At 55.2% G+C, this 57,671-nt stretch carries 58 protein-coding genes (1 of these 58 running past the window's edge); 29 read left to right on the top strand and 29 right to left on the bottom strand.

The genetic code is table 11. From position 1 onward, the window contains the following. The 8 genes from E1958_RS06575 to E1958_RS06540 all read right to left on the bottom strand — a co-directional run. On the bottom strand, window positions 1–1,188 hold the 5' portion of the coding sequence (locus E1958_RS06575; RefSeq protein ID WP_133511180.1) for a tetratricopeptide repeat protein. The gene continues 879 nt to the left of window position 1, outside the view; only the first 1,188 of its 2,067 coding nucleotides appear in the window; the start codon lies at window positions 1,186–1,188; its stop codon lies off the left edge, out of view. Window positions 1,189–1,810: 622 nt separating this feature from the next. Further along, window positions 1,811–3,187: a DNA repair protein RadA gene (gene radA, locus E1958_RS06570; protein ID WP_133511179.1), complete on the bottom strand. Its 1,377-nt coding sequence runs from the start codon at window positions 3,185–3,187 to the stop codon at window positions 1,811–1,813. A 528-nt stretch (window positions 3,188–3,715) separates the two neighbouring features. Next, complete coding sequence (locus E1958_RS06565; protein WP_133511178.1) at window positions 3,716–4,108, bottom strand: type II toxin-antitoxin system VapC family toxin; 393 nt, start codon at window positions 4,106–4,108, stop codon at window positions 3,716–3,718. Continuing rightward, window positions 4,099–4,323, bottom strand: a complete 225-nt coding sequence (locus E1958_RS06560) for a hypothetical protein (RefSeq protein ID WP_133511177.1) — start codon at window positions 4,321–4,323, stop codon at window positions 4,099–4,101. The genes E1958_RS06565 and E1958_RS06560 overlap by 10 nt, the downstream gene beginning before the upstream one ends. 39 nt (window positions 4,324–4,362) lie before the next feature. After that, window positions 4,363–5,475 (bottom strand): alanine racemase, encoded by a 1,113-nt coding sequence (gene alr / locus E1958_RS06555; RefSeq protein ID WP_133511176.1) that lies wholly within the window; start codon window positions 5,473–5,475, stop codon window positions 4,363–4,365. A gap of 574 nt (window positions 5,476–6,049) precedes the next feature. Next, window positions 6,050–7,504 (bottom strand): ribonuclease G, encoded by a 1,455-nt coding sequence (gene rng / locus E1958_RS06550; protein ID WP_133511175.1) that lies wholly within the window; start codon window positions 7,502–7,504, stop codon window positions 6,050–6,052. 81 nt (window positions 7,505–7,585) lie between these two features. Then, on the bottom strand, window positions 7,586–8,170 hold the full coding sequence (locus tag E1958_RS06545; protein WP_133511174.1) for a Maf family protein: 585 nt from the start codon (window positions 8,168–8,170) through the stop codon (window positions 7,586–7,588). Between the two features lie 207 nt (window positions 8,171–8,377). Then, complete coding sequence (locus tag E1958_RS06540; RefSeq protein WP_089724916.1) at window positions 8,378–8,602, bottom strand: hypothetical protein; 225 nt, start codon at window positions 8,600–8,602, stop codon at window positions 8,378–8,380. 191 nt (window positions 8,603–8,793) lie between these two features. Between E1958_RS06540 and metH the strand changes: the two genes are divergently transcribed. The 3 genes from metH (at window position 8,794) to E1958_RS06525 (ending at window position 16,043) form a co-directional block, all read left to right on the top strand. Continuing rightward, window positions 8,794–12,480, top strand: a complete 3,687-nt coding sequence (gene metH / locus E1958_RS06535; protein WP_133511173.1) for a methionine synthase — start codon at window positions 8,794–8,796, stop codon at window positions 12,478–12,480. Window positions 12,481–12,625: 145 nt separating this feature from the next. Further along, entirely contained in the window at window positions 12,626–13,537 is a 912-nt protein-coding gene (locus E1958_RS06530; protein WP_133511172.1) for a S1 family peptidase, read from the top strand. Window positions 13,538–13,691: 154 nt separating this feature from the next. Continuing rightward, complete coding sequence (locus tag E1958_RS06525) at window positions 13,692–16,043, top strand: S8/S53 family peptidase (RefSeq protein WP_165741820.1); 2,352 nt, start codon at window positions 13,692–13,694, stop codon at window positions 16,041–16,043. Between the two features lie 164 nt (window positions 16,044–16,207). Here the strand turns inward: E1958_RS06525 and E1958_RS06520 are convergent, their stop codons facing one another. Continuing rightward, on the bottom strand, window positions 16,208–17,221 hold the full coding sequence (locus tag E1958_RS06520; protein ID WP_133511170.1) for an IS4 family transposase: 1,014 nt from the start codon (window positions 17,219–17,221) through the stop codon (window positions 16,208–16,210). Between the two features lie 191 nt (window positions 17,222–17,412). On the opposite strand from E1958_RS06520, the gene E1958_RS21920 reads away from it, so the two are divergent. The 3 genes from E1958_RS21920 (at window position 17,413) to E1958_RS06505 (ending at window position 18,445) form a co-directional block, all read left to right on the top strand. After that, a complete protein-coding gene (locus E1958_RS21920; RefSeq protein ID WP_207787720.1) occupies window positions 17,413–17,625 on the top strand; it encodes a type II toxin-antitoxin system RelE/ParE family toxin in 213 nt (70 codons plus the stop codon). 72 nt (window positions 17,626–17,697) lie between these two features. Further along, the gene (locus tag E1958_RS06510; RefSeq protein WP_133511169.1) at window positions 17,698–18,015 is read left to right on the top strand and encodes a HigA family addiction module antitoxin; all 318 of its coding nucleotides are present in this window, start codon (window positions 17,698–17,700) and stop codon (window positions 18,013–18,015) included. A gap of 118 nt (window positions 18,016–18,133) precedes the next feature. Further along, complete coding sequence (locus E1958_RS06505) at window positions 18,134–18,445, top strand: HigA family addiction module antitoxin (protein ID WP_133511168.1); 312 nt, start codon at window positions 18,134–18,136, stop codon at window positions 18,443–18,445. A 793-nt stretch (window positions 18,446–19,238) separates the two neighbouring features. Here the strand turns inward: E1958_RS06505 and E1958_RS06500 are convergent. Together E1958_RS06500 and E1958_RS06495 are read right to left on the bottom strand one after the other, a co-directional pair. Continuing rightward, complete coding sequence (locus E1958_RS06500; RefSeq protein WP_133511167.1) at window positions 19,239–20,078, bottom strand: LysM peptidoglycan-binding domain-containing protein; 840 nt, start codon at window positions 20,076–20,078, stop codon at window positions 19,239–19,241. Beyond that, window positions 20,075–20,332, bottom strand: a complete 258-nt coding sequence (locus E1958_RS06495; RefSeq protein WP_133511166.1) for a hypothetical protein — start codon at window positions 20,330–20,332, stop codon at window positions 20,075–20,077. Before E1958_RS06495 ends, E1958_RS06500 begins: the two co-directional genes overlap by 4 nt. Window positions 20,333–20,758: 426 nt before the next feature. Here E1958_RS06495 and E1958_RS06490 point away from each other — a divergent pair, with 426 nt between their 5' ends. The 18 genes from E1958_RS06490 (at window position 20,759) to E1958_RS21910 (ending at window position 36,101) form a co-directional block, all read left to right on the top strand. Next, window positions 20,759–21,076 (top strand): CopG family antitoxin, encoded by a 318-nt coding sequence (locus E1958_RS06490; protein ID WP_133511165.1) that lies wholly within the window; start codon window positions 20,759–20,761, stop codon window positions 21,074–21,076. Window positions 21,077–21,210: 134 nt separating this feature from the next. After that, the gene (locus tag E1958_RS21915; RefSeq protein WP_424945070.1) at window positions 21,211–21,696 is read left to right on the top strand and encodes a dual OB domain-containing protein; all 486 of its coding nucleotides are present in this window, start codon (window positions 21,211–21,213) and stop codon (window positions 21,694–21,696) included. Window positions 21,697–21,714: 18 nt separating this feature from the next. After that, complete coding sequence (locus E1958_RS06485) at window positions 21,715–22,152, top strand: DUF488 domain-containing protein (RefSeq protein ID WP_133511164.1); 438 nt, start codon at window positions 21,715–21,717, stop codon at window positions 22,150–22,152. 1,018 nt (window positions 22,153–23,170) lie between these two features. Further along, the gene (locus E1958_RS20800) at window positions 23,171–23,986 is read left to right on the top strand and encodes a hypothetical protein (protein ID WP_133511163.1); all 816 of its coding nucleotides are present in this window, start codon (window positions 23,171–23,173) and stop codon (window positions 23,984–23,986) included. Window positions 23,987–24,103: 117 nt separating this feature from the next. Further along, window positions 24,104–24,520: a JAB domain-containing protein gene (locus E1958_RS06475; RefSeq protein ID WP_133511162.1), complete on the top strand. Its 417-nt coding sequence runs from the start codon at window positions 24,104–24,106 to the stop codon at window positions 24,518–24,520. Further along, a complete protein-coding gene (locus tag E1958_RS06470) occupies window positions 24,517–24,741 on the top strand; it encodes a hypothetical protein (protein WP_133511161.1) in 225 nt (74 codons plus the stop codon). The genes E1958_RS06475 and E1958_RS06470 overlap by 4 nt, the downstream gene beginning before the upstream one ends. Before the next feature lie 268 nt (window positions 24,742–25,009). Then, window positions 25,010–26,224 carry an alpha/beta hydrolase family protein gene (locus tag E1958_RS06465; RefSeq protein WP_133511160.1) on the top strand — a complete coding sequence of 405 codons (1,215 nt, stop codon included), beginning with the start codon at window positions 25,010–25,012 and terminating at the stop codon, window positions 26,222–26,224. A 265-nt stretch (window positions 26,225–26,489) separates the two neighbouring features. Next, window positions 26,490–26,960 (top strand): phasin family protein, encoded by a 471-nt coding sequence (locus E1958_RS06460; RefSeq protein ID WP_133511159.1) that lies wholly within the window; start codon window positions 26,490–26,492, stop codon window positions 26,958–26,960. 861 nt (window positions 26,961–27,821) lie between these two features. Continuing rightward, window positions 27,822–30,122: an outer membrane protein assembly factor BamA gene (gene bamA / locus E1958_RS06455; RefSeq protein WP_089724900.1), complete on the top strand. Its 2,301-nt coding sequence runs from the start codon at window positions 27,822–27,824 to the stop codon at window positions 30,120–30,122. A 17-nt stretch (window positions 30,123–30,139) separates the two neighbouring features. Then, window positions 30,140–30,664: an OmpH/Skp family outer membrane protein gene (locus E1958_RS06450; protein ID WP_089724898.1), complete on the top strand. Its 525-nt coding sequence runs from the start codon at window positions 30,140–30,142 to the stop codon at window positions 30,662–30,664. A gap of 24 nt (window positions 30,665–30,688) precedes the next feature. Then, complete coding sequence (lpxD, locus tag E1958_RS06445; protein ID WP_133511158.1) at window positions 30,689–31,735, top strand: UDP-3-O-(3-hydroxymyristoyl)glucosamine N-acyltransferase; 1,047 nt, start codon at window positions 30,689–30,691, stop codon at window positions 31,733–31,735. 25 nt (window positions 31,736–31,760) lie between these two features. Beyond that, window positions 31,761–32,243 (top strand): 3-hydroxyacyl-ACP dehydratase FabZ, encoded by a 483-nt coding sequence (gene fabZ / locus E1958_RS06440; RefSeq protein WP_089729045.1) that lies wholly within the window; start codon window positions 31,761–31,763, stop codon window positions 32,241–32,243. Next, window positions 32,240–33,010: an acyl-ACP--UDP-N-acetylglucosamine O-acyltransferase gene (gene lpxA / locus E1958_RS06435; protein ID WP_207787719.1), complete on the top strand. Its 771-nt coding sequence runs from the start codon at window positions 32,240–32,242 to the stop codon at window positions 33,008–33,010. Before fabZ ends, lpxA begins: the two co-directional genes overlap by 4 nt. Before the next feature lie 479 nt (window positions 33,011–33,489). Beyond that, window positions 33,490–34,638 (top strand): lipid-A-disaccharide synthase, encoded by a 1,149-nt coding sequence (gene lpxB, locus E1958_RS06430; RefSeq protein ID WP_133511156.1) that lies wholly within the window; start codon window positions 33,490–33,492, stop codon window positions 34,636–34,638. Then, a complete protein-coding gene (gene rnhB, locus E1958_RS06425) occupies window positions 34,635–35,210 on the top strand; it encodes a ribonuclease HII (protein WP_133511155.1) in 576 nt (191 codons plus the stop codon). Before lpxB ends, rnhB begins: the two co-directional genes overlap by 4 nt. Before the next feature lie 12 nt (window positions 35,211–35,222). Beyond that, window positions 35,223–35,384, top strand: coding sequence for a type II toxin-antitoxin system HicB family antitoxin (locus tag E1958_RS06420; RefSeq protein WP_133511154.1), 162 nt, complete (start codon window positions 35,223–35,225; stop codon window positions 35,382–35,384). A 23-nt stretch (window positions 35,385–35,407) separates the two neighbouring features. After that, the gene (locus E1958_RS06415; protein ID WP_133511153.1) at window positions 35,408–35,788 is read left to right on the top strand and encodes a pepsin/retropepsin-like aspartic protease family protein; all 381 of its coding nucleotides are present in this window, start codon (window positions 35,408–35,410) and stop codon (window positions 35,786–35,788) included. A 49-nt stretch (window positions 35,789–35,837) separates the two neighbouring features. After that, window positions 35,838–36,101 (top strand): type II toxin-antitoxin system prevent-host-death family antitoxin, encoded by a 264-nt coding sequence (locus E1958_RS21910; RefSeq protein ID WP_133511254.1) that lies wholly within the window; start codon window positions 35,838–35,840, stop codon window positions 36,099–36,101. Between the two features lie 709 nt (window positions 36,102–36,810). On the opposite strand, the gene E1958_RS06405 is transcribed toward E1958_RS21910, so the two are convergent. Next, window positions 36,811–37,527, bottom strand: a complete 717-nt coding sequence (locus E1958_RS06405; RefSeq protein WP_133511152.1) for a hypothetical protein — start codon at window positions 37,525–37,527, stop codon at window positions 36,811–36,813. 771 nt (window positions 37,528–38,298) lie between these two features. Here E1958_RS06405 and E1958_RS06400 point away from each other — a divergent pair. The 3 genes from E1958_RS06400 to E1958_RS06390 all read left to right on the top strand — a co-directional run bounded on the left by E1958_RS06400 (window position 38,299) and on the right by E1958_RS06390 (window position 39,978). Further along, window positions 38,299–39,081, top strand: a complete 783-nt coding sequence (locus tag E1958_RS06400; RefSeq protein ID WP_133511150.1) for a DUF4351 domain-containing protein — start codon at window positions 38,299–38,301, stop codon at window positions 39,079–39,081. A 115-nt stretch (window positions 39,082–39,196) separates the two neighbouring features. After that, a complete protein-coding gene (locus E1958_RS06395; protein ID WP_207787919.1) occupies window positions 39,197–39,391 on the top strand; it encodes a hypothetical protein in 195 nt (64 codons plus the stop codon). Between the two features lie 2 nt (window positions 39,392–39,393). Further along, window positions 39,394–39,978: a hypothetical protein gene (locus E1958_RS06390; RefSeq protein ID WP_133511149.1), complete on the top strand. Its 585-nt coding sequence runs from the start codon at window positions 39,394–39,396 to the stop codon at window positions 39,976–39,978. Here E1958_RS06390 and E1958_RS06385 read toward each other — a convergent pair. From E1958_RS06385 to E1958_RS06305, 17 genes are all read right to left on the bottom strand, one after another. Further along, window positions 39,956–41,260: an efflux RND transporter periplasmic adaptor subunit gene (locus tag E1958_RS06385; RefSeq protein ID WP_133511147.1), complete on the bottom strand. Its 1,305-nt coding sequence runs from the start codon at window positions 41,258–41,260 to the stop codon at window positions 39,956–39,958. The genes E1958_RS06390 and E1958_RS06385 overlap by 23 nt on opposite strands. A gap of 919 nt (window positions 41,261–42,179) precedes the next feature. Then, window positions 42,180–42,953 (bottom strand): TorD/DmsD family molecular chaperone, encoded by a 774-nt coding sequence (locus E1958_RS06380; RefSeq protein ID WP_133511145.1) that lies wholly within the window; start codon window positions 42,951–42,953, stop codon window positions 42,180–42,182. 313 nt (window positions 42,954–43,266) lie between these two features. Beyond that, window positions 43,267–44,190, bottom strand: a complete 924-nt coding sequence (locus tag E1958_RS06375) for an ethylbenzene dehydrogenase-related protein (protein ID WP_165742228.1) — start codon at window positions 44,188–44,190, stop codon at window positions 43,267–43,269. Between the two features lie 13 nt (window positions 44,191–44,203). Further along, entirely contained in the window at window positions 44,204–45,331 is a 1,128-nt protein-coding gene (locus tag E1958_RS06370; RefSeq protein WP_133511142.1) for a 4Fe-4S dicluster domain-containing protein, read from the bottom strand. 117 nt (window positions 45,332–45,448) lie between these two features. Beyond that, the gene (locus tag E1958_RS06365; RefSeq protein ID WP_133511141.1) at window positions 45,449–45,709 is read right to left on the bottom strand and encodes a hypothetical protein; all 261 of its coding nucleotides are present in this window, start codon (window positions 45,707–45,709) and stop codon (window positions 45,449–45,451) included. Window positions 45,710–45,808: 99 nt separating this feature from the next. After that, a complete protein-coding gene (locus E1958_RS06360; protein WP_089729020.1) occupies window positions 45,809–46,036 on the bottom strand; it encodes a hypothetical protein in 228 nt (75 codons plus the stop codon). Beyond that, the gene (locus E1958_RS06355) at window positions 46,020–46,295 is read right to left on the bottom strand and encodes a BrnT family toxin (protein ID WP_133511139.1); all 276 of its coding nucleotides are present in this window, start codon (window positions 46,293–46,295) and stop codon (window positions 46,020–46,022) included. Before E1958_RS06355 ends, E1958_RS06360 begins: the two co-directional genes overlap by 17 nt. 145 nt (window positions 46,296–46,440) lie before the next feature. After that, window positions 46,441–46,920, bottom strand: a complete 480-nt coding sequence (locus tag E1958_RS06350; RefSeq protein ID WP_133511138.1) for a Uma2 family endonuclease — start codon at window positions 46,918–46,920, stop codon at window positions 46,441–46,443. 409 nt (window positions 46,921–47,329) lie between these two features. Further along, a complete protein-coding gene (locus tag E1958_RS06345; RefSeq protein ID WP_243448561.1) occupies window positions 47,330–47,983 on the bottom strand; it encodes a hypothetical protein in 654 nt (217 codons plus the stop codon). A 146-nt stretch (window positions 47,984–48,129) separates the two neighbouring features. Next, window positions 48,130–48,552: a type II toxin-antitoxin system VapC family toxin gene (locus tag E1958_RS06340; RefSeq protein ID WP_133511137.1), complete on the bottom strand. Its 423-nt coding sequence runs from the start codon at window positions 48,550–48,552 to the stop codon at window positions 48,130–48,132. Beyond that, window positions 48,549–48,782, bottom strand: coding sequence for a hypothetical protein (locus E1958_RS06335; protein WP_208108574.1), 234 nt, complete (start codon window positions 48,780–48,782; stop codon window positions 48,549–48,551). Before E1958_RS06335 ends, E1958_RS06340 begins: the two co-directional genes overlap by 4 nt. A 210-nt stretch (window positions 48,783–48,992) precedes the next feature. After that, on the bottom strand, window positions 48,993–49,865 hold the full coding sequence (locus tag E1958_RS06330; RefSeq protein ID WP_133511135.1) for a HEPN domain-containing protein: 873 nt from the start codon (window positions 49,863–49,865) through the stop codon (window positions 48,993–48,995). A gap of 59 nt (window positions 49,866–49,924) precedes the next feature. Further along, window positions 49,925–50,146 (bottom strand): hypothetical protein, encoded by a 222-nt coding sequence (locus E1958_RS06325; protein ID WP_089729008.1) that lies wholly within the window; start codon window positions 50,144–50,146, stop codon window positions 49,925–49,927. Window positions 50,147–50,790: 644 nt separating this feature from the next. Then, window positions 50,791–51,027, bottom strand: coding sequence for a YgiT-type zinc finger protein (locus E1958_RS21905; protein WP_089723902.1), 237 nt, complete (start codon window positions 51,025–51,027; stop codon window positions 50,791–50,793). 7 nt (window positions 51,028–51,034) lie between these two features. Continuing rightward, complete coding sequence (locus E1958_RS21900) at window positions 51,035–51,256, bottom strand: DUF4258 domain-containing protein (RefSeq protein WP_165742308.1); 222 nt, start codon at window positions 51,254–51,256, stop codon at window positions 51,035–51,037. Between the two features lie 351 nt (window positions 51,257–51,607). Then, window positions 51,608–52,021 (bottom strand): hypothetical protein, encoded by a 414-nt coding sequence (locus E1958_RS20795; protein WP_133511133.1) that lies wholly within the window; start codon window positions 52,019–52,021, stop codon window positions 51,608–51,610. Between the two features lie 226 nt (window positions 52,022–52,247). Beyond that, complete coding sequence (locus E1958_RS06305) at window positions 52,248–55,157, bottom strand: molybdopterin-dependent oxidoreductase (RefSeq protein WP_341765481.1); 2,910 nt, start codon at window positions 55,155–55,157, stop codon at window positions 52,248–52,250. A gap of 1,037 nt (window positions 55,158–56,194) precedes the next feature. Here E1958_RS06305 and E1958_RS06300 point away from each other — a divergent pair. Both E1958_RS06300 and E1958_RS06295 read left to right on the top strand, forming a co-directional pair. Next, entirely contained in the window at window positions 56,195–56,791 is a 597-nt protein-coding gene (locus E1958_RS06300) for a Uma2 family endonuclease (protein WP_133511131.1), read from the top strand. A gap of 157 nt (window positions 56,792–56,948) precedes the next feature. Next, window positions 56,949–57,227, top strand: a complete 279-nt coding sequence (locus tag E1958_RS06295) for a hypothetical protein (protein WP_133511130.1) — start codon at window positions 56,949–56,951, stop codon at window positions 57,225–57,227. The last annotated feature ends 444 nt before the right edge of the window (window positions 57,228–57,671 follow it).

Here is a 57,671-nt window from a genome sequence, read left to right as displayed (position 1 = left end):
CTTGTGGTATTCCCCGAGTGAATCCCAGGCCGAGCCCAGGTTGTTGCGGTAGGTCGCTACATGGGGATGGTCTTCGCCGTAGGTCCTGAGACCGCTGGCCAGGGCCTGTTCGTAATAGCCGATGGCCTTTTTGTATTCCCCGAGTGACTTCCAGGCCGATCCCAGGTTGTTGCGGCGTAATGCTACCTTGGGATGGTCCTCGCCGTAGGTCCTGAGATCGCTGGCCAGGGCCTGCTCGAAGTAGCCGATGGCCTTTTGGTATTCCCCGAGGTCGTGCCAGGCCGATCCCAGGTTGTTGCGGCGTATTGCCACCTTGGGATGGTCTTCGCCGTAGGTCCTGAGATCGCTGGCCAGGGCCTGTTCGTAATAGCCGATGGCCTTTTGGTATTCCCCGAGGTCGTGCCAGGCCGATCCCAGGTTGTTGCGGTCTCTCGCGACAGCGGGATGGTCCTCGCCGTAGGCGTCCAGATCGCTTGCTAAGGCCTGCTCATGGTAGTCCTTGGCGGCCTTGTAGTCGCCGAGGATCCATGCCAGCTTACCCGCGCCCGCGAGATAGCGGCTGTTTTCCGGCGCGAGCCGCACGGCTCGCCGGGCGTGTTCGTAGGCTTTTTGATAGCGGATCTCGTCCAGGGCGATGCGGCTGCGCTGATAGGCCGCCTCGGCGGCGGCCTGGACGGCCGCCTCGTTCCGGGCCTCGATTTGGGCAAATAATTGATCCGCCTGGCTCCGGTCGCCTTGGGCCAAGGCGGCCTTGGCCTGCTCCAGGAGTGTATCCGGGATCTGGCCGCGGATGCCTTCTAACTGGGCGATGCGTTCCTGCAGTTCTTCGACATAGCTCCGGTGGCTGGCTTTGGCATCCGCTAACCGGCGTTCGATCTCCGATTTCTCCTTCTCCAACACCCGGATCTCTCTCTCCAGTACTTGGCGTTCCTTCTCCCGCACCCAGTGTTCCTTAGCATGGGCCTGTTTCAGGCGTTTGGTGACCTCTTGCTCCCGTTCCTTGAGATCGGCCTTGTACTGTTCCAGGGTGATGCCGATCCGGATGTGGGTATCCCCTTCCTGCTTGTACTGGTCGCCCTGGACCTGGTCGAGGGTGACGTGCACAGCCCAGCCGCCGCCGATTGCGGCAGCTACCGCGGCGATCAGTCCGAACAGGGCGATCCAAAATCTGCGCTGATCTTTCGTCATGACCCTTATTCCTAGTGCAGCGTAGTAGAAATCCTAATGCCATTTGTTAATTGGACTTGTACCAGAACGAACCGCACCGAAGAACCACGGATGAACACGGATAAACGCAGATCACAATCCGTGTTTATCTGTGTCCATCCGTGGTTCTAATGCAAGCAATGGTCTCCGTATTTTTACTATGCTCACTGAGGGGTCCATCAATTTTTCGTGGTTGTCATTTCGAGCGAAGCAAATCTTGCTAACTGGGCCGCTTACGCAGATCCTTACGCGGTTGGTTTTACTCAAAATTTCTGTGAAACAATTTGCTAGTACGTCATCTCCGTGTTCTCTGTGTTCTCTGTGGTTCGAATCCGGGGAGCAGGGCTGTGAGGTGCCGTGTTGGTGGGCACAGCTCGCCCTACGGGTTATGGAGCAGTCCGGGTTGGATTGAGCACAGGAACAAACCGTCTTTTTATCCACAGATTACGCGGATTTTCGCAGATTATTCCGTTCTTCGTCTGCGGGAATCTGCGGACAGAAAAGATCGTGTGATCTGTTGCGACCGATTGGCGTTCATTGGCGGCAAAAAAATGGTTCCATATGTTATCGATACTCGGATACTGCTGTACTTACGCCTGAAACATCAGCTCAACACCGCCTCGATGGCCTCGGACAGGCTTTTGACCCGCACGATGTCCAGTGCTTGGAGGCCCGACTTGGGGACATTGGCCACGGGGGCGATGACGCGGCGGATGCCGTGCTTGGCCGCTTCGCGCAACCGGTCGGGGCCGTTGGGGACGGGTCGGATCTCGCCGGAAAGGCCCACCTCGCCGAAGACCGCGAGCGCCATGTCTAGGGGCTGGTCACGGTAGCTGGAGAGTACCGCCAGCAGGACCGGCAGGTCGGCGGCGGTCTCGGTGATGCGCACGCCCCCGACCACGTTGACGAATACGTCCCGGTCGAACATGGCGACTCCGCCGTGGCGGTGCAGCACCGCCAGCAGCATGGCGAGCCGGTTCTGATCCAGGCCCAGGGTCACCCGCCGTGGGTTGGCGAGCGGGCTCGCGTCCACCAGGGCCTGCACCTCGACCATGAGGGGCCGGGTGCCCTCGCGGGTCACCATGATCAGGCTGCCCGACACCGATTCCGTGTGGCGCGACAGGAAGATGGCCGAAGGGTTGGACACCTCCCGCAGGCCACGGTCGGTCATGGCGAAGACGCCGAGCTCGTTGACGGCGCCGAAGCGGTTCTTGATGGACCGGATCAGGCGCAAGGGGCCCGCGCCTTCGCCTTCGAAATAGAGCACCGTGTCCACCATATGCTCCAGCACCCGGGGACCGGCCAGCGCGCCTTCCTTGGTCACGTGCCCGACCAGGAAGATGGCGGTGTCCGCCTGCTTGGCAAAGCGTACCAGCTGGGCCGCGGTCTCCCGTATCTGGGACACGGAGCCCGGCGCCGATTGCAGCAGCTCCGTGTGCAGGGTCTGGATGGAGTCGACGACCATGATCCGCGGTCGTTCCGCCGCGGCCCTGGCTAGCACACGCTCGACACAGGTCTCCGGCAGCAGGCGCACCCCCTCCCCCGTCAGCCCGAGTCGGCGCGCCCGCAGGCCTACCTGCTGGGGTGACTCCTCGCCCGAGACATAGAGCACCGGATGCCCCTGCCCCAGGGCAGCGCAGGCCTGGAGCAGCAGGGTGGATTTGCCGATCCCCGGATCGCCGCCGATGAGTACCACCGAACCCTGGACCAGCCCGCCCCCGAGTACCCGGTCGAGCTCGGCGATGCCGCTCCCCAAGCGGGCGCGTTCCTGGGGCTCCACGGCGGTGAGCAGGACCGCCTCGCTCCCGCCCTCGACGCCCCCGGCATAGCCGGCGCGGCCGGCCGCCGCCGGCAGGTCGGGGGCCTCTTCGACCAGATTCCAGGCCCCGCAGTCCGGGCATTGGCCGCTCCATTTGGGCAGCCTGACGCCGCAGGCGTTGCAGATGTAGGCGTTACGGGCTTTGGTGGTGCGTTTGGTCACCAGTACCTCATTCCTGAATATTTTGCATGTAGGGTCCGCTGCGCGGACCGCTGAGGTGTTGTGGCCATTCAACACGTGCAAACAGTCGGTTAGAGTTAAATGTCAACAGACCCTGGCAATTCTGAATGGCTCTTTATGGATTCCAGACTGCTTTGGAGTGCGCCGGCAAAGCGGCGAGGCCGCATCGAACCTCAACCACGGGGGATACCAGCGGCGTTGGCCGGGAATCCGGGCACTGAGGTTCCACCCGCGCCGCGGCGACGGCGCTTTCCCCTGGTCGCAACACCTTTGCTGGGGACAGATACCTTGCCAAATCCAAAGCGGCGGCAGGATGGTGCCACTTGACCGACCCCCGGCTTATGCCTCGCGCTGTCGGTTCCGGTAAGCATCGGGGTAAGGTTGCCGCCGCACTCCAAAACGTCCGGGGGAACCCTGCCATGATCGTTAGCTGTCCGGAATCCATAAAGAGCCTTCTGAATTATTCGGGGCTGTTTGGGAGACTGGACGTGTTGCGGGTGCGATCCTGAATTATTTGGCGTTGCCCGGAGGATTTGACTGACAGAGGGGGAGCTTGCGCAAATCGAGTTCGGGAATATCGGCAAATCCCCGGTCGTTACTGAATAACACTGCGCTCCGGCTGATTGCGGTGGCAGCGATAATGGCATCCGGCAGTTTCAGGCACCGTGCGAGGCGTAATCGAATCGCCCGTCGTTTCACATCGCCATCGATTCCGATGATGTCCAGGTCGTTGATAAAACGCCGGAGCCACGTCCGCTGATCTTCTGTCAATCCGGCAAAAGAAAGCAACTCCATCTCGGTAATTACGGAGATTGCGTATTCACCAATGGGTAGGTCCTCCAGCAGCAGACCTTTTTGCAGATAAATCACCGCGTTGGTATCCAGAAGCGCCTTTACTCCCATTCATTCCGAGCCTCTTGTTGGTATTCCAGGCCATCGACCGGCCAATCCACCTTGTCGCTATATTGCATGGGGTCGATTGCCTTGGCGGTGTTCCCGGATACATCCGCCAACAGAACCAAGAGCCGGGCTTGATGTCCGTATACCGTCCGGTATCTCTCCGGTACATGAACATTACCGTTGGTGTCAATGATGGTTTCAAATTCTATTGCTTGCATGTTCATCATCTTCTGTTTAGTGGTTCCAATGGAAAAGATTCACAGGCGTTTGCCCCCATGAGGCATCGGGTGCATCTCTCGATGTTCCATCCGCACCCGGGAGGTAACCCGGCACAGGAGCTCGTAGGAGATGGTGCCCGCCCACTGTGCGATCTCGTCCACCGGCAGGTCCGCGCCCCAGAGGGTGACGGGATCCCCCACTCTGGCAGTGGGCAGTCCCCGTAGATCGATGTTGATCATGTCCATGGATATGCGGCCTATCAGCGGCGCCCGTCGCCCGCCTACCAGCACCGGGGTTCCTATGGGTGCATGACGCGGATAGCCGTCGCCGTAGCCGATGGCCGCTACCCCCACCAGCATGTCCTGGGGGCACACATAGGTGCTTCCGTAGCCCACGGCATCCCCCCGGCGCAGGGCGCGCACGGCGATGAGCCGCGTTGCGAGCCGCATGACCGGCCGCAGCCTCAGCTCGGCGGCGGTCCGCCCGATCAGGGGCGAGGCCCCGTAGAGCATGATACCGGGGCGTACCCAGGGGGTCCGGGACGCGGGGCAGGCCAGGATACCGGCGGAGTTGCCGATGCTTAAGGGGTAGTGCGCGGCGGGATCCAGAGCGCGCAGCCGATCGCACTGCAATTGCGTCAGCCGGTCGTGCGGATCGTCGGCCTTGGCTAGGTGGGTCATGAGTCCCACCGGCCCCGCGACCTGCGGATCGGCACTCAGGCGCGCGAGGAGATTTGGCACCTGCTGCGGATCGAACCCCAGCCGATGCATGCCCGTATCCACTTTGATCCAGATGCGCAGGGGCCTGGTCGTTCGAGTCTGCTCCAGGAGCGCCACCTGCTCGGGCCGGTGCAGCGCCAGCTCGAACCCGTGCGCGCGGGCGGCGGCGAGCTCGTCGTCGAACAGGAACCCCTCCATGACCAGGATGGGTTTGGTGATCCCCGCCTCGCGCAGGCGTACCCCCTCCTCCACCCTGGCTACTGCCAGGCCATCTGCGGTTTCCAGGGTGGTCCCCATCTCCACCATCCCGTGCCCGTAACCATTGGCCTTGACCACCGCCCATATCCGGCTGTCCGGGGCCCGACGCCGGACGCAGGCCAGGTTATGCCGAAGGGCCGCATGATCGATGATCGCCCGCGGATGGATCTGCATCGCGCTTGACCCGTACTGGTCGTTCACAACCTAGTAGCCATCAATCTGATAATTTAGGTGCGCTCTGACCCGGTTTGGCTGCGATCGGATCACCCAGATATCCGGGTGCCAAATCCAGACGCTCCAGCGTCATGAAACCTGGTCCCGAGCGGGGCGAGGGATCTCGGCCGCTGGAGCGGCCACAACGGCATTCCCACGCTGGAGCGTGGGAACGAGCCACACCATATTCCACGCCAAATTCCGTACTACGTGGGATGAAGCGCTGGGAACGCCGGCATCCTGCCGGCCAGAATTTGCCGGCAAGAGGCGGTTCCGACCCGCCTTCTCCGCGGCGCGGAGCTTCCACATCCCCACGCGGCACGTGGGGACGAGAAGGATTTTCCCGGAACCGGTAAGGCGAGGCCACCATATTCCACGCCAAATTCCGTACTACGTGGGATGAAGCGCTGGGAACGCCGGCATCCTGCCGGCCAGGATTCGCCGGCAAGAGACGGTTCCGATCTGCCTTCTCCGCGGCGCGGAGCTTCCACATCCCCGCGCGGCGCGTGGGGACGAGAAGGAACCAGACAGCTTCTTAAATCAACACTACGTCATACTGCTCTTGGGTATAGAGTGCCTCGACCTGGAGCCGGACCGGCTTGCCGGTAAAGGCTTGCAACTCGGCCAGGTACCCGGATTCCTCGTCCAGCAGACGGTCGATCACTTCCTGGGAGGCCAGCACCAACAGGGTCTCCACCTCGAATTGACGGGTCTGGCGCAGGATCTCGCGGAAGATCTCGTAACAGGTGGTTTCGGCGGTCTTCAGGGTACCGCGGCCACCGCAACAGGTGCAGGGTTCGCACAGGATGTGCCCAAGGGACTCGCGCGTGCGCTTGCGGGTCATCTCCACCAGACCTAGTGCGGACACCTCGGTGATGTGGGTCTTGGCGTGGTCCTTGGCGAGGCATTTCTCGAGCGCGCGGAGCACCTGGCGCTTGTGCTCCTCGTCGCACATGTCGATGAAGTCGATGATGATAATACCGCCGAGGTTGCGCAGACGCAGCTGGCGGCAGATGGCCTGGGCCGCCTCTAGGTTGGTCTTGAAGATGGTCTCTTCCAGCGTCCGGTGACCGACAAAGGCGCCGGTGTTCACATCGACGGTGGTCATGGCCTCGGTCTGGTCCAGGATCAGGTAGCCGCCGGACTTGAGCTGCACCTTGCGCTGCAACGCCTTCTGGATCTCGTCCTCCACGCCATAGAGATCGAACAGAGGGCGCTCTCCCCGGTAGTGCTCGATGGGTACCGCGATATCCGGGATGTACTTGGCGGCGAAGGTACGCGCACGCTCCACCGTGGAGCGCGAGTCGATACGCACCCGTTCCACCTCCGGTCCCACCAGGTCGCGCAGGGCGCGCAGAACCAGCGGCAGGTCATCGTGGACCTGCCCGATGTCGGTGCAGGAGCGGTAGCGCTCTTCGATGCCCTGCCACAGCTTGACCAGGAAGTCCATGTCCCTGCTCAGTGCCTCTTCGGTGACCCCTTCGGCCGCCGTGCGGGCAATGAACCCTCCTTTCCGGGGTCCTGAAGCCACGCGGCCTTGCAGGATATCCCGCAGCCGCTTGCGCTCTTCTTCGTCCTCGATTCTTTGGGAAATGCCGGTCGTGCCCACGGTCGGCATAAAGACCAGGTAGCGGGACGGAATGGAGATGTTGGTGGTAAGCCGGGCGCCCTTGGTGCCCAGGGGGTCCTTGACCACCTGCACCATGATTTCGTCACCCTCGCTGACGACCTCATGGATGTGCTCGCTGCGCGGCGCTCCCTCCGCGTCGACGATATCCGAGGTGTGCAGGAAAGCGGCCCGTTCGAACCCGATATCCACGAAGGCGGCCTGCATACCAGGCAAGACGCGGCAGATACAGCCCTGGTAGATATTCCCCACCAGCCCGCAGTGGTCGGTACGCTCGATGATGACCTCTTGCACGGCGCCGTTTTCCACCACCGCGACCCGGGTCTCCGGAGGCATCACATTGACGAGAATTTCTTCGCTCAAGCTTCTGGTACCTTATGAATTTCGCTCGGGGCGGCGCACGGCCGCCAATGCCACCGGGACAGCAATTTCCTGTCAGGATTGCTAGGCCAGGCAGTCGATACCTACCTCGGTAAGCAAACGCGCGGTCTCGAACAGGGGCAGCCCCATCACGCCCGAATAGCTGCCCCGCAGATCCGCCACGAACAGGGCGCCCCGGCCCTGGATGGCATAGCCGCCGGCCTTGTCACCGGGTTCACCGGTCTCCCAGTAGGCGTCCGCCTCCCGTGCGCTCACCGCGCGGAAGCGGACCTCACTGACGCTGAGATCCTGCCGCTCGCGCCCGTCTAGCAGCGCGATTCCGCTCAGCACCCGATGCGTGCGTCCGGCGAGCAGCCGCAGCATGGCGGCGGCCTCCCGACGATCCCTCGGCTTGCCCAGGATGCGGTCCTCGACGACCACGGCCGTGTCGGCCGCCAGCACCGGTGGACAGCCTGGTGACCCAGCCTGGGCCCGACCGGCCCGGGCCTTGTCCAGGGCGAGGCGCAGCACGTAACTTTCGGGGTCCTCACCGGGCAGCCTGGCCTCGTCCAGGTCGCTATCAATGACCTCGAACCGAATGCCGATCTGCTCCAGGAGCAGCCGCCTTCGCGGGGACTTGGACGCCAGCAAGAGTGATGGGTTCGCCACGGGATCTCCTTTGGGTTGACTGTAGGGTCCGCTGCGCGGACCTTCTGAATGTCGACACACCCTAGCGGGACTTGGTCTCAGACCCACGAGTGCCTAACTCGAGCTTCGCGGCGAAACCCCAATCGGACAGGATTTACAGGATTGACAAGATTCTTGTCGCTGCCGAATTTCCTACGCCCGATAAAGATGCGGGTCCATCAAGGAATCCTAGTCCAACGGCGGCCCCAACACGAAGTCCACCTCCTCGAAGCCGTGCTCTTCGAGCAGATCCAACACCTCCTCCACCCACTGCTCCTCTTCGGTACCTCTGACCTCGGCAATAAGGCCGGTGACAGACCGGTAGGCCTCATGCGGCGACATGTCCTCGGGCACCGTCACCAAACGGATCTTACCTACGTCTTTGCTCGGCAGCACCATGCAAGGCTTCGCCATGTCCAACCTCCTCGACATTGTCGTCAATTTTCAAGCTACCCTTTTATCGTATTCGAAATCATAAACGGATTATTCCCTTTTGGGTCTGTGAAAATCTGCGTAATCTGCGTAATCTGCGGCTTGAATAAGCGCTGTCGTCCGTGGTTACGGCCACGTCCGATCCTCGCAATCGAAATCTTAAGGTCCCGTCCATGTCCGATCCCCGCTCGAGGCTCCAGACTCTGCTCCAGGAACGCATTCTGATTCTGGATGGCGCCATGGGCACCATGATCCAGCGTCACGGGCTCCGGGAGGTGGACTACCGCGGCGAACGCTTCGCGGATTGGCCGCGCGATCTGGCGGGCAATCTCGACCTGCTGTGCATCACCCAACCCCGGATCATCCGGGAGATCCACCGGCAGTATCTGGAGGCGGGCGCCGATATCATCGAGACCAACAGCTTCAGCGCGACCACTATCGCCATGGCCGATTACGGCATGGAGGGGCTGGTTGGCGAGCTCAATATGGCCGCGGCGCGGATCGCCCGTGCCGCGGCGGACGAGTTTTCGACCGAGAACAAGCCCAGATTCGTGGCCGGCGCGCTGGGCCCCACCAACCGCACTTGCTCCATCTCGCCGGATGTCAATGATCCGGGGCTGCGTAACCTGGGCTTCGATGAGCTGGTAGCAGCCTATAGGCAGGCCGTCCGCGGCCTGATGGCGGGGGGAGCGGATATCCTGCTGATCGAGACGGTGTTCGATACCCTGAACGCCAAGGCGGCGATCTTTGCCTGCGAATGTGTGTTTGAGGAGGACGGCCGCTCGCTCCCCCTGATGCTCTCCGGGACCATCACGGACTGCTCCGGCCGCACCCTGTCCGGGCAGACCACCGAGGCCTTCTACAATAGCCTGCGCCACGCCGGGCCCCTCTCCATCGGGCTGAACTGCGCCCTGGGCCCGGATCTGCTGCGTCCCTATGTGGAAGAGCTGTCCCGGGTGGCCGAGTGCCTGGTCAGCGTGTACCCGAACGCGGGCCTGCCCAATGAGTTCGGTGGGTATGATCTGGGTCCGGAGGACATGGCCGCACCGATCGCCGAATGGGCAGATGCCGGGTTCCTCAACATCGTGGGGGGCTGCTGCGGCACCACCCCGGAACACATCCAAGCCATCGCCGCGGCGGTTGCAGGCAAGCCGCCGCGCGTACCAACCCGGCCCGAACCCATCTGTCGGCTGGCCGGACTGGAGCCGCTCAATCTCGACCGTACCTTGAATTTCGTCAATGTGGGGGAACGGGCGAACGTCACCGGCTCGGCCAAATTCAAGCGCCTCATCCTCGCCGACCAGTACGACGAGGCCCTGGAGATCTGCCGCGCCCAGGTTGCCAACGGCGCCCAGCTGGTGGACGTGAACATGGACGAGGGCCTGCTGGACGGGGTGGCGGCGATGGGGCGTTTCCTCAATCTGATGGCCTCGGAGCCGGAGATCGCCCGGGTCCCCTGCATGATCGACTCCTCCAAGTGGGAGGTCATCGAGGCCGGGCTCAAGTGCGTCCAAGGCAAGCCCATCGTCAACTCCATCTCCCTCAAGGAGGGGGAGGAAGGGTTCATGGAATTGGCCCGGCGGTGCCGGCGCTACGGCGCCGCCCTGATCGTCATGGCCTTCGATGAGCAGGGCCAGGCAGACAACCTGGAGCGCCGGACCGAGATCTGCGCCCGCGCCTATCGGATCCTCACCGAAGGGGTGGGCTTTCCCCCCGAGGACATCATCTTCGATCCCAATATCCTCACCATCGCCACCGGCATCGAGGACCACAACCACTATGGGGTGGATTTCATCGCGGCGGTGCGTTGGATCAAGGCCAATCTGCCCCACGCCCTGACCTCCGGGGGCCTGTCCAACGTCTCCTTCTCCTTCCGCGGCAACAACCCGGTACGTGAGGCCATCCACGCCGTGTTCCTGTACCACGCCGTGGCGGCGGGGCTGGACATGGGCATCGTCAACGCCGGCCAGCTCGCGGTCTTCGACGACATCCCCGGCGAGCTGCGGGACGCCGTGGAGGACGTCGTCCTCGACCGCCGACCGGATGCCACCGAGCGGCTGGTGGCGCTGGCGCCCAAATACCAGGGCGATGGCGGCGGCACGCGACCGAAGGAAGATCGCCGGTGGCGCGATCAGCCGGTGGAGAAACGCCTGGAACACGCCCTGGTGCAGGGCATCACCGAGTACATCGACCAGGACACGGAGGAGGCCAGGGCCAAGGCCGAGCGCCCGCTGCAGGTCATCGAGGGCCCCCTGATGGACGGCATGAACCGAGTTGGCGACCTGTTCGGCGCCGGCAAGCTGTTCCTGCCCCAGGTGGTCAAGTCCGCCCGGGTCATGAAAAAGGCTGTGGCCTACCTGGAACCCTATCTGGAGACGGAGAAGGCCCAATGCGCGGCCCGGAGTCAAGGCAAGCTATTGCTCGCCACCGTCAAGGGGGACGTGCACGACATCGGCAAGAACATCGTGGGCCTGGTGCTCCAGTGCAACAACTACGAGGTCATCGATCTGGGCGTCATGGTCCCGGCGGACGCTATCCTGGCGGCGGCACGCGAGCACCAGGTCGACATCCTCGGCCTGTCCGGCCTCATCACGCCATCCCTGGACGAGATGGTCCATGTCGCCCAGGAGCTGCAACGCCTGGGTCTCAAAATACCCTTGCTGATCGGCGGTGCCACCACCTCCAAGGCCCATACCGCGGTCAAGATCGCACCCCGCTACGAGCACCCGGTGGTCTATGTGCCCGACGCCTCCCGGGCCGTGGGTGTGGTGTCACGCCTGCTCTCTCCGGACACGCGCGCGGACTATGACCAAGCCGTCCGTGCCGAATATGCCCAGCTACGCAGCCGCCGCGCCGCCCGGGACGAGGCCCGCGACCTGCTCCCGCTCGACCAGGCCCGGGCCAATCCGGTGCGGATCGACTGGAACAGCTACGCGCCGCCGGTGCCGGACGAGCCGGGGCTCCAGGTCTTCGAGGATATTCCGATCCGGGATCTCGTCCGCTACATCGATTGGACCTTTTTCTTCCACGCCTGGCAGCTCAAGGGGCGTTACCCGCAGCTCCTGGACGACCCGGAGAAGGGCAAAGAGGCGCGCCGGCTCTACGACGACGCCCAGGCCATGCTCGAGCACATCATCGCGCACAAGCAGCTGCGGGCCGCGGCCGTCATCGGGCTGTTCCCCGCCAATGCGGTGGGTGACGATGTGCTGGTCTTCAGCGACGAGGAACGGGCCAATCCCCAGGCCGTCTTCCGCTTTCTGCGCAAACAGGGCCGCCAACCGGAGGGCAAGTACAACCACTGCCTCGCCGATTACATCGCCCCCCTGGATACCGGATTCGCCGACTACATCGGCGCCTTCGCCTGCACCGCGGGGCTGGGAATCGATGCCTCGGTCGCGGCCTACGAGGCGGATCACGACGACTACTCGGCCCTGATGCTCAAGGCCCTAGCGGACCGCCTGGCGGAGGCCCTGGCCGAGCTGCTGCACGAGCGGATACGCCGGCGCGCCTGGAGCTACGCGCAAGACGAGAACCTAAGCAACCAGGACCTGATCGCGGAACGCTATCAGGGCATCCGTCCCGCCCTGGGCTATCCGGCCTGTCCCGATCACACCGAGAAGGACACCCTGTGGCGCCTGCTCGAGGTAGAGCCGCGCACCGGCATCTGGCTGACCGAGTCCAAGGCCATGGTCCCCACCGCCGCTGTGAGCGGGCTCTACTTCTCCCACCCGGATGCCCGCTACTTTGCCGTCGGCAAGCTGGGGAAGGACCAGATCCGAGACTATGCCGAACGCAAGGGCCAATCCTTAAGCGAGATCGAACGCTGGCTAGGGCCCAATTTGGCCTATGAGCCGGATTGATAAAAAAACCTTTTTGATCCGCAGGTTATGCGGATTTTCACAGATTGTTTCGTTTTAAATCTGTGAAAATCTGTGCAATCTGCGGATATGTAGGGGTAAACTCGTAGGTGCTCTTTTTAACCATGTAACTTTATGGAGCAAACCCATGACCACACGTATTACTTTATCGCTGGCAACCTTTGTTGTGGCCCTCCTAGCGAGTACCGCAGTCGTATCCGAGACTGGCCCGCAGCTGGGAACAACCCAGACCCCCGGTTTCCAAGAACTCTTGGAGGCACCCGAGCTGACCTTTGCCCCCTTGCCCAGTGAGCCTGAAGACGTCGGTACCGAGCTTATTAATGGAACGGTCGTCGGTTCGCGCTACTTTCCCACTGTGTTTAGAATGACGACCGGCGGCACCTGCACTGGGACCTTGGTCGGAGAGGCAACGTTGCTGGTTGCCGCCCACTGTGTGGAAAATGGTGCACGAATTCGATTCGTACTGAAGAGTAAGCGCATTCGCGGGATATGCAAGCATGCACCAGGTTATTCGGAAGAAAATCCTTCGGAAGACTGGGCGCTATGCCTATTGGAGTACCCAGTAACCGGAATCAAGTACGAGCGGGTCGATGTTTCGAGGACGCCGGAAATCGATACCAAAGTGAAGCTGATGGGATACGGCTGTACTGAACGTGACGGACCACTGGATGGCAAGCTACGGATCGGCAACTCTAAAGTAGTATCCAAGCCATCACGATCAGATCGTTGTGAGTATCGGTTTCCCAACGAGACGAGCACAATCTACACCAAAAGCGACGTCGCTAAGGGAGAGGCTGTGATATGTCCGGGTGATAGTGGAGGTCCTTTGTTTGTCTTCAGGGGTAACAGTGCCAATGACGCCCGCGATCTTGTCGGGGTCAACTCTCGAACGACCTTTGAGAAGTGTGGAGTGTCACTTTTTGCAGCCGTCGGGTCGGAAAAAGGCAAGGCGTTCTTCAAGCGCTGGGCCAAGCGCCACGGCCAAAAGATCTGTGGTGTCAATACTGATAAAAGCTATGCTAAAGACAACTGCCACTGACGGCTTATGAGGTATCCCTGAAGGGTGCCCCATTGGCTATTGATGACCGGGTGGCCGCAGGTGGTTACTCATCTGTGGCCACCCGGCAACGGTGAACGGATGGGGTTGCTGATACAACAACACAACCCTTCAATTTGACATGCGGATTCAAGTCATGAAGAGAAAGCGATCTTGGGGACCGAGGTTCCATTTGTTTTTGCTGGTAATAGTGTTTGCTTGGTCAGGTTGGGTGTCTGCTCAGGATCCTGACACGACTAATGGAATTGACACCGGAGGAACCCCTTACCTTCAGCTGAAGATTGACGGGGAGTTAAGTCCGGAGGCTAAGGAGGCATTGACAAAGCTGTTGGAGCCCGATGCCGTGTCCCAGTTGAAGAATTTGGTGAATGATTCCGGTTTACCTGAAAAGAAATTCTCTGAGCGTGCCCCCGCTGCGTACCGCGAAGCGACTAAAGTTGTTAAAAAGCCTGCCCGCATTGATATAACTTCCTTCATGGGGAATATAGAGAAGCTAAGTAGTGCGAGCAAACCTGCAATTGATACACCTGTAACAACTGATACTCCCAGTCTTCCGACTATCACCGTAGAGGGGTCGCTCCCATTGGACCCGGATGATCCTTTCTCTGGAGAAGGCACGAAAAATATCTTTGCGGTGTTACCCGAAAGAGCTTTTTCACCCGACTCACATGACCCCGAAGGCATAACCCTAGTACCGGTAGATGGGAAAGTGATTCAGCCGATTCCTGGTGCGGACGGAAAGATCGTAGGTGGTTTGGCTGGAAATTGGCAGCCAATACAAAAGCTCGATCTCATCGAGAACGATCTTCATACCAGCGGAATATCAGACCGCCAATTTCCGGTGAATCCTACTCTGAGCGCCGAGAAAGTCGATGAATTGGTGGAAATCGTCAGAACTGCTAGCCGCGGGGCGGCAACGGCCGAAGTGCTCGATGAGCCAGAAGAAGGTTTCTCCTTCATCCAACCAGAGGTGGTTTTTGAAGCATCAGGATCCGAATGTAGCCCCATGCCAAGTGATTGGCCGTATCGGGTTGATGATGTCGTCGAGGTTATGCAATTCAATCAAAGGATACATGCACGATTAGGTCTTGAGGTGTTCCCGCGTGCTCGAATAGTCATTCTAGATACTGGCCTGGGTGCTAAACTTGCGCAGTCTAAGCCGCTTAAGAATCTATTGTTTGTCGATACTGCAGAATTACTCACTTTGTCCACACGGCGAGTTAGCTACAGTGGTCAAGGAAAGTGTTATGATGGAAACTCGAATGGCTTCTACTCAGATGTATTCGGTACATCAGCAAGACTGTCGTCAAAGGAACAACGGGATCACTGTCAAAATCAAGACTATCATTTGTCCCACATTCATCCACTAGAAAAAAAGTTCGACTCGAAGAAGCAGGTCTATCAGCCGGAGCACGGGAGCTTTGTTGCCGGTTTAGCCGCCGGGGGACTAGATTTCATTGCCAAGTTTCCAGAACTTAATCGCTATCTTGGGTTAACGATCTTTCGAGTGACCCGCCCAAGTCCGAGCAAATCCTTGTCCGTAATCAATGACCCTTCCGATATCGCCGATGGACTCGAGTATGCAGGAATCGTCGGTGCGGATGTTGTGAACCTGAGCCTGAAAACGCGCGAGGAGCATCCATTCAAAGACCTCGGGACCAAAACGAATGCTCTACTTGTCACTTCTGCGGGCAACAATGCCGAGGATCTGGATAGACTAGGGGCATCTGAGAATCGACCCGCGGATCTCGAACGTCTCGAAGGTGAGGCTCGAATGATCGTGGTTGCGGCCGTGCAACCAAAAGGTAGTGATACCTTCCTTTGGCCTAAATCGGCACGATCAGCACAGAAGGTGCACATCGCGGCCCCGGGCGTCTTTATTACGTCGTTTAACACCGTAGGTGAACAAATTTGTATGAATGGTACCTCTGCGGCCGCGCCGCTGGTCTCCTTTACTGCTGCGATGGTAAAGGGGCTTATTACGGGTGCCTCCCGTGAGTTGATTCGCGCGCGTGTCCTCTCAAGCGCCAGCAATCACCCGGAGTTGGCGAACCACGTTCAGGAAGGCCGCGTATTGGATATACCGGCAGCGTTGGATGTGTTCGTGGATCGCTTATTAGTGGTGCAACCACCCGGCGGAAAACCATCTCTCTTACGAGGTTGGATCGAACCGGATCATAGCCAAACCTTAATTGAGATATGCGATCCAGACGACAGTGCACTGAAACCTTCCAGGGGAGAGATAGATCTGTCCCTGCTGTGGGAGTGGCGGCAAAGCGATAAGAATGAAATGGTCTTTTTCCATCATAAGAAAGAGTTGTTCATCTTTTCGCGCCAAACTTGTCGGGCTCCAACAGGTTCGTTTTCCTTCTATGACTTATCCCGCAACAAAACTATTAGCGTATCTTGGAGCAATGTCAGAAAGATGTTGCCTACCCCGTTCCGAGGTGTAAGAGAAGCTGTTCTAGCTGAAGGCGGAGCTGGGTAGATCAGAAGCTACTACTATGTGTTTTCAAATCGGTAGGTTCGGCACGCCGCTGTTCCTGGCGGCTTTGCCTAATCTACCTGACTAGGCATCCACAGGGGGGCTCCTACAAAATCTTGGAAAAGGGACCAGGCTCTGAAGTATCCCCACAAAATTCCCCTTCGGCGTCAGTCGGCCAGGAGGGCGTTATGATCCTCCGCGACCCATTGATCGGGTGGCCCGATCCTGCCGACTAACTCCCTGAGCACCTCACGGCAGTTCTCCAGCACGAGCAGCAGCCGTGCGAGGAACAGCCGGGAGTAGACGCGGCGTCTGCCGTTGCCAGGGTGTAGCCAGCGTTCGAGGCCGCCGCGTTGGGCGGCGGTGCCGAGCAGCCACAGCACAAAGGCGGCGAGTGAGGCGATCAGCACCAGCACCGTGAAGCGCCCAACCCCGCGTGAGCGGCTGCATTCCAACCCCTCACCGAACTGCTGGCTCTTCAAATCGCGAAAGCTTTCCTCGATTTGCATGCGCTGACGATACCAGCGGACCAACTGCTTTGCCGGCACGTCAGCGAGCCGGGTGTCGGCCACCACCAACCAGGGCTCTTTGGCGCTGCGGGCATTCCGGGCGCTGGCCTTGGAGCGGGCACGCTTGCCGAAAGCGTTGTTGCGACGCCGCCCCTTGTTCACCAGGCGCACTAACACCAAGCGCGCCCGCAGGGGATTGCGGCGTACCCACTCGCCCTCCCCGAGCGCCGTCGGGGTCGTGGTGGCGCGCTTGAAGAGCGTCTGGCAGCTCACCCAACCGTGATTCAAGCGCACGTAGTCGCGGCCACGCACTCGCCCCACCCAGCGCCAGCCGAGGCGTTCGACCCCCTGGTAGAAGGGGACCCGGAAGCCGGCATCGGCGATGATCATTGGCTTGACCTGTGAGGGCATCAGCTGGGCGAGGTGTTGCAGGAAGCGCTGCTGCACAACGCGGTTGCCGAGCTGCTTCTGCGGGTGGACCTCCTCGTACAGCGTCAAACTGCGCCCACCCACCGGCAGCGACGCACGCAGCAAATGCAACGATTGATCGGCCTTCAAATCTGACCAGTCAATCAGGACCAAGGGCTCGGCAAGGCACGCCAACGTTACCCGACACAGCACCGCGTAGATTGACCGGACTTCACCTTCCAGGGGCCACAATACCCTATGCATGTCCAGATCGACAGCGCGGTAGGCTGGGTTGAGGCACGAAACCCAGCTTACGTTAGCATGCGGCAAGCACCCGTCTGCGTGCAGGGGCGCACAGGCAGGCAGCGAACCGCATCCTTGGACAGCCTCTGACTTAATGGCATTACCTGTAACATGGTAGTTGACACTGTCTCACCAGTTGTCATACTGAATCAGTGATCGCCAGCTTTCGACACAAGGGCCTTGCCGAATTGTTTGAATGCGGCCGTAGCCGCCGGGTCAGGCAAGAGCTACACGCTCGCTGCCTGCGCCGCCTTGAGACTCTGGACCAAGCCGAATCGTTGTTGGAACTGAATTTGCCAGGCTTCGACTTTCACTCGTTGCGCGGAAAGCCGCAGCGTTACTCCCTGCATGTCAACGGGCCTTAGTGCATCACATTTGAATGGAAACAGGGTGAAGCATTTCGGGTAGACCTCGAGCAATATCATTGAGATAGGGACATGACAGAATACCATGTAAAAAGGCCGCTAAAGCGTGCACCGATTCACCCTGGAGAGGTTCTCCGTGAGGATGTGCTGCCTGAGCTAAAGCTGTCGGTGAGTGAAGCCGCACGTAGACTGGGCGTGTCGCGCCAGCAGCTTCATCGTATTTTGGGTTGTACTCATCCGATCACGGTGGAGATGGCGCTAAGGATTGGCAAACTCGCCGGTAACGGACCGGGATTGTGGCTGCGAATGCAACAGAGCCATGATCTCTGGCATACAGAACACGCGCTGAAGGAGGAGCTTAAGATGATTCACCCGGCCGTAACTGCATAACACGCCCCAAGGATAGGTGCAGGGATGCACAGGCAGCGAGCCGCATCGATTATGTTTTCGTTGGAAATCAGGTCAAGCGACCGACGTCGAAATAGTCGATTATCACTAGGTGATTAATATGAGTGACAAAAAATTACCCCCGATTCATCCCGGCGAAATTCTGCTGGAAGACTTCTTAAAGCCTATGGGTATAAGCCAACACCGGCTTGCCAAAGCAACCGGCGTATCGGCACACCGTATCAATGAAATCATCCGTGGTAAGCGTTCGATTACTGCCGATACAGCCCTTCGCCTTTCGAAGTTCTTCGGCATGTCAGATCGTTTTTGGATGAATTTGCAGACAGGTTATGATCTCGAGTTAGAAAAAGATCGATTAGGCTCCCGGTTCGATGATGAAGTCGAGTTTTATAAAGAAGCCCGGGTGTATTGACATTCAGATCCAAGTGGCTGACTTCAGGCTCAGGAAAATTCGGGTTGGATTGTAACTATTTGTTTTTTTAATGAATGAGGACCCTGAATAGTTATAGGCGGGTTTGATAATCACCCTCTGATAACTGCCCCCTCTTTGTCGTCGGCAAGCTGTGTAAGGACCAAATCCGAGACTATGACGAACACAAGGGGCTGTTTCTGATCGGGATCGAACGGTGGCTAGGCCCCAAGTCTGACCTATGAGCCCGAGCCCGCGTAGGTTGGGGTAAGGTCGCCCCGATAGGGGCGACAAATCCCAACAGCTTTGGCACAATAGGCAATTTGTTGGGGTTCGTTCCTCATCCCAACCTGCGTGCTGACACGACTCTCGGAGAATTCTTCAAATCGCACGCCGACGATATTTCTGCTTTTTATTGGGTATGTGGTAGGACAACTGTATTACTTTCGAGAAACACACCGACATCTATACAGGCAGTATTAGAGATTGGTCCAAGGGCGTTAGCTTCCAACTGCTGTTTTACCATATTTAAGGTCGACCAACGAGTCGAGTATACATCGACTAGATAGCGGATTTGGGGGGAGGTGGAGAATGCGACGGTGTTCGCGTCGATGTACCCAACTGGCGGACCATCAGGGGAAACCGGCTTAACAGGTACTAAGAGACTCATGGCAAAAAGCCCGTGTACGCGATACACTAAATAGTCGCTTTGGGTACTTCGCTGAATCAGGTAGTCATTTGGATGTGCGTAAACCGTACCTTTGGGCAGTTGAAACATAGTTGCACCTCGGCTTGATCAGGGGCAGTTGAAACAATAGCAACTTTGGATTTCGGAGATTATTTTAAGGAACCCTTTTAAATAGAAGAAACCGGCTTTGACATCACTCTTTGTGGATATATCCATCCCGCTCGAAATGCTAGCGCCATCGTAGAAATCGCTTGATGTCGGTCCTAAAAGGGATTTCATGTATATGTATACTTCCCGATTTTTCGGGCCATTCTCCGTTATCGGATCGCCTGTCTTCAGCCGCCAATCGGAAGGAGCCTTCGGGCCTTCGAGTGGTCGTTCGCCATTGGTAGAATAGACATTGGTTGGGTCGTTACCGTTACAATCACAGCGTCCCGAGACGGTGTGGAAATCAGGAGGGAAACTTTCAGTACTAAGGTGAACCTTACCTTTTTTATCTTTGAACTCGATTTTCCAATCCTTCAATTCCCAAAGCCAGTGCTTGACCTGGCAGGGAGAACATTTTTTGCTGCAATCGGTTAACTTTGTGCCAGCCGACAACCGTTTCTTCACCTCTTTGAGATCACTCATGTACGTGTAGGTGCGGTGGGCGAGTCCAGCGCAGTTGTAATGTTCGGAATCTTTACTCGTATCGACACTTGCGTACTTGGGGCAGGGAGGGCATGGCTTTTTCTTGCAAGTTACTATGCCCTTGATTGTTAGGCCTAATGGAAATTTACCCTCGGCCGGTATAGTAACTTTCTCTCCTGGGTAAATTGAATCAGGGCCGCGCCCGTGCTTCTTTGTAAACTGAGGGTTGACATTCAGAAGTTCCCCTAGCAAAAGTCCATGAGCCTTGGCTATATTCCAAAGACAATCGCCTTGCTTGACGGTGTAAACGTTGCTCATACTTTTTGTGCCCTCGTGGTTGCAAAATGTAACCCTCGTACGAGGTCTAGTTTATCTTCAGATGACAGGGAAAAGGATTCCATAATCGGATCAGCTCCTGGAGAATCAAAAGCAACATTAAAAAGTTCCCACTGTTCCATGGCTCTTGCGATAACCAATTCTTCATCGAAACCCCGCGAGATCAAATAATCCAACCGTCTATTGATGCGTTCCGACGCAGATTGCGAATAAAAATCTTTATCATCTGATGTCATGATACTGCTAGTTTGAGACAAGTGATCTGTCAAGCGACGAAGAAATCGTTGTCGATGCTTGACAGCTAGTGCGTGTATTTGTGAAGATCGGAATTTAAGCATTAGATATGATTCCGATAATTGGCAGTATCAAGGAACATCAACCTAGGTGTCAGTGTCGCAATTAAAGAATTAGATGTCAAGTCAGAAAAAAGAAACCATTCACCTCCCCTACAGAGAGTGTTGTAAAGGGCCATCCTCCCGGTTAGCGATGGCCCCCAGGGCGGCGGAGGGTAACCGCGGGACCGGGCGACTTAAGCGCGGCATCCGATGGGAATGGTCAGTTGTCTACGCAGCCACCGGCTGAACCGCTGAATTCGGCGCCACAGGGTAGAAACAGGCGCCCTTGCAGGCCTCAGGGCCAATGCCCGCCCCAGGTTGGAGGCCATGACGTGGAGTGCCCATCAGGGAAAGAAAGGAGAAGATATGCCAAGTAAAACGCCGGTTTCAAGTGCCAGCACCTACCAAGAGATAGGTGCATTCTGGGACGAACATGATGCTACGGAGTTTGGAGAACAAACAAGTACAAAATTTCAGGTACATATATCATCTCAACACCGTTACTATCTATTAGATCGGGACCTTTCCTCCGAGATCAGGCGAATCGCGGAACAACATGGGATCAGCGAAGGAACCTTGCTGAACGGATGGATTCGGGAAAAGATCGATCAAATCCACGTTGTCGATAAAAAGAGCATAGCCTGACAAAAGGCTCAAGCTGACCGCCAAAATCGCTGCTTCTTTTGGAGTGCGCCGGTTTAAGCGGTGCCCCTGGTCGGGTCTTGGGTGAGTGCGTTACCAACCTGCCTTTGTCGGGGATCGGCGGTGCCCTGTTCCCCATGTACCGCGTCGGCGCTTTGATTTTGGTCGGTCCGAATCCAAAGCGGCGGCGGGTTCGTGCCAACCGGTGGATAGGCGCCACTAGCCAGTCACGGGAAACTGCCCGAAGCGTAGAGGTGCATGACTGCCGCCGCACTCCAAAGGGCAGGACTAAACTGGTGGCGACGACAAAAAGAATCCTTTGTCTCGCCAACTCCCGCAAGCTGTCCGGGCGTTGTGTTGCAGGTGTGGAATTCACCGGCGGTCGGCCTGCGGGATGGATGCGGCCGGTGAGCACCCGTGAACATCAAGAGGTGTCGGAGTACGAACGGCAATATCCGGACGGGAGTGACCCCAGGCCGCTGGACATCATCGACATTCCACTGCTCGAACATCGTCTGCAGGATTACCAGCAAGAGAACTGGTTGCTCGATTTGGACTTCGGAAGAGCTGAGAGACCAGGCCTATGCGGTTCAAGAGGAACGTATCGCCTATATGGCTCATGAAGCGTAGGAGGCTCGGCAGTGAGAATTGCCACCATTGGTTTCACCAAAAAGAGTGCGGAACGGTTCTTCGAAGCCCTGAGACGAGCCGGCACTAAGCGGGTGGTCGATGTAAGGCTCAACAATGTTTCCCAACTGGCAGGATTCGCGAAGAAGAACGACCTGGCCTATTTTCTGGATCGGATTTGCCGAGTCGATTACGTGCACCTACCGAGCCTTGCGCCTACCCAGGAAATACTCGATGGATACAAGAAGAAGGGCGGCAGCTGGGACGACTACGAGCGGCGTTTTCTGGACCTGATGACCGCACGCCGGATCGCCGAGAAGATCGAGCCGGAGACACTGGAAGACGCGTGTCTGTTGTGCAGCGAAGACAAGCCGCATCACTGCCACCGGCGATTGATAGCCGAATATCTGCAGGAGCACTGGGGTAATGTCGAGATTGAACACCTTGGGTAGGTGTCAGGTAGGGACGGCACTCATGGCAATGGATTTTTTCAAGAGCTGGTGAGCCGCAGTGAAGATGGTCCGATAGAAATCATGGTCAAGTTCCGTGAGAGCCGCGATCGGCTTGCAACCCAATGCCATTAAGTTAGCTGCCGCGATGGAATATCGACCAGGGCACCCCCGCCGTCTTGTCACATTCGTGACAAAGCTCTGCAAGTGAGTAGTCCTTGTACCCATCGCCACAGCTGCAGGAAACTACGAATCACGCGAATCTGCACGAATCTCCATTCGCGTTGATGCGCGCGATTCGTCGTTTTCCGATGGGCACAGCTCATCCTACGCTTCCTCGCTGCGCCTGGTCAGCATGCACTGAGGCGTTGCCATCGCCTGTGCTTAGATACTAACCGTATCGAAACGAAAGTTAATCGCCCCTTCACTCTAACCTGCTCCCAAGGGCGCGAGAGAGCGAACGAGATATTACTGATTTCTAGCAACATCAACAGCCCCTAATACATCTTCGTACGACGGAACCCCGAAACAAGATTCATTGTCGCTTCTGCGTCCCTCGGCATCTCTGGTGGTTCAACAGATGCGGCGGCAAAGTACGTCCTGGTATCCATAGCCTTGGCAGTTCCAATTTTATGTCCTATGACAGGCTGCCGAACGGTTTGATCGGGCTCTCGCATGGGCGACTATCTGCTGATCGCTTCGGTACGCCCGGTGAACAACGCCGTGCGCCGGGCCTTTGTGGATATGAGGACCTTGCTCCCCGGCCTGGAATTCCCCTGACCTTCACCGCCGGTTGATTGTCGAATCCATGCAGCAGCTTGCTGTTTGCCATCGACGTAGCTGCCTACGCGGTGATGAGTAACCACTCATCACATGGTGGTGCGCATCGACCGGGAACGGGCCTTGGGGTGGTCGGTGAAAGAGGTTGAGACGCTGGACGGGCTCTACCGTTGGTGATTACACGTTATCTCTCGGCGTCACGAGCAGAGATGACCCAGGCGAGATTGCCGAGGTTGAGGCGTTGGCCGAGGTCTATCGGGCTCGGCTGCACGATTTGTCCTGGTTCATGCGCACGCTCAACGAGCACATCGCCCGCCGGGCCAATGCCGAGGATGGGGTGAAGGGACGTTTTTGGGAAGGTCGCTTCAAGAGCCAGGCGTTGCTTGACGAGAAGGCATTGCCGGCGGCGATGGCCTATGTGGATCTCAATCCGGTCCGGGCGGGGCTGGCCGAGACGCCGGAGGCTTCGGACTATACCTCGATTCAGGAACGCATCGCCGGGCTGCCGAAGGAGGTTGGGTCCGAAGCCGGCTCGCAGGAGACCGCAACCATCAAAGATCCTGAGATAACGCTCGATGGGGAGTGGTTACGAGCGGAGGCCGAAACGCACGGCTTACCCCAAGCCTCGCTGATGCCCTTCGATGCCACCGCACAGACCCCTTGGGCGGTGCCTTTGATGATTACCTGGAGTTGGTCGATTGGACGGGCCGGGCGTTACGTGTGGATAAATGTGGATACATCGAGGAACGAGAACCCAAGATTCTCGCCCGACTGGGCATCGACGGGGAGCGGTTTATTGGCTCTGCCGAGCGGCTTCTCAAGGAATTCGGGACAGCGGTCGGCGCACCGGCATCGCTTGCGAATCTCTGCGCCCGGCGCCAGACTAAATATCTGCGTGGTATCCAGGCTGCGCGAGCGTTGTGTGGTTCAGCCGGCGCGTCCATTCAAGTTCCGTACAGTCTTCAAACGAAGGCGGCTCCAGTCGCGCATGGCGCCGGCTGAACCAGGCTTCACAGTTGGAAGGGTGGTGATCGGAGAGCTCGTCGTGAAGCAATGAAAACGGTCGGCTAACAAGTGGCTTAGCCCGACCCAATACCGCGCATCGCCTGTGGAGCCTTGGCCTGTCATGGTATGGCATTGGTGGGCTAGCTGAAGCTGTTAGCCCTATGCCGCAATGGAAATCAAATTAAGTAAGCAACAAAAAATCACCGTAACCGGTTCGGAAGACATTTATCTGATCATGCGCCAAATTCTCCGGAGAGAGAATAAAATCGGTCAAGGTCAGGAACACTTCTGGATGGTAGGTTTGAATCAGGCGAACAAGATCCTCTATATCGAGTTGGTCGCTCTGGGTTCTTCCAACATGGCGAACATCAATCCCAGAGAAGCCTTCCGAATGGCGATTTACAAGCTCGCCGTTCAGGTTATTATGGTCATTATTGATGACCTTGATGCTGTAGCTGATGAGAATGTAGATCGCCTTTGGCTTGAAGAAGCACAACGACGATATCAAGCCTATGTCGCAGGCGAGACAAAAGCAAAACCGGCGCAGGAGGTGTTTGATAAAGCTCGCCAGCGACTCCGTCAATGATGGTTGAGTTTCTTGTTCAACTGTTCCGGAGTGGTCCCGCTGCTAAGCTGTTGCTGAAGGCTTATCAGATTTCCCGCGAGCTTGAGCCAATTTCTGTCAAGTTCTTCGTTGGCATGCGCCTTCGCGGCTTGTTTCCGGTTGGCGACGATGTTTTTTTTGACAAGGACAGGGAATTCCAACATCATATGCAAGGTTGGTTCCCGAGGCCGGTTTCTCCGTAAGCAGTCTAAGGGGACCAAATCGAGCGAGATCCTGCATCTCCAATTGGATTTTGCCCTTTCCTACAAGGGGGAGGACATCTCGCTGCTTCCGAGGCAAAGCCGTCTCCGAAGCTTTCACCTTTTGCTAACCGAGTAGGAAAGATCAATGGTTCCAAAGAACATGAGACTACCGCAACGGATCCTGTCCGCGATCGCGCTCTTGGTATGCGTGTTTGCGTTGGCGCCGGCGCAAGCTACGCCGCCCCCGTTAACCGATTTGGCCAAGGGGTTGAACATCGACAAGAAGGCGATTTCCGTATCCGGAATCTCCTCGGGCGCCTTTATGGCGCACCAGTTCCATATCGCCCATTCAGAAAACATCATGGGCGCCGGGATCATGGCGGGGGGACCTTATTACTGTAGTCGGGGCAGCGTTCTACGCGCCACGAATAAATGTGCCTCGTTCGGGGTATTCGAGTCCATTTGCCGAGACTTCGAGAAGAAAGACCAAAGTCAGTGCAATAAGGACGACGGAACGCCGCAAAATGAGGCGCAAGTAAAGCAGCTGGCGCAGGAATCGTTCGCTGAGGCGAAGAAACAGAATCCGTCGATCAAGAAGAATGTCGAAAACGATAAGGTCTATCTCTTCAGCGGCAAACACGATGCGCTGGTACCGACCGGCGTGATGGATACTGTACACGATCTGTACACTGCCCCCGACAAGCTCGCCATGAAGAAAGAGAGGGTCAGGTACAACAAAGAATTCCCTGCTCGACACACCGTTGTGAGGGATAACTTCAATCGGCCGGAAGAAAAGACGGCCGTCGGTAAGTGCGCTATTCCACCCGAGCCGGTACCACCGATGGATGAGTATCCGTTCATCGACGATTGCCAGAAGGTCGCTCAACAAGAGATGGAGAAGGCTGCTTGTGAGAGCAATGACAGCGGGGCTTGCAAAGACCTTCGGGATACCGATCTGGCAGGGGCGATACTCAAACACATTTACGGGAAAGAGGCACTCGCCTCGGAGCGCGTCGCAACGAAAGAGGACCAGGTATTGGAATTCGACCAACGGCGCATCTTCAAGAAATTCTTCCCGGATGGATGGCGAAACAAGGCGGAAGATGCCTCTATGGCACACCGGGCTTATGTCTTCATCCCGAAGACCTGCAAGGAAGGGAAGAAATGCAAGCTGCACGTTGCCATCCATGGTTGCTTACAGGGCGGGAAAACCGACAACCGACCCGGGCATTCCGGAAACCTGTTTGCCAAGTTTGGCGGCTACAACGAGTGGGCGGAGACAAACGGCATCGTAGTCCTGTATCCGCAGGTGGAAAGACGGGAAGTTCCACCACCGCTCAACCCACAAGGATGCTGGGATTGGTGGGGACAGGACTATACGCACGAGAAGTACCATACCAAAGAAGGTCCCCAGATCCGAGCCGTGGCTGAAATGATCAATGTGCTCGTAGGCGAGGAGCTGCTCGAGGTGGCAGCGAAGTAGGGGTACTTGAAGGATTCAAGATACCCGGGCGAGGCAGGGATGCCCCGCATGTTCGATCGGATAACCGATTGAATGGGAAGCGAAGTCGAGCATGCAGGTGTTAGCTTCGCGGGCTGAAAGATCCCAGGGAAGGGATCCTCCAGGATCCCTCAGGGGAAGGCGCTACAGGGACGTGAACGGAATACCGGCCAGGTACCCGGCAGAACGGGTAGCTGTTTTTCAAGAGAATTACCAAACATGTTAACCGGAAATGGAGAGATGACTTATGGCAACAACGCCTGAATCATTGCAGGATCTCGGCAAGTCCATTATGAGCATGGACATAACCAAGGGGGCCGATCGGTTTCTCGATGCGCTCGCTAAGCTGAAGGTGCCCGGCGTCGACATGGACGCATTGGTCGCCAGCCAGCGGGACAACCTAGAGGCCATGGGCAAAGCCAACCAAGCCGTTATGGAAGGGGTCACCGGGGTCGGAAAATGGCAGATGAAGATCCTGATGCAAACACTGGAGGAGATCTCAAAGACTGGCGGTTCGATGACCAAGATCGGCTCTCCGAAGGCTGTTGTAGGGGAGCAAACCGATATGGCTAAGCGTGCCTTTGAGACCGCAGTTACCAGTATGCGTGAGCTGGCGGATATTCTCAACACGGCCAATCAAACCGCTACCAAGGCGATAGTGGATCGGGTGCCGGACAGCTTGGACGAGGTCAAGGAGATACTCAAGGTCACGCAGTAACGCCGGCTCCCAGCCTATTTGTCGCCATCCAGCTACCTTCGGAAGATCGGTTTTCTTAGTAATCCAACTTCCGATAGGTTGGCCTCCTGAATCGCCACGAGTCCTTGATTTAAGGATCTTGTGGCGGTTTTTTATTGGCAATTCAAGATGAGTAATGCCTGCATGCCGAGGCGATCGCTCGTGTCCATTTCCACGACCTTCTCGAACCGTTCCAGGGCCCCTGGGCATCGTCCAGGCGTAGCTTGAGGTATCCCGAGCCTTTCAATGCCCACAGCAAGAAGCGGGGCAGGGTCATGGATACTGGTACGGCACGCTCGAGATCGTCCCTGGATAGGGTACGCCAATTCGTACTTCATTGGCTTGGGGTTGAGTTGCGGCTCGGCAAACAGAATCCGTAGGTTGCGTTAGCCGCGCGGGGAAATGCCTGGGGGGCACGATGCTGGGATCGGTTTTTCCATTTATGCTCAATCTGCCCCCTGGTTGCGGTTTAAATGAGGGTCCGGCAACCGGAAACTCGTTTTCCACACAATCCATGTATGACGGGTATACTAACCCACTTTGGGAAACGTCGCGTCGGCGCCGTGTTGCAAGTACCGAGGCAATGCCATTAAGTTAGCTGCTGACCGCTTGTGGTGGTCGATCAGGATGCGGAAGAGAAAACGACGAAGCGCGCGCATCGGCGCGAAACAGATCCCTCCCTTCGGTTCGGGATGACAATTTCGCGCGGATTCGCGTGATGCGTCGTTTCTCCTCTTGTTTGGCGACCGGTAACGCTTAACTTAACGGCATTGAGTACCAAGGGGATCACATTTGAGCGCACAGAAAAGAGCAGGCCGGTCGAGGAGGCTAGCGTTCCGGCTGATGCTATTTATCGCCTTGCTGGCAGTGACCACATCCGTGCTCGCGGCCCGGTTCCGGATCTCCGACATCCGGGTGGAAGGGCTGCAACGCATTGCTGCCGGGACCGTCTTCAATTATCTCCCGGTCCAGGTGGGGGACACGACGACGGACGCTGTCACCGCAGGCATCATCCGTGCCCTCTACGCCACGGGGTTCTTCAAGGACGTGCGGGTAGAGCGGGACGGGACAGTGTTGGTGGTGTGGGTACAGGAACGGCCGGCTATTGCCGAAATCAATATATCAGGGAACAGGAGCATCGATACCAAGGGACTGAAGGAGGGGCTCAAAGACATCGGACTTGCGGAGGGCCGGACGTTCGACCGCTCGCTCCTGGATCGGATCGAGCGGGAGCTCGAACGCCAATACTATGCCCTCGGGAGGTATGGGGTTGAGATTCAGTCCACGGTATCACCGCTGCAACGTAACCGGGTCGCTGTATCCATCGACATCGCCGAGGGCCTGACGGCCCGTATCAAACAGATCAATATCATCGGTAATGAGGACTTCGAGGAACGGGAATTGCTCGATCTGTTCAAGCTAAGCCGCACCCGATGGTATTCCTTCTATTCCAAGAACGATCAGTATTCCAAGCAGAAACTCAGCGGGGATCTGGAGACCCTGCGCTCCTTCTACCTCGACCGCGGGTATATCAAGTTCGAGATCAAATCGACCCAGGTCTCCATTAGCGCCGACAAGCAAGACATCTATATAACTATCGGTATCGATGAGGGCGACGTCTACAAGGTCAGTGACATGAAACTGGCCGGGGAGCCGTCGGTGCCGGTCAAGCAACTCTTCCCCTTGATCCACATGCGCCGCGGGGATGTCTTCTCCCGCAAGGTCACGATTGAAAGCGCGGAGCGCATCTCTAAAAAGCTGGGTAACGAAGGCTACGCCTTCGCCAACGTCAACACCATTCCCGAACTCGATGAGGAGACCAAGCAGGTTGCGGTGACCTTCTTCGTGGATCCAGGCAAACGTGTCTACGTCCGGCGCGTCAACACCAAGGGCAATACCCGAACGCGTGACGAGGTGTTGCGCCGCGAGGTCAGCCAGTTGGAGGCGGCCTGGTTCTCGTCGGAACTGGTTAGACAATCCCGAGAGCGCCTCCAACGGTTGGGCTATTTCGAGGAGGTGAATGTGGAGACGCCGGCGGTTCCCGGCTCGGCGGACCAGGTAGACGTGAACCTATCGGTCGTTGAGAAGGACTCGGGCAATCTACTCGCCGGTATCGGCTACTCTCAGTCCCAGGGCATTATCTTCAACACCAGCATCACCCAGAACAACTTCCTGGGCACCGGCAAGCAGGTCTCCTTTGCCTTTAACAACAGCCGTTCCAACCGCAATTACCGTCTCGCCTACACCAATCCCTATTACACGATAGACGGCATCAGTCGGGGCTTCGAGCTCTCCTATCGAGAAACGGATTACGAGAAGTTGAACAGCATCGACTACTTCACGGATGTGGGCGTCGCTGGCATGAACTTTGGTCTGCCGATTACGGATACCAGCCGCGCGGGTCTTGGCATCCGTTACCAGTACACCAAGTTCACCGCGGGGAATTCCCTGTTGGCGCAGACCTTCGAGACCGATTATGGTAATCAATTCAACGATTTTCTACTGACTGCGAGCTATACCAACGATTCGCGCGATCGGGCGATTTTCCCCACCAAGGGTAATTTCCAGTCCTTGCGAGCGGAGGTATCGGTGCCGGGCAGCGATTTGCAGTTTTTCCGGTTGACCTATACGCATCGCCGATACATCCCTTTGATCAGGCACTTTGTTTTATCCCTGGATGCGGATCTGGGTTATGGTAACGGGTTCGGCAGCACCAAAGACCTTCCCTTCTTCGAGCATTTCTTCGCCGGCGGTCCGGGATCGGTCAGAGGTTGGAAGGAGAACACCCTGGGCCCACGGGAGACTACCCTTGAGGAGAACCCAGCGGGCGGTAATGTAAAGATGGTCGGCAGCATAAAGCTCTTCGCACCGTCGCCCGTGGAGGGTGAGTTTGCCAAGACCCTGCGTCTCGGAGCCTTTTTCGATTTCGGCAACGTGTGGACCACGAGCAACCCGACGCTCTCCGATCAGGAACTCCTGACGCCCAGGGGATTCAGTCTGAGCGACATCCGCTATTCCGCTGGCCTGTCTCTGACCTGGATGTCACCCGTCGGTGCCCTGTCGGCCAGCATCGCCCGTCCATTCAACGACAAGGTCGAGGATAAGACCCAGATGTTCCAATTCAGTGTCGGGCAAAGATTCTGACCGGAGAGGGCGATCAAGTGAACACATCCGTTGGGACATTGATCGGTCTCGGCTTCTATCTCACGGGGGGCTTGCTGCCTGCCGCCGACTATGTCATCGCGGTGATCGACCCCACCCGCATCGTCGAACAGTCTCCCCAATATGAGGCAGCGCGCGCGCAATTGGAGGAGGAGGTCAACGATCGGGAGCAGAAGCTTGCCGAGCAGCAAAAGCGGCTTAGCGAGTTGCAGCAAAAGCTCGAGCGCGATGCGGCACTGATGAGCGAAGAGGAGCTGCAACGCCTACAGACCGACATCCGCAACCGGGGACGCAAGGTCAAGTACGCCCAAGCCGAATTTCGCGAAGATTTTTCCCTGCGCCAGAACGAGCTGCGCACCAAACTGGCCCGGCAGGTCGAGGAGGTGGTGGCGGAGCTGGCGCGCGAAGAAAACATCGATCTGATACTCAGCGAGGGCATGGTCTATGTCAGCAAGCGCATCGATATCTCCGATAAGATCATCATGCGATTAAAGGAAAAGTTCGAGGCAAGTAAGGGTCTTTAACCTACGTCTCGGGCTTTCAGGGTAGTGGCGATTAGGCTTCAGGAGCTGGCGGATCGTCTCGGTGTCGAGCTGCGCGGGGACGGCGAGCGGTACGTACAGCGGGTCGAGACCCTCAAACGGGCCGATGACGTCAGTCTATGCTTCTTCGGGGATCGTAAGTACCAAGCCGAGCTCAGGGCGACCGGCGCCGCGGCGGTGATCCTGGCGGAACCTTACGTGCCGCTCTGCCCGGTCACGGCTCTGGTCAGCGCGAATCCCTACCTCACCTATGCCCGGGCGGTGCGGCTGCTGCATCCCGAGCCCGCCGTGACCGGCGGGCGCCATCCGAGCGCGGTGGTGGCCCAAAGTGCCCAGGTCGATCCGTCCGCTTGGATCGGCGCCACGGCGGTGGTAGAGACGAGCGCTGAAATCGGACCGCGGGTCTTTGTGGGACCGGGCAGTATTGTGGGTTCCGGATGCCGTATCGACGAGGATAGTCGGTTGGTCGCGCGGGTCACCTTATGCGCGGGGACACGCGTCGGGAAGCGGGTGTTGATACAGCCGGGTGCGGTCATCGGGCGCGAGGGCTTCGGTTTCGCGAAGGACGGCGAATGCTGGGTGCGCATCCCCCAGCTGGGGGGGGTGCGGCTCGGTGATGACGTGGAGATCGGGGCCAATACCACGGTTGACCGGGGGGCCCTGGAGGATACGCTGATCGCCGACGGGGCGAAGCTGGATAACCTCATCCAAATCGGACACAACTGCCATATCGGCGAAAATACCGCGCTGGCGGCCTGCTCCGGGATCTCCGGCTCCACCAAGATCGGGCGCAATTGCACCATCGCCGGGGCCGTCGGTATGGCGGGGCACCTGACGATCGGGGACGATGTCCACTTCACCGGGATGGCCATGGTTACACGCTCTTTCACCGAGCCCGGACGCTACAGCAGCGGAATTCCGGCCATGCCGAGTGCCCAGTGGCAGCGCAGCATAGCCAGATTCCGGCACCTCGATGAATTTGCCCGACGACTGAAGGACTTGGAAGAAAAATTAGATCAAACCAACACCGAGCTGCAACAGAAGCCCGAATAAAATCGGGATCGGCAGCTGCCGATCCATGGACAGCAGCCGGTTCCCCGGAACGTCGGAGGTAGCATTGAGCACAATGGATATCCATAAGGTGTTGAGCCTGTTGCCGCACCGCTATCCTTTTCTGTTGATCGACCGCGTGGTCGACTACGAGGCGAATCAATATCTGATTGCGTTTAAAAACGTGACCTGCAACGAGCCCTTTTTCGCCGGTCATTTCCCCACGCGACCGGTCATGCCGGGGGTCCTGATCATCGAGGCCCTGGCCCAGGCTACCGGTCTGCTCGCCATGAAGTCGCGTCCGGACGAGGTGGGAGAGAAGGCCCTGTATTACTTCGTAGGGATCGACAAGGCGCGCTTTAAACGCACGGTGGAGCCCGGCGACCGGCTGACCCTCGAAGTGCACCTCAACAAAGTACGCCAAGGGATCTGGCGCTTCAGCGGCAAGGCCCATGTGGATGGCGAGATGGCCGCTACCGCTGACATCATGTGTACGGCGCGGGACTTTTGACCTCGATTCATCCCACCGCGGTCATCGATGCGACCGCCGAGCTGGAGTCCGACGTTGCGGTGGGTCCCTATACCGTCATCGGTCCGCGGGTACAGGTAGGGGCCCGCAGCAGCATCGGCCCCCATGTTGTGATCCGCGGACCGACGCGCATCGGGGCCGACAATCGGATTTTTCAGTTCGCCTCGGTAGGCGAAGATCCCCAAGACACCAAGTACGGCGGTGAGGAGACCTTCCTTGCGATCGGCGACGGCAACCTAATCCGTGAGTATACGACCTTGCACCGAGGCACCGTGCAGGATGCAGGGATAACCCGTATCGGCAACCATAACCTCTTCATGGCCTACAGCCATGTGGCCCACGATTGTCGGATCGGCAGCCATGTGATCATGGCCAACGCCGCCTCCCTGGCCGGTCACGTTAAGGTGCAGGACCGGGCCATCCTCGGGGGCTTCACCATCGTCCACCAATTCTGCCGGATCGGGACCCATTGCTTTTGTGCCATGGGCTCGGTCGTCACCAAAGATGTCCCGCCCTATGTGATCATCGGCGGCCATCCGGCCCAGCCCCGTGGTATCAACACCGAAGGGCTGCGGCGACGGGAGATCGACGCCGCAACCATACAGCAGCTCAAGAACGCCTACCGGATCCTCTATCTATCCGACCGCAAGCTGGAAGACGCCATAGCGGCGATGCGTGCGCTGGGCAATGCCCGAGTGGACCAGCTTGCGGACTTCGTCGCCGACCGATCCCGCAGTATCGTGCGCTGATGCAGCCGTATGCAATTGCCCAAAAAACAACCTTTTGTACGCAGGTGTAGTCGATCATGTTCGCACTATGAATCCGCAGATTACGCAGATTTCCGCAGATGAAAAACGAAACAATCTGTGAAGATCTGCGCAATCCGTGGACAAAGAATGTCATCATCATTTTTCCTATACTCAATCTGACCTAGGCTATTCCGATTCCGTGGCCTGTTCGGGCGAAAGATTTGCTGAGAATGAGATGGATAGGGGAATCGCAACGCCAAGACACAGAGAAAAAACCCTTGCGTCTTTGCGCCTTGGCGCCTTTGTGTTCTCTTCTGTTCTCTGTGCCCTCTGTGGTGTAAAAACGCAACCATGACAAAGCCTTTGGTTGTGGGAAACGTTTCCGTTGTTCGGTTTGTGCCTCTCTGGTTTCCGGACCAAAATTCACGCCTTGGTGGTCTGAGGCGGAGCCTCGCTGGTGACTGGAAGCTGGTAGCAGCATGAAGATCGGCATTGTTGCCAATGAGCCCTCGGGTGATTGGTTGGGGGCCGCCGTCCTGCGCGCGTTGAAGGCCCGGGTGCCGGACGCACGCCTGGTCGGTGTCGCCGGACCCCAGATGCAGGCCGCCGGCTGTGAGAGCCTGGTGCCCATAGAACGGCTGTCGGTCATGGGACTGACGGAGGTCCTGCGGCATCTCGGCGAGCTCCTACGCATCCGCGGCGAGTTGACCAGATCCCTACTCGCCTGGCGGCCCGACGTCTTCATCGGTGTGGATGCGCCCGACTTCAATCTGGGACTCGAACGGCGCCTGCGTAAGGCCGGCATCCGCACCGTCCACCTGGTCAGCCCGACGATCTGGGCCTGGCGCGCCGGACGTGTGAAGACCATCCGCCGTTCCGTGGATCTGCTGCTGAGTATCTTTCCATTCGAAGAAGACCTCCTGCGCAGGCACGGAGTATCTGCCCGTTACATCGGCCACCCCCTCGCGGACGAAATCTCGCCGCAGACCGATCCCGCGCCAGCACGGACCCGGCTCGGGATACCGCCGCAGGGACCAGTCCTGGCCCTGCTCCCAGGCAGCCGTGTGAGCGAGCTGAGGCTTCTCGCAGGACCCTTCCTGCAGACCGCCCGCTGGTGTCTTGAACGGCATCCCGGACTCCGCTTCGCAGTCCCCTTGGCGACGCCGACCTTGCGTGAACTCTTTATGGCAGCCCTGCGGCGAGAAGCCCTCGAGCTGCCTGTTACCCTGGTAGACGGCCAGGGCCGGGACGTGATCGCCGCCGCCGACTGCGTACTCACCGCCTCAGGAACCGCGACCCTAGAGACCCTGTTGATCAACCGCCCGATGGTGGTCGGCTATCGGATGAGCCCGACGACCTATCACCTGTTATCGGGCCTGCGTCTGGTAAAGGTTCCCTATATCGCCATGGCCAATCTGCTGGTAGGCCATGAGCTGGCACCTGAATTCATTCAAGACCGTTGTCGGGCGGACTTGCTGGGACCTGCCGTGCTCGACCTCCTCAGGAATAGAGACCGGGTAAGCGAGATACAATCGGCATACCGTGAGGTCCATGGTCAGCTGCGTCGCAACGCCGGTCACGAGGCCGCTGCCGCAGTGCTGGAGCTGGTCAGCGGGGGCAAGCCGTGAGCGGCGAGGTATCCCTCGTCGCGGGCGTGGACGAAGCAGGACGTGGGCCTCTGGCGGGACCGGTGGCGGCCGCGGCCGTGATCCTTGACCCCGAGCGGCCGATCCTTGGCCTCGCCGATTCCAAGCGCCTCACGCCGGACCAGCGCGAATCACTCGACCAGGAAATCCGGAACCAGGCCCTAGCCTTCGCCGTGGAATTTGCCACGGTCGAAGAAATCGATCGCATCAACATCCTCCAGGCATCCCTGCTCGCCATGCAGCGGGCGGTGGAAAACTTAAGCGTCGCCCCACAGCGGGCCTTGGTGGACGGTAACCGCCCTCCCCGGCTGGCCTGTGGGGTGGAGACAGTTGTGAAGGGCGATGCCACCGTCGCCGTCATCAGCGCCGCGTCCATCCTGGCCAAGGTCGCCCGCGACCGCGAGATGCTGATGCTAGATAGCAAATTCCCCGGCTATGGCTTCGCCCGTCACAAGGGCTATCCGACCCGGGCCCATCTGGCCGCCCTGCGCGCGCTCGGACCCTGCGCGCTGCACCGGCGCTCGTTCCGACCGGTGCGGGAGCTGCTGCGCTGAGCTTGTGCTACTATGAAATACAACATTTCCCTCAAAAAAACAGAGGAGGGCTTCAGTGTCTCCTGCCCCGGTCTCCCCGGTTGCTGGTCGCAAGGGGAAACTGAAGAAGAAGCGCTGGAAAACATCGCCGAGGCCATCAAAGACTATCTCGCCGAATTCAGGAAGCTGCTCTGAGTCTCGGAAAGGGAGGAAAGTAGATGGGTTCAGTCAATGCAAAAGTTGCAATGAGAAATCTCAGAAAATCTGAGCTTGCATCCGTTGAGGTCGATGCACTTGCAGATTCAGGCGCAGTACACTTGTGTATCCCGGAACACATCAGGCTTCAGTTGGAGCTGGAGGAGATTGATAAAAAGGCAGTTATCTTAGCAGATGGAACGTCGAAATTGGTTCCTTATGTAGGGCCTGTCGAGCTTCGGTTTAAGAATCGTATTGGTTTTGCCGGGGCTTTGGTTATGGGAGATCAGGTTTTACTTGGTGCCATCCCAATGGAAGATATGGATTTGGTCATCATCCCTAAGACCCGAGTCTTAGATGTGAATCCAAGTAGTCCGAATATTGCGATATCAATAGCCAAGTAAGAACTTGCCATTTTCCTGCTCATAGCTATAATTATAGTTAAGTACCTTCATACATCAATGTGAGGATGGAGAAGCCATCATCATTACCAAGAATGGAAAACCTTCCGTAGCCTTGATTAATATTGAAGATGAAGCCGACTTAGAAAGTTTAGTACTATCCAGTTCTAAACAGTTTCAACACATCATTGAAGAATCCCGAAGGAGTTTTCAACGTAATGCCATTAAGTTAAGCGTTACCGACGCGGTTTGTGATCGATCGTGCGCTGTTTTTTTCGCCCTCACCCCAACCCCTCTCCCGCCGAGGGTGTCGTAAAAGGTGACGCCCGACGCGGTCTTTCTCGTTCCCACGCGCTGCGTGTGAAGGTGGAAGCTCTGCGCCGCGGAGAGCATCAGGCCGGTGGTATACACGGGAATCAAACCTGCCGGCTGTCCGGCGTTGTTATCCGGTGCGGCCCAGAGGGCGTCTGCTCTGAGCGTTGCCGATAGCTGGTGATGGGGTCTGTAAGCCGTCTGAAAGACGGCGGTCTCAGCCGGACTCGCGTCCCCGGAACCGCCGACATCTTGTCGGCTCCCGGGACTACCGATATTTCGTTGGTCCTTCTGGCTATCGGGTAAAACCTGAATGCCCAGTTGCCGGTCCAAATGGTCATCAGTCAGGCTGAGTTTTCTCGTTCCCAGGCGCTGCGTGGGAACCAGAGACCGGGAGCGGGGCTTTTGCGACACCCTCCCGCCGGGAGAGGGGCTTTGAGGCTTAACTTAATGGCATTGGTTTTCAACGTAGGGTGTCGCAAAACGGTGGCGTCAGCCGCCAGTCTGTGAAGTTTAAACCACAGAGGACACAGAGGACGCAGAGAATTGGCCTGTGCCCTTCTCTGCGTCCTCTGTGTCCTCTGTGGTTCGAAAGGACTTTTGCGACACCCTCCCACCGGGAGAGGGGATCAAACAAGAAACGGGGAGGTCAATGAATCTCCCTACGCTACCACTTAGAAATTTTCCACTACCCCTTTTCGTTATAAATGGCCCTATGGGTTTCGCCCCTGTGCATCAGATCCGAAAAGTCCTCCTTCTTTACTTTTTATATCTAAGTATTCCTCAACTGATATTGGGTTCCAAGAATCACTTGGATCCTGTGTGTTTATAAGATACGTTTCCTTAATTTTACCCGAAGATTTTTTTCTATGCGGCGAGAAGGACCACGATGGCTCTTCCACTTTCATCAAAGAAATCGAGCCAAATAGAATCTTGCATTTCTGGTTTTTTGTTGGGCGGGGAGTAATAAAATTTCCATAGAGTTTTCCTTCGGTGGGTATCCAGAAGATCATATATCCATCATTTCTTTTTCCGGGTTCAGATTCGCCTTCTATTTTCGAAATCAGAGAATATTTCATGTATGCCCTACTGTTACTTACTTCGAGACTTCCTTCTAAGGAAGCATTCCCCAAGGGTTTTTTAGTTGGTCTATCATATATATTTAGGTATGCCTCAATCTTGTAGTCATATTTGAATAAGGGGCGATTCATTTTTGCATGGATAATATAAAGCAGATCAAGATCCGGTTTGGAGTTATCACAAATGAGATCCTCAGCATTCCCCTCATATATCCCATCGAATTCACTGATTTGACTTATGAGCCACATTAGTAATGCAAAAATGATACTTAGAATAATGCCGACAAAAGTCTTAAAAATCTTAGATAAAGCATTCTTTTTAATGTGGGTGAAAATATCCTTAATGGCCATTCTCATTTTCTCCTCTGATCTCAATGCCCTACACGAATACCTTGGATGCCTCAAAACCCGTAGGCTGGGTTGAGGTACGAAACCCAGCTATCCGTGCCGGGTTTCGTACCTCAATCCAGCCTACCCACTCGGTTTCCTTCACACGGCGGTCAGACCGAGAACCTCATGACGTTGGGGTGTGGGAGCCAGAAGTATAACGACGAATCCCGCGAATCGCACAAATCAATTTTCGCGTAGATTCGCGTGATTCGTAGTTTTCCCTTTGGCTCTTTATGGATTCCGGACCGTTTTGGAGTGCGCCGGCAAAGCGGTGCGGTCGAATCGAACCCCGGCGACGGGAGATACCAGCGGCGTTTGCTGGGAACCTGGGTGCCGGGTTCCGCACGCGCCGCGGCGACGGCGCTTTCCCCTGGCCGCAACGCCTTGGTTTGAGACGGATGCATCGCTAAATCCAAGGCGGCGGCGGGTAAGTAGCTCCTGACCAACCCCGCGATTACCTGGGACACCACGGATTCCGGTAGGGACCGAGGTAAAGTTGCCGCCGCACTCCAAAATGTCCGGTGTATCCTTCCATAACCGTGAGCAGCTCGGAATCCATAAAGAGCCAAAATCCATTTTCAGAGCGGGAAATGCAACGTGACGTAACTTAAAAAAACTTAGAAAAAACTAAAAAAGAAACTAAAAAAGGACACCCACTTTGTTTAGGAGTAGGAAAAACCCACAGCCGCCCTATAATGGCAAAGATGTACTGATATCCGGGAACTCGACCAAATGTTAAATAAGCGGCAATATCACACCGGTGGTCCCTTCCGTGCGGACCAGCTGCATTCCGGTGATCCTTACGAGCTCGACGACGGCCATCCCATCGAGTGTCTACCTAGCGGCGGGCGGCACGCCAAGGCAAATCTGAGCGGAGGATTGGCGCTGGAGACCGATCCGGACGTGACAGCGGCCGGCTTCGATACCGGATTCACGCCGGACGAGAAAAACCTGCGCGCCCCCGATATCGCCGTGGGCAATGTCCCGGACGAGCCGGGTTGGGTATCCGGTGCGCCGCCGCTGGCGGTGGAGTATGCCGACGTCGGTCAGGACGAACCGGACCTGCAGGCAAAGATCCGCACCCTGCTCGGGGCGGGGACGCGCTACGTCTGGGTCGTGCGCCTGACCGGAGTGCGCCGGGTCGAGGTGTACGAACCGCACGCTTCCCCCTCCCTGGCGTATCCCGGACAGGAGCTGGAGGCGCCGGGGATCCTCGCCAACCCGGTGCCCGTAGAAGCCCTGTACGACCCCGATGCGGCCCACGAGACCGCGCTGCGAAACCTGCTGCAGCGGCGCGGTTACCCGGACCTGGACGCAGTGCGGGAAGAAGGTCGGGAAGAGGGTAAGCTGGCGATAGTTCTGCACCTGCTCCGACGTGCAGTTGGGCCAATCCCGGAAAACGATAGCCAACGGATCCGCCAGCTCGATCGTGACGGATTGGCCGCGTTGGCCGAGGCCCTTTTGGATTTCCACGCAACAAGCGATCTGGCCGCTTGGCTGAAGCGCCATGTTTAACGCTCGCTGAGGAAACCTCCGCGCCGATCGACTCAGCCTGTCTCGACGGACGTGGATGTGAAAACGGCGTCTAGCACCTCATTTCGCTTGATATTGCGGGTAAGGAGGAAGGTAAATGGATCTAGTCAATGTAAAAGTTGCAATGAAAAATCCCAGAAAATCCGAACTTGGTGCCATCCCAATGGAAGATATGGATTTGGTCATCACCCCTAAGACCCGAGTTTTGGATGTAAATCCAAGTAGTGCGAATATTGCGACATCAATGGCCAAACACCTAATGAGGAACTATGCGCCCGGAGAAGAACCATGAGGATGAGAGCTATTGACCGGTGGGCTTGTATCGCCATTCTAGTGGCTTCTTCGATACAGCCCTCCTTCGCAGCCACCAAGATAGGTGAGTTACTCGACGAGGAGTCGGGAACTGTTTATGAGCTTTACGACAATGAAGATGGAACCTTCACCGTCTGGCAATTTGATCCGGACGGGACAAACTCGATTTGGGAGTTCGGTGGAGAAAGCAATCCTAATCCAGCTGATGGAAGCGGTAGCGGCGCGCCGACACCAGAATCCATTGAAGAATATATAAGAAAACACCACAAGGGAAAGCTCAGCAAAGGTGTACAAACGAATAATCCGCTAACCCTCAAACGCAGCAGTCAGGGGAAAGGTCTGGATCCACGCTGGAATCCAGCGGCAAATGCCAAAGAAGGAGTAGAAAGTTCCGGCGGGCCAAGCAGTAATTCAGGGAGTACTGCGGAATGGCTTAAAAACAAAGCTAAACGAGGGAGCAACAGTGAGCAGGATGATGACAACACTGGAACCAACTCTGAACGTCCCGACATTGGAACGACGGGTTCGATAAGACCTGAGGTTGTTAATCCAGTTCCCGTACAGTGACCATTTTCTCCTGCGTCTGTTCCGCATTTCCCGCTTCAGACATACGCATAAAGCTCGCCTGCAGGCTGGATTCCGAGTCGATCAGGAACTGGCCGGAGACCACGACCGCGTCGCCCTCGTTGAGGCCCGAGAGGATCTCCACCTCGCCGCCTTGGTGCATACCGGTCACCACATCCACCGGCCGGAACCGGCCTGCTCCCAGGGCCAGGACCACGCTCTCGCGTTCGCCGGTGACGATGAGCGCCTCGCTTGGTAGCTTGAGTACATTCTTCCTGGGGCCGCCCTGGATCACGATCTCGGCGAACATATTCGGCTTCAGCAGACGGTCCGGATTGGGAAAGACCAGACGGACACGCAGGGTCCGGGTCTTGGGATCCAGGTCGGGATAGAGATAATCCACGACCCCCTTCCACTGCTTGCCCGGATGGGCCGGCACCCCGATTTCGGCCTTGAGGCCGGGCCGCAGCCAAGCGATCTGGTGCTCGAAGACATCCACCAGGACCCACACCCGACTCAAGTCGGCGATGGTGAACATCTCCGTGTCCTTGGTCACATACATGCCGTCGCGGGCCATCATCCGGGTCACGATGCCGTTGATGGGAGCCAGCACCGGGATCCGGTTCCTGGTCTTCTTGGTATGCTCGATCTCCCGGATGATCGGGTCCGGCACATCCAGCAGCCGCAGCAGGTTGCGCGCCTTGTCTACCTTGACTGCGGCGGTGCTCCGTAGCCGGGGGTCGAGGGCCAGCAGAAAATCCACTTGAGCAGACAGGATATCCGGCGCATAGAGCTGGGCCAGCGCTTGCCCCTTTTTCACCGGCTCTCCCTCCGCGCGCAGATTCAGATCCTCGATCCAGCCCTCGGCCCGCGGATGGACATGGGCCAAGCGTGTCTCGTCATACTCCACCCGGCCCAGGGTGCGCACGGATTTCCACAGGGTCCCGCGCTCCACCTGCGCGGTGCGCACCGCCATATTCCGGATTACTGCGTCGCTCAAGGCCACCTGCGGATGCTTGTCCACCTCCGGCTCCACGGACCGCTCCACCAGATCCATGCCGCAGATAGGACAGGTGCCGGGACTATCCCTGACAATCTGTGGGTGCATCGGGCAGACATATTTGGAGTCCAGGTGCTTGACGGCGTGTTCCAGGGGACTGTCGTCCAACGCCGTTGCCGGGAGCTCGCTCGGCGTTGTGGCCTCATCGCCGCAAGCCGTTACCAACAGCAGCCCGAGACCGACGGCGAAGGGGCGCCCCCTCCCGATCAGGCGAAACAAGACCATGGTTTCCTCCCATACGCAGGGTGACCGGTAGCGAGTGTAGCGAACCGCATCGCAATCGTTTCTTTCCGGGCATGGGATACGTGTTGCGTTACGCCGCGCTCGAGCGCCGTGCTCCCCCAGGCATCTTCTCACGCGGCTAACACAACTACAGTCCGCGCGGGCCAACGGCACAGCGGGCGACCCAGGAGTAGGTTACGTTAAGACGCCGGCACCGGCGCCAAGTCGGGTAGTTGGGCAAAGGACCAGGCTTGTCCCGACGGAGGAGGGAGCCTGACCCGTGCCTAAGAGGCTATCTAGAAATTAAGATACTGATTTTAAAGTATAAAATCTATAAATTTCGCGCTCGTCCCACGCTCCAGCGTGGGAACGCCGTCGTGTCCGCTCCCGCGGACTCAGCTCCTCTGTGCTGATCGGCGTTGACTGTTAGCCTACCGAGGTGCTTAATCGACGCTGGAGCCTGGGGAGCCGGCCGAAATCAATACTTTAGGGTCTAGCAAGGCTTCGCCTTAAGCCCACGAGTGCACAACTCGAGCTTCGTGGCGAAACCCCAATCGGACAGGATTTACAAGATTCTTGTCATTCCTGAATTTCTTACGCCCGATCACGTGCTTATCAAACCAGCAAGCGCTCTTCACAACCAAAAATCCGGTTAATCTTGAAAATCCTGTTAATCCTGTACGATTGGTTAGCGAGGCTTCGCCTTAAGCCCACGAGGCGTGAATTTTTTGTGCAATGCACACAAAACTTGACCCATTTGTAGAGATGCGGTTCGCCGCCGGGCGCGGGACGCGCCCGGTGGTTCACCACATCCTACGCGGGCTGAAGCTATTGCTTTGAGCCGAAGACCTGATATCCGCCGGTTGCACCAGTTGGGGGCATATTGGGTACGGAACCATCCTGTACAGGCGGTAACCAGCGATCAGTCATCTACCATGCCACATTCATAAGGGGTTCCATCCTCAGATAAGGCTTCCATGTCTCTTTCCCGGCAGGGTAAATGGTTGATAGCCACAATGCCGGACCATGTGTTTTGAAGTAATTGGGCCAACTGCCGGTAAATCGGTAAAACAGTAGTTTGCATCAGACGATCGCAAAAAGAGGGCAGCCATTCACCCAGGTGATCAAAACTAAATGCACCCAGTGCTTCATGCGTTATACGCGTTGTCTTGGGTTCTGATGCCATTGCTAACATAACTAATAGAATAACGACAAATTCAAGTTCACCTATCAAATGGTCCGCTTTTTCACCTGTTTTTTGAGAAATGTCAAAGCCGAAAGCCCGATAAAAACCAACAATATCGGATAAAATAGCGCCTTTGTCGCGTCGAATAAAACCGGATTCGTTGATAGGACATGCGACATTACCTTCAAATAAACGATGATATTCCTCTACCCAAGCCTCCAAACTCAAGGTTTGAGCTTGGAGACGAATTTGTTGAAAAGTCTCGGCAAGATGATCCGCCTCAGGTAAATTAGAACATTGTAGTAGTCCCTGAAGATCGGTAACCTCCTTTTCCAGCATTGTTTGCGTTTCAGTCGATGGTAAGCTAAACAGTCGAATGATCAACTGGAGCAAATCGGCTTGTGCAAACAACGAGAGACGGTCTTTTTCTGTCACTACAGGTTCCGGGGAAGAAGGGATTTTATTGAACCACCGGACAGGCTGAGGTGAAGAAGTATTTTGGGTATCCATGGCTAAATTCCGTAATTTCAATCCGGTTCAAAACTTGAATTTGCCGCAAATGAACGCGAATGAACGCAAATGGTTAGCGTTGATTGGCGTCCATTGACAGTAAAAAAATAACTCCTCTGGGCCTACACTGTCTCGCGTGAGGCCCCACAATTGGTCAAAAAACGCATGGTGAACCGCCGCTGAGGGCGAAGCGATTTCGACCTATTTGCGTTGATTTGCGTTCATTTGCGGCAAAAAACAATTCGGAGGAGCCGGCCCCGTCTCGTATGGGGACACGACAACAGGATCATGCAGAATGTGCTGAAATGACGTACTAGGGTAGTTGATAAGCTGTCCAATTAGACCAATGCTTACGTCCACCTCTATTATCCGCGTCACCTTGCCAGACTGCAAAGGCAAGCTGACCTTTTTCACCGGGTTTGAATTGATAGTCGTTGACGTCATCCGTAGTGAGCGGACGAGAGAAAACGACTGTCCAACGACCTTCTTTCCAAATGCCAAGGGCGCTGGTAGCCGATTCCGGTTGTGGTGTCAATGAACCCCATCCTTCGGCCACCAATTCCTGAGCCGGCTGACTACGCTCGAATACAGCACTGGGGTTGCCGGCTTGTTTCGCGATAAACCATTGATGTGAGCGCGGATCTTTAAAGTCTTCCGGCACCCTATGGGGAGGTTTTCCTTCCGCAAACCAGTACAAATCCGACCAGGCGTTGGGATGGACATCCTGTACATCCTGAAAACCTTCGTCCATGTCTTTTTGCCACAGGCCCTTCCAATAAAGAATCTGGACTTTACCGCCACCTTTTTGGCCCATGAAGGGAGAGGCAGTGGGGGTCAGTGGGAATTCTATCGCCACCGCATCGGAAAAACGCTTCACATCCACGTTCTGACTGGGCGAATCATCGGCCCACGAGAGTCGCCATGCGATCGATTTTCCATCAGTCAGTCCTTGAACCCTGAGTTCGGTTACGGAAGCCTCTTCCAAACGTGGCTGAGTCATTTGCTGTGGCAATACAGCAACGTCCAGCGCCGGGGCTTTTTGCCAGGCCGGCGCAAACGGCTCTGTGGGTAACTCTCCAGCCACTTTGCTGACTGAAATGGAGGGCTGTTGCGCAAAAGCCATGCCTGCAATCAGGCTGCACAACAAGATAAGGCCCATCTTACCCAATGGATTTTGATTCCTCATCATGTTCTTCCCCATATGGACTGGCTGATATTTGCGTTTATTCGCGTTCATTTGCGGACAAATCTTAGGTCGTGTTGTGGCGGTAGACATCATAGCGTTTGTCGTGATGATCACGCACATAATGCGGTTCGGTAAAGGGTACACGACTAACTTCCTCGCCTTTGCCATCCCAACCAATCACCTCATCACCTTCGACCTTGAATTTTTCAATGATGAGATCGGTGGAACCAAATAGGAGTAATGCACCTAAGAGTTTTTTGTCATCCGCCAGCTGACGATACAGTGTCTTCGCTGCTTCAACACCTGGTCCGAAAAGCTGTTCCAGGAATCCATCAGGCACATGGATGGGTGGAATATAGTAGACATTCGGACCGGTGCCGAATTGCGGATAGAGTGGCAAGGCCAGTTTGCGTATCTTGACGATGTAATCCAATAGATTATCCTCACGTGGTTCGCCTCGAGCGGTCAGATATCCGTGCGTACGGATTTTTCCGATGCAGGATTCGACGCATAAACTCACTTTACCTTGTTCAATTCGCGGGAAGCAACCGATACACTTTTCGCTGGTGCGACTTATCATGTTGAAGAAGGTCTTTTTATACGGACAGGCCTTGACGCATTCCTGATAGCCACGACACCGTTCCTGGTCGATCAATACAATACCGTCTTCATCGCGTTTATAAATGGCCTGACGCGGGCAGGCAGCGAGACAAGCCGGGTTATCACAATGGTTGCATATCCGGGCCAGATAAAACATCCACATGGGGTGGGCATCCTCGAAATGTTCGCCTTGCCCAACGGTTTTTGAGACATCATCTTCCCCCAGGTTGAGAGCCGAATAGTCCATCGTATCAGGAAGATGGCCATCCGGCGGGTCCAGTAGATGATTGCCTTCGAAAATAGTATCGGTTTTTAAAACCTTGCCTTTCCATTTTGCAGGCCCTCGGCGTTCCAACAATTTCATATCCCACGCCATCGGATAACCACCATAAGGCTTGGTCTCGACATTATTCCAGAAAATGCTCTCCTCCCCTTTACCGCTGGTCCAACCGGTTTTACAGGCAATGGTACAGGTTTGGCAATCTATACATTTGTTGATATCAAATACATAGGCCACTTGCTTTGCCGGGGGAGGGGCATCGTAAGGATACTCCATCTCTCGATTCAGTTGCCAATTGTGACGTTTGGGCATGTTACCAATCTCCTGTTCATCGCCGCGCTAAACGGACCAAGCGTTGCGCGCACGAAATTTTGATTTGAGCCCGAGCGCCGCCGCAACGCTTGGGTCCACCTTGAGCGACTTGTTATGTTAGGCTTTTTGCAATATTCCGAGAATAGCCAAAAAGACTATCTCCATATCTTCCGGTACACGATAAGTATGTAAATCTCTATGGATATTCTTCCCCTTTCTATCCAAAATACCAAAGCGCCAAAGCTCGCCTATGCTCACTGCACCATAAAGCGAACCCGGCAATTCTTTTTCCTCAGCAATCTCTTCCGTCGGATTACTAAAATCAAAATAATCACTGAATGTATACTTTTTCCCTTCTTTGAAAACCAGTTTACCCATATATATGTCTTCCGATATATCGGTCTGGCATATGTAATCTGTACATGAAATTACAGATACTTCTATCCCACGCGGCGGGCGGTCGGCTGGAGCGCCAAGTTAGGCGGCTTTTTGGTATTGCTGGATAATCTTTGACAACGCTCTTAGTGCTTCATTGACCGACTTTGCATCGGGAAACATTTTTGCCACATCAGGCTCAAGCATAATGAGCTTCACCCCTTCGTGATATTGTTTGGCATATTTCCCGCGAACTCCGCCTGTCATCTGAGAAAAGTCATATTCATCACGAAGCTCGTCGTTCAGCTCATCATCATATTCCGTATTCATAAAAATTCTGCTCCCGTTTGGTTGCCTGGCGGGCACTGATGATTCGAATGGTTTCACCACGATATGCATGGGAAATAACCAATATTCTGTTTCCGCTGGAAAGCCCGATAATAACATACCGTTCTTCCTGAACCGAATGTTCGGGATCAGGATATGTTGTGGACAGAGTATCCCCAAATACTGTGGATGCCTCTTCAAAAGAGACACCATGCTTCTTGCTGTTAATATCCGCCTTTTGGGGATTCCACCTAAAATCCATTAAAATCTCTTGGAACGCAAGTTAAACTATCCTTCCTGAACGCCTAACAACCGGTATAAGCCGACGCATACTACGCTTGCATACCGAAACGCGAAAACCATGCCGTAGCCCAATGGCGCAGTATGCGGTCGGCTTGATACACTCGTTAGGCGTCGTGTAATTTTGCTGGAAACTTTGGAACCAATAGAGAATGATTTGATTTTCCAGTCTTGGTAAAAAATTCAAAAGTCCCCTTTTCGCTACACACCCAAACTTCTGCAGCTCCATTGGCAAAATATAGCTTTCTTTTATTTGTCATTTCTCTTTTAGTGTCGGCAGACGACATAATCTCAATGCAGATCTCGGGTGCAATCGAACATTCAACTTCGTTTCTGATTACTTTAAGTCGTTCCTGGGAAGCCCATGCGACATCAGCAACCTTAGTTCCTTTTTTGGTACTTATTGCGCATTCTACCAACACATCTCCATCCGTTAAGTTTGAGTATAATAACCCTGTGATTTTTCCTTGAAACAAGGAATGATATATTTTAACCGGAGTCATTAAAATTTGCCCCTGGTTGTTTAATTCAATTTTGAATGGCAAATTTTGTAATTTCGGGTTATCACATACTTCTTGCCAACTCATGGTATATCACCTGTGTTGAGTTGTTCTGTCGGTTGGTACCGATTGCGCCTAACGGCTTGGCTCAGGCGCCCAATGCCGCGTGGCACTGAGCTTGAAAGTTGCTGAGGAGCCGGACCGCGGCATTTTCCCCGGTCAGCCGATTTCGGCCTTATAGTTTTTTAATCTCCTCGATTGAAAGCCCTGAAGTTTTGGCAATGATCGTTATACTGACTTCTTCTTCCTGAAAGCGTTGTTAATATGACTGAAGTTCCAGGTTAACAGGAACTCCATACCATTTAGGGCCGTAGGCTGGGGTGAGGCACGAACCCCAGCTTCTTCCGGCATACGAGAATGGGGATGCTGGGGTCCGCAAGCTCACCCCAGCCTACGAGCTCGTTATGTAATTTGTCTTTAATTATCTCGTTTTTTATTATGATCTCGATTCGCTTATCTCCGAATTGACAATATGCAAAAGGATGCCCATTATTATACTGAGTTGTTCTAAATAGTATTCTTTGACATCGATATATAATATATCATCCAGTTTCAGAAATCTCCAGTTGCTCCCAGTTGTGACAATGCCGTATATTGCATTAATCTGGTTCCCTTTCTTTTCGTTGAATATCCTGGCTGCTATCATTTCAGCGGCACACTGCGCTAGTCCGGATTTAATATTATCGTTTTTTGCTTCGACAACCGAAATAACGGGAGAGTTTATATAAAGCTGCTCTTTTGAAAGGGAAATGATGTAATCGCAAACACCGTTTAATCCTTTTTCCTTGTCAACGTTGAACTCTACACCCGAGAACAGACTGATTCGATGATTCAATATTTTTCTCAGCTCGATGAGAATGGGTGTAACAATCATCTCGGATCGTGCTTTTTCCGTATGTATCGCAAGAGCTAACGGAATGTTTTCTTTGAGAATTTCATTTAGTGTACCGCTTATTTTTTCTTCCGTGACAATGGGAAAGATATTTGTTTCTTCCTCAGTTTCAAACTGAAACTTTTCCTTTATTTCAATCAGGGTAAAATCACTATACGCCATCTCTGATACCTCTTGTCTATTTTTTAACCTGTTCATAAGGGCATGCGGATCAGATCCTTCCGAACCAAAGTAGCGATGGAACTCGAAATCGCCGGAGTTTACGTGGAACGTCTCTGCGAACGATTCGACAAAGTCAAACGCTTCGTCTGAGCCTGGCTCCTTTCCTACGCGCTATTTTGGTGTTATTTATCTATACTTTTTAACGAAATTTCAAATCCTGCCTGTTCAAAGTGATGATCAGTAGTAAATATTTCGGAAATTCCCATATCCTTTGAAACGATTATACTTGTACAATCAACAAGCCCCCATTCTTTATCTCTCATTCGCTTGAATAGTTCAAATCCCTTGCCTATCAGATTATCATCAATATTGACACAAGTCCATTTCGTTGACTGTTTAATGGCTTCAATCATCTGTATAGCGGTGGGTTTTAGATTGAATCGGCTAAAAGCATTCCCGAATTCGAGGAGAATCGCACTTGTTGTTACATAACCTATCTGTGATTCTTTCAGCTTCTCTTTTATTTCAATTGCTTGAGAGTGAAAAGTATCCCGTCGATTTCCGATAGCAATCAAGGCCGAAGTGTCAACAAAAATAGGCTTCATGATTTCTTGGGCAATCCGTATAAGTAATGATCATGGTTTTTTGCAAAGTCTTCTATACCCGTATCTACTGAAATAGTATTAATGTCTAAATTATCCCATACATCTTCTTCTGCCGATGGTTCTTCCTTAATTTCAACAGGCATACCTTCTTTTATAAGGATGTTTTCCAATTCTTTGATGATATATAACATCCTCTCATTGGGAAGAGTGTCTGGTAATTTGACTGTCAATAGCATTTCTGTCTTACCTTACTTACCATATAGTGGGTTATTAATTCAGCCTAACGGCTTGGCTCAGGGCGCCCAATGCCGCGCGGCACTGAGCTTGAACGTTGCTGAGGAGCCAGATTACGGCATTGGGCCGTTTGCAGCCAAATGTTAGGCAAATGATCTGTGAAAAACGACCCATCAACTGAGCCTGGCCCCTTTATTGTTTGATTTCTACTCATAGCTTGCTATTTTCTCCCTACATAATTTTCCAGTTAAACGCTGTAACTCCTGTACTCGCTCCGCAAGCCAATTAAGCTCTTCTTTTGTGATGGTATAACTTGGTTTATACCGGGCATCCACATAGGCTTTCCGAAGCAACTTGAACCTTTCTTTTTCTTCGTCTGTAGAACGCGGAAATATAGACAAGAACCTTGGCTCTATGCTTGAGACTCTTTGGCCCAATTTCTCTATATCATGAGTACTTGGCTTGTAGCGAGTAAATACCAAAAGAATTGTACCATATAAGCGTTCTGTAGCTTGGTGCAACAAGAATGCCGCCATGCTCAAATATTTTTTGTCTTTTAAACCTTTGTTAAAATTATACTGGTAATCTTCAATAAAGATTTCTGCCTGACCAAACCAATACTCGAAATCCTCTTCAGCTAATTTTTTCCTTTCCTTCTTAGTTATTTCAATTGGCTCTGTCAATTGAAATTTTCCTGAATCATACAGAAGTATTCCTTCTCGCAGGATGTCAATATAAAAGTACTGGCTTTTCCTTAAACGACGATTTATAAACTGGATGTCTTCGGCAATCAGGCTGATTGGGGTTCGGTGGATAGTTTTGGCTAAGCGTTGAGCAAGTTGACTGTTTTGCTCGATTTTGCTGGCTTGGCGAGGTGTTTCAGTTATAACCAAAAGATCGAAGTCACTTTGATAGCGATAAAGTAGGGTTTCCGGGTCGAGGTCTTCTACCCAATCACCACGGGCATAGCTGCCAAATAAAATGAGCATATCGAGATCGATTTCTTCTCGAATGATCTCGATAGCTCTTTGTAATTCCTGCTGTTTTTGCTCAGGCAGGTGTTCAAGGGAGGTTTTCATGCCCTAATGATATCTGGTGTATTTTTGTAAAATTCAATTAGTATTGGTATCGCAGAGAATCATTGATGCGTTTCTCTCCATGCATCCTTGCGGATGGAATCTTGGGTTATATTTCTACCTTTCCACAAGCCGGCCAGGGAGAAAAAATCTTCTTCAGTTTTCAGCGGTATGAGTCTATCTTCAGTCAACTCGACTGAGCTAACGAAGTTTAACGCCGAAAGAAACTCGGAAAGCAACTTAGCCTTTTCTTCGCTTTCCAGCCGAACAACTAACTGAGCCATTTCTTTGTCCTCTGAGAAGGATGTTTCTCGGTTCCGCGCCTAACAGCCAAGCTCAGTCACGCGCACAAAGTGCTTGCAGCAAAACCGATGGCCTTTCTCACGTCGGCTAGAGTGCCATGTTAGGCCATACTTACATTTGATTTGGCAGTAAACGTGGTCTGTCCCTGAAGTATCCCCACAAATCAGCCTCTGGCTCCCACGCTCCAGCGTGGGAGCAAATCCAGACGCTCCAGCGTCATGAAACCTTGGCCGCTGGAGCGGCCACAACGGCATTCCCACGCGGGAGCGTGGGAACGAGCCATGAGGGCATCGTGGCCGCTCATTCGCTCCATAATTCGTTGTTTTAGATTGCAATAATGTGGGGATACCTCAGGGTCTGTCCCCTATTCTCTTGCCTATTCTTCTTTATCTCGTCAAACAGGTCCACTATTCGTCTCGATCGAGCGAAAAATCTGCCTCCGTCCCTCAATCCATCGCTACGAACGCGTAAGCCAGACAAGCTCCTAGAAGCAATGAATTAAGATCTGCGAACAAACAAGATGGGTGTCCTTTTCTCCAAGATGGGTATCCTTTTCTTTTGCCTGAGTTTGATGCGCGGTATTGGGTCGGGCTAAACCATTTATTAGCCGACAGTTTTCATTGTCTTAAGCCATAGCTTGATTGAAATTGACTACTTCAACACTGAGGCACTCTTCTACGGCGTGGCTTTTAGTCAGATATTCATCAAGCGCATCAAGTGTTCTTGCATGAAAGTACCGTTCACCACACTCTAGGCATACTTCCGCTTGAACATTCTCGACAATATATAGCCTTTTGTTTAGCCAATGTTGGCGCTTGACGTTTTTGGGTTTCGTCTTTCCACCGCAAAATTCACAAATCATAGGTTACCTATAGCGCATAAACAGTGATTATGATGAGGTTGCTATTTTCTCGAAACCTGCATATTACATGAATAAGTCTTCCATCTCTTACTGGTCCTTCTATGCGATACCTTGTTCCTCGTTCATCATGGGCCATTTTCTTGTCGATTTTGCCTTTAAGGATCGCGTTTTCAATATCTTTCCTTTCAAGATTATCATCTAGCATTTCCTCCTCCACATGGGATGACATGAAATAGTCACGATCAACTATCCGCTGTTGAATCTTCTTTATGACAGACATCGGAAAACGGGGACAGACACTGAGGTATCCCCACATTATTACAATTTAAAACAACGCGTTATGGAGCGAATGAGCTGCCACGATGCCCTCATGGCTCGTTCCCACGCTCCCGCGTGGGAATGCCGTTGTGGCCGCTCCAGCGGCCAAGGTTTCATGACGCTGGAGCGTCTGGATTTGCTCCCACGCTGGAGCGTGGGAGCCAGAGGCTGATTTGTGGGGATACTTCAGGGTCTGTCCCCTATTCTCCGACCCGAAAGGTGTGAACGCCTGAAATACCTGTTTTCCTTGCATAACATAACCTTAGCATACATTGCTCAAATAACATCCTCCAATTACTGTAACCACCAAGAGTGCCACCCAGTATACGGTGGCAGTAACCAAATATGGTTCGCTTCTCCTCGTGTGTTTCCAGGTTTCCCATCCCTCTACATCGTCATATTTCTCTATCTTTGCCTCGATTTTCCGTAGATATTCGGACGTACTCCGAACTACCTTCAGGACAGCATATGATCGCATTCCCCCTGCACAAACCAAAATGCATGGTATGTAATATGACAAATCTGGCAGGCCTGTTCCTGTAGTTACTAGCCATGACCAAACTACCGCAGTGCCAAACAAGGCATATCTTTCTAAAGATCGGGTTTCTCTCGCCAATTCGAAGATTTCCCCGCGAAGAGATTTGTATTCTTCAATATGAAATTCATTGGTGCCCATTATTTTTTCTCCTACGGCAAGTCACCGTGTTTAGGTGCGTCGAAACGCCTTACATACCACAACTGAGGACACAGAGAGCACAGAGGGTTGGATTCGATAGCGTCCGAGACGCAACCGATTTCCCGCCAATGGATTTCTTTCCATTCTCTGTGTTCTCTGTGTCCTCTGTGGTTCAATACGACGAGAGGGGGGGGCAAAGACGTTGCCCGCCCGACATCAGCTGGGTTTAAACCAGCTCGACGAATTTACCCGCCATGAATTGCTTGAGGACTTGGTTCTCGTAAGTGGGACGTAGGCCCTTGGCGGCGGGGGCCCAGAGTCCCTCGCCATTCATGCCACCATCTTCGGCTTTACTGATGCGGACCAAGGCTTCACGCGGCGCGCCGGTGGGACAATGGACATCCGGCACGAAGCCTTGGGTGATTTTTTGGCCCAGTAAGCCCTTGACGTAGAGAGAATCGGTCATCCAGGTCGGTTTGAGCCAACCGCGGGTACAGCTTTGATGGCTACCACCGCGATAGAGTGATTGATAACCGGTGTCAGGGCTTTTGGCTAATCCGGTGGGATTGGTTTCTTGTCCCCGTACCGAGCTGAAGGTAGCCCCATACATGTTGTGCCACATGCGGGTGATACCACGCGGTGTTCCCGGATAGTAACGGGCCCGGACCAATAGGCGTGCGGTTTTGTAACCTTCCGGATATTTCTGCCAGCCTCGGAAAGGACGATCATGTGGGTCGGCATCGATGTAGACATAGTCACCATCTTCGATGCCTAATCCTTTCGCATCGTCAGGATTGATATCCACATAGGCCTCCGTTACGAAGGGCATCCGCTTGTCACGCCGTAGCATATCGCCAAACGGCCCGAACCAGGCAGCAACAATATCGGTGTCCACAGCGGTCGTGTGGGCGCCGTGACGGTATTTCGGGGTATGGAACACCAAATCGTAGCCATCCCGGCGCAGCGGGTGTGCGCTATTGATTACTTCATCGACGGTCTTGATCACATGCCGGGCTTGCCGTGTATCACCGCTGACATCACTGCCGGGAACGCCATAGTCCTCGGGTGTCTTAGGCCGTAACAAGGGGTGGGCCTTGGCTACGATGACATTGGGCTCGAATCGAGTAGAATCGATCGGCTCCCGGTGTACGACGATATTTTCTCCGCTATCTTTGAATTCGGGTTCTTCCCGATAGAATTCCAACCGCCCGGTCTTGGTGTACCAGGGTTTATTCTCGTTACCCTGTTCCCAAGCACCGACTTTAGGATAGGTGCGGGTTTGGAGGATAGCTGGAATACCCTCGTCGGCAGCTTTCTCCAAGTCTTCGATCTTGTAGCCGCGGGTGGCATTGGAATGATCCAAAACCCGTTGGATATAGGGCCTGGCCTGGCCCTGATCGACAAAATGCCAATAATCCTTATGGCGTGAATCATCGGTGAGTTTACCGATCGCACTACAGACGCCGGCAGCGACTTCCAAATCGGAGCGGGTATCATGAATCCGTGGCAAGGGCGTTGCCGGGAAGGTGTATAAAAACGGATTGGTGACGCTGATGGTCATGTCGGGATATTTCAATTCCGCCCAACTGTCTACCGCGAATACAATGTCCGAATATTCGCAGCTGGCGGTCCACCACCATTCATTTTGGGCAATGAATTCTACCCGCGACAAGGTGTTGATCACGAAATCATAATGGCCCTTTACATTACCGATCAACGAATTGGAATTGCTGACATGAAAGGCCTTGGTCGGCGTAGGGATATGGGTTTTGCCGGTCAGAACTTCCTTGCCCATGCGCAGAATGGTGTCGCCGTGATTGAAGTAATGGACGCTTTCCGCTTTCCAGCGTTTCCGCAATTTGGCCGGTTTGCTCGGATCCAATTCCGGATTAAAGGGGTCCTCACCGATATATTGCGCCAGGCCATTGAAGAAGCTGGCGCGGTAGTTACCTGCATAGCTACCCACATTACCGCCGATTTTGCCTATATTCTGCGTCAAGGCAGCGACTAAGAATATATTTCGGTCCTTAAGGTCGTTATTGAAGAATTGGTTGGGGCCCATGCCGACCGTAAAGAGGGTACGTGATTGATTGGCTGCAATCTGGCGGGCCAGGCCGCGAATGGCGGCTGCCGGGGCCCAAGTCAATTTGGCGACGTCTTCCGGCGTGTAGCTACCGTCGAGCATTTCTTTGGTGACATCGAACACGGTGCGACATGGCACCGTTTCGCCGGAGGCCAAGGGTACGGCAAATTCACCGGTTAGTTGAGGATTGCCGGAGAAATGTTTGCCGATTTGATCGTGATTCATGGCGACCGGTTTGTTTTCAACCGCATCCCAATAGACGAAATCGCCCCAGTCGGCTCGTTGTTTTTCATTCAATACCGGGCCCTGTTGCTGGTGGATGGACGGGCCTTTGTCACCGGTTGGGACGACCAGGGTATTGTTCTCCAGCTGAGCCAATCGATAGTCTTTGAAGACATCACCGGCACGCAGCATTTCGCCGTTGTCCATCCGTACCAATAGGGGTAAGTCGGTATTGGCTTTGACATAACCGGCATCATAGAGGTTCTCACTCATCAGCACCTGGGCGATACCCAATGCCAAGGCCGGGGTGGTACCGGGACGAACGACCAGCACTTCGTCGGCTTTACCGGCGGTAGCACTGTATTCCGCGGCAATGACGACCACTTTGGTTCCCTTCATTCTGGCTTCCGTCAGCCAGTGAGAATCCGGCATTTTGGTGGTAATCCAATTCATACCCCAGACGATGAGTAAATCGGCGTGTTCCGCATTACAGAGATCGAAATCGACCGTTTGTTGGCCCGTTACCATCGGATGGCCCGGCGGTAAATCGGTGTGCCAACTATAATTGTCAAACCCACGGCCACCCAAGGAATCCGTGCCTTTACCGCGAATCTTGTCGTCTAACAGGGCTATCGCATTCGCTGCGCGGTATTGAGCAAATACGCGGGTCATGCCGAGCGGGGGCATGCCGCCGCGGAATTTCAGGGTCTGGGTACCGGCCCCTTGGGTCGCTTCGACCATCAGCGGATCATAGCCTTGGGCCAATAGCTTCTTTTTGCCTGCTTCCCCGCTATAGGTTTGGGCGATATTGATCAGGGCGCCGGCAGCCAATTCAAAGGCTTCGTCCCAGGAAGCGCGTACCCATGAATCGCGTCCCCGTTGGAGGTATTTTTGTGCGACCGCGCCGGTTTGGGGATCACGCGGAAAACCGGCCTCGACCCAATCTTTGAAGCCTTTGCGAATCATGGGCCGTTTGCAACGGCGATCCCCGTAAAAACGCCGGACCAGGGCCAAACCTTTTTGACAGCAACGCGGGTCCCAACGTCGTGTGGATTGATTGCCGTCCAAATCTTTGGCTTTGTGGTAGCCGTAGGTGGGCGCGATGCGGGTGACGACGCCGTTTTTGACATAACCACGTAATAGACAATTGTGGGTATCGTTGGGAGCGCAAAGGAAGGTGAACGAGGAATCGTAATGATGCAGGTCCCGATAGGTTTTCTCCCAGCCCCGGTTGGGATAGTTGGAGAGTGGATTGTCGATTGCCACCGGTGTCAACAGCTGAGTCGCAGAAATGACCTGTTGCGAAATGGCAGCCGTACCTACGCCCGTGGCAGCCATCTGAAACAGGAAGCGGCGGCGAGAGATATCGATAGGTTGGCTTTGGTCATTCTCTGACATCATCGCACTCCGAAGTAAATTGCTGAAAATAGGGCCTTCGTCAACGGCGTGCTTGAATAATCAAGGGGTTAAAATCGCTCGATTGATCAAAGATACCTAATCTTTCAAACCTTATATTTGAATTAAGGATATTATAATAATGCAAACTACTGTTGAAGACGATTTGACCTTGATCAATTTCTCTCCATAAAGAGGTGGACAGGCGCTGCGATACCGTCATGAAACATTGGCCGCCGGAGTGGCCACAATTGCGTTCCCACGCTGGAGAGACTGTGAAAGAATTCGCCTTTCCGATCCAGGAATACTTTCACACTCTCCGGAGCGTAGGAACCCAAACAACTTGTTGTTTTAGATCACAATACCGTATTCTCTTCAAGAAGTAGCATGAGCCGAGAAACCAAAGGGTACACCTATGTCACTGGACAGACAGCCGGGTGAATAATCGACCGCATTGCGCAGAGACCGAAACCATGCTGCAACCAGCACCAGCACATCGACCAACCCTCTACGAGGCCCTGGAGGCCCTGCCCGAGGGGGTGACCGGGGAGATCCTGAATGGCCAACTCCACACCCAACCGCGGCCCGCAATCTCGCATGCTCACGTTGCGCTCAATCTTGCTATTGGGATCGGTGGTCCTTACGGCAAGGGGATTGGTGGCCCTGGCGGTTGGTGGATCTTCCCCGAACCCGAGGTGCACTTCGGACGCGATGTCGAGGTGGCCGTGCCGGATCTGGCCGGCTGGCGCCGGGAGCGCATGCCGATACTTCCCACGGGCCACCGGGTCGAGGTGGTTCCTGATTGGGTCTGCGAGATCCTCTCTCTATCCACCGAACGGAAGGATCGTCAAGACAAGATGCCACTGTATGCACGCTATGGTGTGCGGTATGCGTGGCTGACTGATCCGGTCAAGCATATGCTGGAGGTATACCAACTCGAGGCTGGTGCCTGGGTTGAAATTGGTCGCTTCGCCGAGGCCGGCCAAGTTACCGCTCCACCATTCGAGGCGGTGTCTATCGTACTGGAAGACTTGTGGTTGCCGCAGCAATTGCGGCTTGTCGAACGTTAAGACTGATGAGCGCGCCGACGGCTTGGTGGCCGTTCTCAATAAGCGCGGGCATAGCTCCGCCTGCACCGCGGAGCGATCATCCACTTCGGGCGTAGGCGGTCTCGTCGTGGCGGCACTAAAGCTATTGCCTTGAGCCGAAAGACCAAAGGGTACACCTATGTCAACTGCAGCTGCCGACATCACGAATCTTGCTACCGAAGACATCCAATTCATCAAGGAGCACCTGGGGGAGTGGCTCGCCGAGCAGTCGTTGGGCAAGCCACCGGCGGTCTATGAAATCGAGCTGCGGGAGCAGATGGATAAGCGCTTCGAGGCCGTCGACAGGCGTTTCGAGATGCTGACCCAGCGTATGGATTCGTTCATGCTCTGGTTGTATGCCATCACCCTGACCGTCGGCGGTCTCATCACCGTGGCGGCACTCAAGCTATTGCCCTGAGCCGAAGGTTCGAACCCTCCCCCCGCCCTAAGAGGCTGTCTAAAAACTAACCCATTGATGTTGCTTGGTATGGAATGACTAATCCGATCGCAATCAAGCCCTTGATCCCCCCTCTCCCCAAGCCCCCTCGCTACGCTCGGGGCAGGCTCTCTCCCCCAGGGGGCGAGGGAGCCAACCGGGCAAGTTCTTAAGACAGTCTCTTAACCTTTTGGGTCAGCCCCGCTTTTGCGACACCCTCCGCCGGGCAGGAGACTCGCCCAAATCTCCGGGAAAATGATCTGCCGCAACATCAGAATAGGGTAATATTTTAAAATATCTACCCCAATTGCGGGCCAGAGGTGTGGCTGAGCCGATCCTGATTCCAGGTCTGGGGTAGATGGCACGAGAAGTGCATATAGATTCCCAATGAACATCTGTAGTCTCGTCGTCCGGACTCGCCCCGAT

This window comes from Candidatus Thiosymbion oneisti (genome assembly GCF_004359955.1).
GTDB lineage: Bacteria > Pseudomonadota > Gammaproteobacteria > Chromatiales > Chromatiaceae > Thiosymbion > Thiosymbion oneisti.
Note: the sequence above shows the minus strand (reverse complement) of the source record. Positions and strands in the feature narration are given on the sequence as shown.

Excerpts from the sequence above, each read along its gene's own strand:
- E1958_RS06565 (WP_133511178.1), bottom strand. The coding sequence starts at position 4,108 with ATGGGAGTAAAGGCGCTTCTGGATACCAACGCGGTGATTTATCTGCAA.
- E1958_RS06560 (WP_133511177.1), bottom strand. The coding sequence starts at position 4,323 with ATGCAAGCAATAGAATTTGAAACCATCATTGACACCAACGGTAATGTT.
- alr (WP_133511176.1), bottom strand. The coding sequence starts at position 5,475 with ATGCAGATCCATCCGCGGGCGATCATCGATCATGCGGCCCTTCGGCAT.
- E1958_RS06540 (WP_089724916.1), bottom strand. The coding sequence starts at position 8,602 with ATGGCGAAGCCTTGCATGGTGCTGCCGAGCAAAGACGTAGGTAAGATC.
- metH (WP_133511173.1), top strand. The coding sequence starts at position 8,794 with ATGTCCGATCCCCGCTCGAGGCTCCAGACTCTGCTCCAGGAACGCATT.
- E1958_RS06530 (WP_133511172.1), top strand. The coding sequence starts at position 12,626 with ATGACCACACGTATTACTTTATCGCTGGCAACCTTTGTTGTGGCCCTC.
- E1958_RS06525 (WP_165741820.1), top strand. The coding sequence starts at position 13,692 with ATGAAGAGAAAGCGATCTTGGGGACCGAGGTTCCATTTGTTTTTGCTG.
- E1958_RS06520 (WP_133511170.1), bottom strand. The coding sequence starts at position 17,221 with ATGCATAGGGTATTGTGGCCCCTGGAAGGTGAAGTCCGGTCAATCTAC.
- E1958_RS06510 (WP_133511169.1), top strand. The coding sequence starts at position 17,698 with ATGACAGAATACCATGTAAAAAGGCCGCTAAAGCGTGCACCGATTCAC.
- E1958_RS06505 (WP_133511168.1), top strand. The coding sequence starts at position 18,134 with ATGAGTGACAAAAAATTACCCCCGATTCATCCCGGCGAAATTCTGCTG.
- E1958_RS06500 (WP_133511167.1), bottom strand. The coding sequence starts at position 20,078 with ATGAGCAACGTTTACACCGTCAAGCAAGGCGATTGTCTTTGGAATATA.
- E1958_RS06495 (WP_133511166.1), bottom strand. The coding sequence starts at position 20,332 with ATGACATCAGATGATAAAGATTTTTATTCGCAATCTGCGTCGGAACGC.
- E1958_RS06490 (WP_133511165.1), top strand. The coding sequence starts at position 20,759 with ATGACGTGGAGTGCCCATCAGGGAAAGAAAGGAGAAGATATGCCAAGT.
- E1958_RS21915 (WP_424945070.1), top strand. The coding sequence starts at position 21,211 with ATGTACCGCGTCGGCGCTTTGATTTTGGTCGGTCCGAATCCAAAGCGG.
- E1958_RS06475 (WP_133511162.1), top strand. The coding sequence starts at position 24,104 with ATGGAAATCAAATTAAGTAAGCAACAAAAAATCACCGTAACCGGTTCG.
- E1958_RS06470 (WP_133511161.1), top strand. The coding sequence starts at position 24,517 with ATGATGGTTGAGTTTCTTGTTCAACTGTTCCGGAGTGGTCCCGCTGCT.
- E1958_RS06460 (WP_133511159.1), top strand. The coding sequence starts at position 26,490 with ATGGCAACAACGCCTGAATCATTGCAGGATCTCGGCAAGTCCATTATG.
- bamA (WP_089724900.1), top strand. The coding sequence starts at position 27,822 with ATGCTATTTATCGCCTTGCTGGCAGTGACCACATCCGTGCTCGCGGCC.
- fabZ (WP_089729045.1), top strand. The coding sequence starts at position 31,761 with ATGGACAGCAGCCGGTTCCCCGGAACGTCGGAGGTAGCATTGAGCACA.
- lpxB (WP_133511156.1), top strand. The coding sequence starts at position 33,490 with ATGAAGATCGGCATTGTTGCCAATGAGCCCTCGGGTGATTGGTTGGGG.
- E1958_RS06420 (WP_133511154.1), top strand. The coding sequence starts at position 35,223 with ATGAAATACAACATTTCCCTCAAAAAAACAGAGGAGGGCTTCAGTGTC.
- E1958_RS06415 (WP_133511153.1), top strand. The coding sequence starts at position 35,408 with ATGGGTTCAGTCAATGCAAAAGTTGCAATGAGAAATCTCAGAAAATCT.
- E1958_RS06405 (WP_133511152.1), bottom strand. The coding sequence starts at position 37,527 with ATGGCCATTAAGGATATTTTCACCCACATTAAAAAGAATGCTTTATCT.
- E1958_RS06400 (WP_133511150.1), top strand. The coding sequence starts at position 38,299 with ATGTTAAATAAGCGGCAATATCACACCGGTGGTCCCTTCCGTGCGGAC.
- E1958_RS06395 (WP_207787919.1), top strand. The coding sequence starts at position 39,197 with ATGGATCTAGTCAATGTAAAAGTTGCAATGAAAAATCCCAGAAAATCC.
- E1958_RS06390 (WP_133511149.1), top strand. The coding sequence starts at position 39,394 with ATGAGAGCTATTGACCGGTGGGCTTGTATCGCCATTCTAGTGGCTTCT.
- E1958_RS06385 (WP_133511147.1), bottom strand. The coding sequence starts at position 41,260 with ATGGTCTTGTTTCGCCTGATCGGGAGGGGGCGCCCCTTCGCCGTCGGT.
- E1958_RS06380 (WP_133511145.1), bottom strand. The coding sequence starts at position 42,953 with ATGGATACCCAAAATACTTCTTCACCTCAGCCTGTCCGGTGGTTCAAT.
- E1958_RS06375 (WP_165742228.1), bottom strand. The coding sequence starts at position 44,190 with ATGAACGCGAATAAACGCAAATATCAGCCAGTCCATATGGGGAAGAAC.
- E1958_RS06370 (WP_133511142.1), bottom strand. The coding sequence starts at position 45,331 with ATGCCCAAACGTCACAATTGGCAACTGAATCGAGAGATGGAGTATCCT.
- E1958_RS06365 (WP_133511141.1), bottom strand. The coding sequence starts at position 45,709 with ATGGGTAAACTGGTTTTCAAAGAAGGGAAAAAGTATACATTCAGTGAT.
- E1958_RS06360 (WP_089729020.1), bottom strand. The coding sequence starts at position 46,036 with ATGAATACGGAATATGATGATGAGCTGAACGACGAGCTTCGTGATGAA.
- E1958_RS06355 (WP_133511139.1), bottom strand. The coding sequence starts at position 46,295 with ATGGATTTTAGGTGGAATCCCCAAAAGGCGGATATTAACAGCAAGAAG.
- E1958_RS06350 (WP_133511138.1), bottom strand. The coding sequence starts at position 46,920 with ATGAGTTGGCAAGAAGTATGTGATAACCCGAAATTACAAAATTTGCCA.
- E1958_RS06345 (WP_243448561.1), bottom strand. The coding sequence starts at position 47,983 with ATGAACAGGTTAAAAAATAGACAAGAGGTATCAGAGATGGCGTATAGT.
- E1958_RS06340 (WP_133511137.1), bottom strand. The coding sequence starts at position 48,552 with ATGAAGCCTATTTTTGTTGACACTTCGGCCTTGATTGCTATCGGAAAT.
- E1958_RS06330 (WP_133511135.1), bottom strand. The coding sequence starts at position 49,865 with ATGAAAACCTCCCTTGAACACCTGCCTGAGCAAAAACAGCAGGAATTA.
- E1958_RS06325 (WP_089729008.1), bottom strand. The coding sequence starts at position 50,146 with ATGGCTCAGTTAGTTGTTCGGCTGGAAAGCGAAGAAAAGGCTAAGTTG.
- E1958_RS21905 (WP_089723902.1), bottom strand. The coding sequence starts at position 51,027 with ATGATTTGTGAATTTTGCGGTGGAAAGACGAAACCCAAAAACGTCAAG.
- E1958_RS21900 (WP_165742308.1), bottom strand. The coding sequence starts at position 51,256 with ATGTCATCCCATGTGGAGGAGGAAATGCTAGATGATAATCTTGAAAGG.
- E1958_RS20795 (WP_133511133.1), bottom strand. The coding sequence starts at position 52,021 with ATGGGCACCAATGAATTTCATATTGAAGAATACAAATCTCTTCGCGGG.
- E1958_RS06300 (WP_133511131.1), top strand. The coding sequence starts at position 56,195 with ATGCTGCAACCAGCACCAGCACATCGACCAACCCTCTACGAGGCCCTG.
- E1958_RS06295 (WP_133511130.1), top strand. The coding sequence starts at position 56,949 with ATGTCAACTGCAGCTGCCGACATCACGAATCTTGCTACCGAAGACATC.